This is a genomic window from Streptomyces sp. NPDC008163 (genome assembly GCF_042956885.1).
Taxonomy (GTDB): Bacteria; Actinomycetota; Actinomycetes; order Streptomycetales; family Streptomycetaceae; genus Streptomyces; species Streptomyces drozdowiczii_A.
The window spans coordinates 159,506-215,657 of record NZ_JBIBHG010000009.1 but is presented as its reverse complement, the minus strand read 5'-3'; the positions used below and the strand labels follow the sequence as shown (position 1 = coordinate 215,657).

Genomic DNA, 56,152 nt, shown 5'->3' with positions numbered 1-56,152 from the left:
GGCCGGAATCCTCGGTGTCCCCGAGGGCGAAGTGCTCATCGGCTCCACGGGCGTCATCGGCCGCCCCCTGCCGATGTCCACGATCCTCCCGCACTTCGACAGGGCCGCCGAGCGGGGCCCCGCCGCGTTCACGGCCGCGCCCCAGGACGTGGCCCGCGCGATGATGACCACCGACACCCGCCCCAAAACAGCCTCCCGCACCGTCGGCCGGGCGCGCATCGTGGGCGTGGCGAAGGGCGTCGGCATGCTGGAGCCCAACATGGCCACGATGCTGGCCTACGTGTTCACCGACGCCGGGCTGTCACCGGCCGAGCTGGACGCCGCGCTGCGCGGAGCCGTGGGCCGTACGTTCAACTGTCTGAGCGTCGACACCGACACCTCCACCTCCGACACCGTGGCCGTCATCGCCAACGGGGCGGCCGGGCCGGTCGACCCCGCGCCGTTCGCCGAGGCGCTGGCCGATCTCTGTCTGGATCTCACCCTGCAACTGGCGAGCGACGGCGAAGGGGCCACCAAGCTTCTGCGCGTCACCGTGGACGGCGCCCGCGACCACGCGCAGGCCAAGCGCGTCGCCAAGAGCGTGGTGAACTCGCCCCTGGTCAAGACCGCCGTCCACGGCGCGGACCCCAACTGGGGGCGGGTGCTCATGGCCATCGGCAAGAACACGGACGACACCGACATCGTCCCGGCCCGTGTCACCGTGAGGTTCGGTGACATCGAGGTGTATCCCGAGGAGCCCGAGGCGGACACCCTGGGCAAGCTCGTGGACCTCATGCGACGGGACGAGGTGGACATCGCGGTCACGCTCGGCATCGGAGAGGGCGAATCGACGGTGTACGGCTGTGACTTGTCCGCCGGATACATCCGCGTCAACGCCGACTACACCACCTGACCGACGGGTCCGTCGCCGTGGTGCACCCGCGCACCGCGGCGACGGGCCGGCTCACACCCGTACGAAGCACCCCACGAGCACCGCCAGCGAAACCACCAGCATGCCCAGGCAGTTCACCCAGAACGTCATGTTCAGCGCACGTGCGCGAATGTGCGCGACGGCGGCGGCGAGGAAGTAGACCACGATCGCCGCCGTCGTCGTCATGGCGACGCCGGGCACCCGGAGTCCGACGACGAGACCCGCGACCGAAGCGGTCTTGGCGGTGGTCAGGACCCACCACCACTCGCGCGGAAGCAGTACGCCCTCCAGGCAGTCCACGATGAACTTCGGCGGGCGCAGCATCATCGCCGCGTCGCCGGCCTGGATGACGAGCAACACCACCACCGGCCATACGGGGGAGGGGAGTTCGAGGAGCGACATGGGTCAGTTCCCTTCCTGCGCGGTGACGAAGGCGGCGATGGTTCCGAGCCTCGCCGCGGTCTGCTGGGGTTCGGTCGTTCCGGCGGCGAGCAGCATCAGTTCGCCGAGATAGCCGGCGAACATCACCTGCGCCCCGAGCCGGGCGCGCGCCTCGTCCATCCCGTCGTTCACCATCGCGGCTGCCAGGTTGTCCTCGGAGAGCGCGCGGAGTGCGCCCAGGGCGGCGTTCTCCGGTCGGCCCCGGACCAGGGTCCGGAAGTACGCGCGGGCCAGATCGTCGTTCTCGGCGAACAGGGCCAGGAACGGGTCGAAGTAGTGCGCCAGATAGTCGACGGCGGGCGGTGCGGCGCCTGTTGTCGCCGGTTGGGGCGGGGCCGGGATGCGGTCGGCGATGGCCTGGTCGTACACCTGGCTCAGCAGCGACTCCTTGTCACCGACCGCCATGACCGCGCCCACCGAGACCCCGGCCTCCGCCGCGATCTGACGCACCGTCGTGCTCTGGAAGCCCCGCTCGTGGAAGAGCCGGGCGGCGGCCCCGACGATGCGGGCCGTGGTCCGCCGCTTCTGCTCCGCACGGGTTGAGTGAACGTGTTCACCGAACATGTTCATAATGTACGAGGAAGGCTCCGCGCACGCAAGAGCCCCGGTCCGCGCGGTCGCGGACCGGGGCTCGGACGCCCTTCGTTACAGCTCGTCGCCGAACGCGTCGGCCAGCTCGCGGTACTCGGCCAGCGGCAGCGCCTTCCGGCTCTCGTCCGCGGTGACCACCTGGAGCGCCACGTGGTCCGCGCCCGCCTCCACGTACTCGCGCGTCCGCGCCTTCACCCGCTCGGCGTCGCCCAGCGCGAACAGGGCGTCCAGCAGGCGCGCGCTGCCGCCGCCGTCGAAGTCGCCCTCCGTGAAGCCGAGGCGCAGCAGGTTCCCGGTGTAGTTCGGCAGCTTGAGGTACATCGCCAGCATCCCGCGCGCCGTGTCCCGGGCCCGGTCGAGGTCGGTGTCGAGCACCACGGACAGCTCGGGCGCCAGCAGCGCGTCCGGGCCGAGCGCCTGCCGCGCCTCCGCGGTGTGCGCGGCGCTGACGAGGTAGGGGTGCGCGCCGAGCGACCGGTCGGACGCCAGCTTCAGCATCTTGGGGCCGAGCGCCGCCAGCAGCCGGTGCCCGGAGCCCACGGACGGGTCGGCGGCGTCCAGCGCGTCGAGGTAGTCCACCATCGCGCTGTAGGGCTTCGCGTACTGGGGGACCAGCGCGTCGTGGCTGACCCCCAGGCCGAGGACGAAGCGGCCCCGGGCGCTCGCGTCGATGGCGGCGATCCGGGCCGCCACCTCCTCGGCGGTGTGGTTCCAGATGCTCAGGATGCCGGTCGCGACGGTGATGGTCCGGGTGGCGTCGACGAGCGCGGCGGCGTCATCGGGCGAGGGGCTGCCGCCGAGCCACAGCGTCCCGTAACCCAGCTCCTCGATCTCGGCGGCCGCCTCCGCGACCGCCTTCTTCCCGTCGGTGTCCACCCGCGACACGTGCAGGCCGCCGTTCCAGATGCCGACCCGGCCGAACGTCTCACGCTTCTCAGAAGTCATGCCGAGGACAACAGCGCACGGCACGCACTATTCCCGCACCTGCTGCGAACGGGTGGACCGTTCCCCGACACACCGTCAGTGGGCCATGCGCGGGGCCCATGTGGCGCAGTCGCCGCGTGTGCGGCGGCGGCGCCGGGGCAACTGGCGGATATTGGATGCTCTGCGGCTCCGCAGGACGCACCCGCCCGGACGAGGAGGTAGCTGCCGTGACGACCCCCGCCGCATCGGAGGGACCCGGAGACAGGGAACATCGCCCGCCCGGGGGAGGGCGTGACCGGCGCGACGAGGCGGCGGCGCCCGGCGACTCCGGAGTCGGCACCGTCACCACCGCCGTACCCGCCAGACTCGACCGGCTGCCGTGGTCGCGCTGGCACTGGATGATCGTCATCGGCCTCGGCACCGTATGGATCCTCGACGGCCTCGAAGTCACGACGGTCGGCAACATCGCGGGCCGGCTCTCGGAGGACGGGTCCGGCCTGGACATCACGTCCGCCCAGGTCACCGGGCTGGCCGCGGCCCTCTATGTGGCGGGGGCCTGCACGGGAGCGCTGTTCTTCGGCTGGCTCACCGACCGCTACGGCCGCAAGAAGCTCTTCATGGTGACGCTCGCGGTCTACCTCGCCGCGACCGCCATGACCGCACTGTCGTTCAGCGCCTGGTGGTTCTTCCTCTTCCGCTTCCTCACCGGCTTCGGTATCGGTGGCGAGTACGCGGCGATCAACTCGGCCATCGACGAGCTCATCCCCTCGAAGTACCGGGGCCGCGTCGACCTCATCATCAACGGCAGCTACTGGCTGGGCGCGGTCGGCGGCGCGCTTCTGTCGATCGTCATGCTGGACACGGACATCTTCCCCAAGGACCTGGGCTGGCGCCTCACCTTCGCGCTCGGCGTCGTCCTGGGCCTGGTGATCCTCCTCGTACGCCGGCACGTCCCGGAGAGCCCTCGGTGGCAGTTCATCCACGGGCACGGCGAAGAGGCCGACGAACTGGTCGACTCCGTCGAGCGGGAGGTCGAGGCGGAGAAGCACGAGAAGCTGCCGCCGCCGGCCGGAGAGATCACCATCCACCAGCGCAAGAGCATCGGCTTCGGGCTCATTGCCAAGACCGTCTTCCACAGCTACCCCAAGCGCGCGGTGCTCGGCCTCTCCCTCTTCATCGGGCAGGCGTTCCTCTACAACGCGATCACCTTCGGGTTCGGCGCGATCCTGACGACGTTCTACGACGTGCAGAGCGGGCACACCGGCTACTACTTCGCGGTGATCGCGGCGGGCAACTTCATCGGCCCGCTCGTGCTGGGCAAGCTGTTCGACACCATCGGACGGCGCATCATGATCGCCACCACGTACATCCTGCCGGGCATCCTGCTCTTCATCACGGCCTGGCTGTTCGACCGCGGCTCGCTGACCGCCAACACCCTCACCGCGTGCTGGTGCGTGGTGCTGTTCTTCGCGTCGGCCGGCGCGAGCAGCGCGTACCTCACGGTCTCCGAGGTGTTCCCCATGGAGACCCGTGCGATGGCCATCGCCTTCTTCTACGCGATCGGCACCGCGGCCGGCGGGATCAGTGGCCCCCTGATCTTCGCCGACCTCACAGAGTCGGGTGTCCCCGGTGACACCGCCCTCGCGTTCTCCATCGGCGCGGGCCTGATGTGCGCGGCCGGCCTGGTCGCCGCCTTCCTCGCGGTCGACGCGGAGCAGCGCTCCCTGGAGGACATCGCCAAGCCGCTGTCCCAGACCTCGTAGCGCCCCGGGCGCAGCTGCGGTGCGGCGCGCTGAACACGGTGACGGGCCGTCACGACGACCGTGCCGGCGTCGGCCGGGGTGGCCCGATGGCGCTGGAGGACGCCCTCGTGCTCGCGCGCCCGCCCGGCCGTTGGTGGCGGGGGGCTGATGATGCCGGTCGGCGCCCGCCTCATCCCGGGGAGAGCCAGGACCCGGCTCTCCCCGTACGGCTGCGGTGAACTCCCCGCCGCGCAGGCGGGCGTGCCACTGGACCGAGGTACCGAAGAGGGGCTCCGGGCCGGAAACCGGATGCGGTCCGGCCGCGCGGTGGTGTGGGATCGAAGGCATGACGATCGCACTCGCCACACCCGACACCGAGGGACTGACCGTGGCGGCGGACGCGCTGCGGGACTGGCAGACCGAAGGCGCACCGATGCAACTGCACCCGGGCGACCTCGGCTGGTACGTGCGGAACGGCCCCCGGGCCACCGCCGAAGCGGTCAGGACGTGGAGCCGGGCCGGGCGGATCCTCGCCGTCGGGCTGCTCGACGGCCCCGGCCTGGTCCGGCTGACGACCGCGCCGGACGCCCGCCGGGACGAAGACCTCGCGCGACGGGTGGCCGACGACGTGTGCGTTCCCGGTCACGGGGTGCTGCCGGAAGGCCGGGCGGCCGTGGAAGCACCGCAGGACGCGCTGGTCCGGGAGGTGCTGGGGGAGCGGGGCTGGGGAATCGACGAGCCGTGGACGCCGCTGCGCCGCGACCTGACCGCGCCGGTGCCCCCATCGGACCTGGCCCTCGAGACCACCGGCCCCGACCTGGCCCACCTCGTCGCCGCCGTCCACCGCTCGGCGTTCCCGGGCTCGCGGTTCACGGACGCGGGGTGGCGTGCGATGGCGGCCGGGCCGCTGTTCACCGAAGCCCGCTGCCTGCTCGGGCGCGACGAGCGGGGCGAGGCGGTGGCGACGGTGACGGTATGGTCCGCCGGCCCGGGCCGGCCGGGGCTCCTCGAACCGATGGGAGTGCACGGGGACCACCGCCGCCGGGGCCACGGCAGGGCGATCACCCTGGCCGCGGCGGCCGCGCTCCGGGAGCTCGGCGCGTCGAGCGCGCTCGTCTGCACCCCGAGCTCCAACACCGGGGGCGTCGCCGCCTATGTGTCGGCGGGCTTCGACCGGCGCCCCGAGATCCACGACCGGTTCCGGCCGGCTGAGGCGGACGCCGCTCGCTGATCATGGAACGCGCTGTTCTGGGCACATGGCGGGCGACGACATTCGCGACCCGCCGAAGGAGACGCCCGTGCCGATACGCAGAACGAGAGGCGTCACACCCCGCCCCCGCGCCACGGGCGCGCTGCGGAGCCCCCTGCTGACCCTCGCCCTCGCGGGTGCCGTGATCGGCGCCGCCATCCTGCTGTTCGTCCGCTTCGCGCACTGGGCCGGCGCCCATCCGGTCATCGCCGTCCTGCTGGCGCTGCTCGCCCTGCCCGTGCTCTACATCCTGTTCCGGGCCATGCCCCGGGCCCGTGAGCTGCGCCGGGCGGCCCGCGCGGGCATGGGGCCGCCCCCGGAGGAGATGATCCCCGGTCCTCCGGCTGTCTTCGACGTCCTGCCTGCCCCTACCGATGTCCGGGACGGCCTCACCGCCGTCATGCCGCCGCCGGTCCCGGACTTCGCCGCCCTCGACCCCGACGGCTTCGAGGCCGCCGTGGCCGATCTGTGCGAGCGGGACGGCTGCCGAGAGGTCGAAGTGGTGGGCGGAGCAGGTGACTTGGGCGCAGACGTCCTCGCCACGGCCCCGGACGGCCGCCGCGTCGTCGTGCAGTGCAAGCAGTACGGCCCCGAGCACAAGGTGGGCTCCCAGGACCTCCAGCGCTTCGGCGGCACCTGCTGGACCGTCCACGGTGCGCAGCTCGCCGCCGTGGTGACGACCAGCGAATTCACCGCGCCCGCCCTGGAGTACGCGGAGGCGTGCGGCATCCGCTGCGTGGACGGCACCGCTCTCGCGGCCTGGGCGGAGGGCTCGGGTGCGGCCCCCTGGGGCCCGGTGATGCTGGACACCGCCTGAGAGGCGCGGCCGGAGCCTGGGCGCCGGTCCGGCCCACCGCGTAGGCTCGCGGCAACAGAAGCTCACTGGGGAGGAACTGTCCGTGGACGCTTCGGAGTTGGCCGGTGCGGCGGTGCGGGTGATGACCGGGGGTGAGCAGGCCGCGAGCGGCCGCAAGTCCGCCGTCCAGGAGCTGGTGTGGGGCCGACTGGGCCGCAGCGACCTCGGGGCGTCCGCGCTGAAGCGGCTGCACGAACAACCCGGTGAGGGCTCGGCGGCCATCGTGGCCTCCGTGCTCGCCGACGACCTGCGTGCCGACGCCGACTTCCGGGCGCGGCTCGACGCGGCACTCCGGGTGCCGCCACGCCCGGCCGAGAATCCTGGGGCCAGGGCAACGGCCCCGTCCGTGTCCGCGATCGACCCGGGGGCGCGCGGGCGAGCGGCATCCCGTTCCGTTCCGCTGCCGTCCCGGCCGGCCGCGGCCCGGGTCCGGCCCGAGGACACGGCCCGCGCGGTGCTCATGGTCTGGCTGCTGGGGCTGCCCCAGGCGATCGTGGCCTACGTCATCCTCAGCGTGTGCGCCGAACGCAGGGCGGGTGCGGGCCTCCAGTACATCATCCTGGTCATCTCGGCCTGCGTGGCCGGATACGCGCTCTGGAGCGGGATCCGCTTGCTGCGCCGAGGAGCGCCGAACCCCTCGCTACGAGCCGCGACATTCCTCGCGGCCCTGGTCCTGCTGAGGCTCGCGCTCTGGGTGTTCGGCGTGTGAGCCGGTGCCGGACTTCTGCCGAGGCGCAGGCGGCGGCGCCCAGGGTGACGTGGTCCGCGCCTCCGGTCCGGCCTCCCGGTCCCCGTCGTCCCCGTCCGGCTCGCCCACGCTGATCAGCCCTGTCTCGTACGCGGCGATGACCGCCTGGACCCGGTCCCGCAGGCCGAGTTTGGCGAGGATGCGGGCGACGTGCGTCTTCACGGTCGTCTCGGCCAGGTGGAGGCGCGCCGCGAGTTCCGCGTTGCTCAGGCCCCGGGCGAGCAGGCCCAGGACCTCCAGCTCGCGCGGGGTGAGCGCGGCGAGGTCGCGGTGCGGGGCGGCCGTGTCGCCGCCCCGCCGCGTGAACCGCTGCACGAGGCGGCGGGTGATGGCCGGGGCCAGGAGGGCGTCACCGGTACGGACGGTGCGCACCGCCGCCGTCAGCTGCTCCGGCGTGACGTCCTTGAGCAGGAAGCCGCTGGCTCCGGCCGACAGGGCCGCGTACACGTAGCGGTCGAGGTCGAAGGTGGTCAGGATGATGACGCGGGGCTGCCCGGCGTCCCCCGTGAGGATGCGGCGGGTGGCCTCCAGGCCGTCCATCTCGGGCATCCTGACATCCATCAGCACCACGTCCGGCCGGGTGCGGCGTACCGCGTCGACCGCCTCCGCCCCGTTCGTGGCCTCGGCGACGACCTCGATGCCGTCCGCGCCGAGGATCAGCCGGAAGCCGGTGCGTACCAGGGTCTGGTCGTCGGCGATGAGTACACGCGGTGGCTCGGTCACAGGGTCTCCAGGGGGATCAGGGCCTCCACACGGTAACCGCCGCCCGGCATCGGCCCGGTGCTCAGGGTGCCGTCGTGCACGGCCAGGCGCTCACGCAGTCCGATCAGGCCCCGGCCGCTCCCGGTTCCCGCACCCGGGCGCCCGCCCGTATCGGTGACGTCCACCCGCAGCCTGCGGGGCCCGTACGCGACGGACACGGCCGCCGACGCGCCGGACGCGTGCTTCACCGTGTTCGTCAGGGCCTCCTGGACGACCCGGTACGCGGCGAGTTCGATCCCGGGCGGCAGCGGGCGGGCCCGCCCCGTCACCGTGAGTCCGACCGGCAGCCCGGCGTCCCGGACCCGCCCCACCAGCACCTCCAGCTGGTCGAGCCCGGGCTGCGGCGCCGGCACCACCGCATCGGAGTCCGCCTCCCCGCCCTCCGCGGTCGCGGTCAGCAGGCCCATCACATGCCGGAGTTCGGTCATCGCCGCCCGGCCGCCCGCCTCCACTGCGAGCAGTGCCTCACCGGCCAGCTCGGGCGACGACTTCATGATCGTGCGGGCGGCACCGGCCTGGATGATCATCACGCTGACGTTGTGCGTGACGACGTCGTGCAACTCGCGGGCGATCCGGGCCCGTTCCTGCTCCACGGCGCGGCGCAGCGCCTCCTCCTGCTCGCGCTCCAGGACGGACAGCCGCGCCCGCCCCTCGTCGGAGCGCAGCTTCCACGTCCGCAGACCCACGGCGGCCACGGCCATCGGAATCAGGATCAGCAGCGCGATGTACTCGTTGGGGACGATCGGCGTCACCGAATTCCCGGAAGTCCCCACCAGCACCACCGACACCGGCAGCGCCACGAGCGTCGCCACCCGGTGCGGGCTGTACACGGCCGCGCTGTACACCGCGATCACGAACGCGTAGAACGTCAGGCGCATCACGCTCTGCGGGGTCGCCAGCGTCGCGGCCGTCACCACGCACAGCACGGCCAGCGGGCAGCGGCGGCGCAGCACCAGGGCGCCCGAGGCGACGGCCGCGAGCGCCACCATGAAGGCCATCCCGCCCGTGCCGGACGGGCGTTCCAAGGCGTAGGCCGTGCCACCGACCACCCGCACCACCACGTTGTCCGCGTTGTCCACGCCGTAGTACACGGTGGCGACGCCCAGGACCAGCCCCACCAGCACGTCGAACCGCCGGGCGCGCGCGGTGGGGCGGGGCGGCGGACCGCCCGCCCGGACCGCGTCCTCCCACATCCGGCCCAGCTTCGTACGTACATCCGTCACCGCTTCATTGTCCCGGCGGCGCGGACCCCGGGGAGTCCGCCCCCGTACCCATTCCGGCGACGGTACGTACGCCGCCCGCCTACATCGCAAGGACGACAGGCGCGCCGCTCATCCCGGCGCCGGACCGTGAAAGGGGCCGGGCGGCCGACGCGCGCGGGCCCGGTCCGCTCCTAGCGTTCACACCACCGAACGGCACATCACGAGGAGCACCGCCATGACCACCCCGCTGATCGAACTGCGCGAGGTGAGCCGTCGCTACGACGACGGCCCGCCCGCCCTGCACGAGGCGTCGCTGACCGTGCTGCCGGGGGAGGCCGTCGCGATCCTCGGCCCGTCCGGCAGCGGCAAGTCGACGCTCCTCAACCTCCTCGCCGGCCTCGACCGCCCCGACACCGGCACGGTCACCGTCGACGGCGTGCGCGTAGACCAGCTGGGCGAGGCCGCGTCCGCGCTGTACCGGCGCGCCCGGATCGGCATGGTCTTCCAGTTCTTCCACCTGCTGGACGACCTGACCGTCGCCGACAACGTCGCGCTGCCCGCCCGCCTCGCGGGCCTGCCCCGGGGCGAGGCGGCCCGCCGCGCCGCCGAACTCCTCCAACGGCTCGGCGTCGACCGCCACGCCCGCGCTCACCCCGGCCGGCTCTCCGGCGGCCAGCGCCAGCGCGTAGCCGTGGCCCGGGCCCTGATGAACCGACCGGCGCTGCTCCTGGCCGACGAGCCGACCGGAGCCCTGGACACCGCCGCCGGACAGGATGTCAGCCGACTGCTCACCGAGCTCAACGCCGAGGGCCAGACCGTCGTCCTCGTCACCCACGACCTCGCGCTCGCCCGCTCCTGCACCCACCGCACCATCCGCATCGCCGACGGCCGCATCACTCACGACCTGCCGTCGCGGTCCGTCGCCCCGGAGGCCGTCCGATGAGCGCGCTCGGCCGGGTGGTGGGTTCCGGAGTGGCGCGGCGCCGCGTCCAGACGCTGGTCGTCGGACTCGCCACGATGATGGCCGTGGCCGCGTCCGTACTCGCCGGATCGCTGCTCGTGGTCTCCGGCGCCCCCTTCGACGACGCGTTCGCCCGACAGCACGGCGCCCACCTGTCCGTGCGGTTCGACGCGGACGAAGTGAGCGCCGCGCGGCTGGCGGAGACCGCGCACACCGAAGGCGTACGGGCGGCTGCGGGCCCCTTCCGCACGGCGACGGTCACCCCGCGCGCCGACGCCACCGGCCCCGGCTGGCCCCTCACCGTGACGGGCCGGGCGGACCCGGGCGGCGACGTGGACGAGGTGGTCCTGACCGAGGGCCGCTGGGCCGCGCGCCCCGGCGAGATCGTCCTCTCCGCGGGCTCCTCCCTCTTCCCCGTCCTGGGCAAGGAGATCCGCTTCACCGGCCCGGCCGGCGAGCCCGCGCTGACCGTCGTCGGTGTCGCCCGCTCGGTCACCGGCACCTCCGACGCCTGGGTGGTCCCCGCCCAGATGACGGCCCTGACGCCGCCCGGCGACGGCGGCTACCAGATGCTCTACCGCTTCACCGAGGCGGACACCGCCGAGCGGATCTCCGCAGGCGCCGGCAGCGTCAAGGCATCCCTGCCCACCGAGGCCGCCACCGGCGAGCAGTCCTGGCTGACCGTCAGGAGGAACGCCGAGCAGGACACCGCCCTCTACGTTCCCTTCGTCCTCGCATTCGGCGCCCTGGGCCTGGTCATGTCGGTCCTCACCGTCGGCAACGTCGTCGCCTCGGCCGTCGGTACCGGGACACGCCGCATCGGCATCCTCAAGGCCGTCGGCTTCACCCCCGCCCAGGTCGTACGGGCGTACGTGGGCCAGGCACTGATCCCCGCGTCCGCCGGGACCGTCCTCGGCATCGTCGCGGGACACCTGCTCGCCGTCCCCGTGATGGCCGAGACCGAAGAGGCGTACGGCACCTCATCCCTGGCCGTCGCGCCCTGGGTCGATGCGGCGGTGATCGCCGGGGCGCTCGGCCTCGTCTCGGCGACCGCCTGGGCCGCCGCCCGGCGGGCGGGCCGGCTGCGTACGGTCGACGCGCTCGCCGTGGGACGCAACGCCTCGGCGGCGCGCGGCCGGTGGGCGGCCCGGATCGCCGGACGCCTGCCGCTGCCGCAGTCCGTCGCGCTCGGCCTGGTCCGGCCGTTCGCCCGGCCCGCCCGCGCGCTGGCCATGGGCGCCGCGATCCTCTTCGGCACCGTCGCCGTCACGTTCACCGTGGGGATGGCCGCCTCGCTCGGCGAGGTGATGAAGGCCAAGGCACACGACGCCGCCGATGTCGTCGTGCCCGCGCCCCTCCCGGACTTCGGGCCCCCGGGCGCCCAACGCCCCGCGCGGCAGGACCCGGCCGACCCGGCGGCCGTCGCGGCGGCGATCGAGGCGGCCCCGGGCACCGACAAGCACTACAGCGCCACCACGGTCCGCGCCACCCTGGACGGGCTCACCGGCACCACCGACGTCGTCGCCTTCACCGGTGACGCCTCCTGGGGCGGCTACACCATGGTCGCCGGCCGCTGGATCGCCCGGCCGGGCGAGGCCGCCGTCCCGTCCCCGTTCCTCACCGCCACCGGCACCCGCATCGGTGACACGCTCACCCTCGGCGGCCTGGGCGCACCCGTCACCGTACGGATCGTCGGCGAGGTCCTGGACCCGCGCAACGACGGCATGCAGGTCTTCACGGACGCGGCGACCCTCAAGGCGGCCCACCCGGACCTGACGGAGACCAGCCACCACATCGCGGTCGCCCGGGGCACCGACGCGCACGCCTATGCCGACGCGCTCGACAGGACCCTGCGGCCCCTGGGCGCCACGGCCAGGGCGGGCGGGCTCGGCGCGGGCGGCGACATGGTCGCCACGCTCAACGCCCTGTCCGCGATCCTCACGCTGATGCTCGTCGCCGTCGCCGCGCTCGGCGTGCTCAACGGGGTGCTCCTCGACACCCGCGAGCGCGTCCGGGAGATCGGCGTCCACAAGGCCCTCGGCATGACGCCCCGCCAGACCGTCGCCATGGTCCTCACCTCGGTCACCGTCACGGGCCTCGCAGCAGGCTGCCTCGGCGTACCGCTCGGCATCGCCCTGCACCGCCGGGTCCTGCCCGCGATGGGCGGGAGCGTGGGACTGCGCCTCCCCGACTCCGTGCTCGCGGTCTATCCCCCGGCCGGGCTGCTCCCGCTCGTCCTCGGCGGCCTCGTCATCGCCGCCCTGGGCGCCCTGCTGCCCGCGGGCTGGGCCGCCAGGACCCGTACGGCGGTGGCTCTGCGGACGGAGTAGACGGCACGCCCGCCCGTACGGAACGCTTCGTGCGTGATCGAGCGGGAAGAGGCGGTGCGCCTCGTCGAGGAGCAGTTGGAGCGCGAGCACCGCGCGTGGCTGGCCAAGGGCGTGGAGCAGCCGGCCGTCGCCGTGGCCGGAGCCGAGGAACACGAGCTGGTGTGGATCGTCTCCTGGCAGTCCGTCGACTACCTGCGGACCGGGGACTTCGCCCACCTGCTGATCGGCGTCGGGCCGTACCTGGTCGACCGGGTCGACGGGAGTCTGCACCGGATCGGCGCCGTCTCGGCGGTGTCCGGGGCGTGGCAGGACGACTACCGCGGCCGGATCAGGGGACTGCCCCTACGGACGGCTGTGGACGACCTCCACGACGCCGTTCGGGCAGTCGCCGCCGAGCACGGACGGCCGCACGCGGCGCGGGTCCTGCGGGCGAAGGTGCCGGGCCTGTCCCCGGCGGCGGCCCTCGCGTACGCGAATGCTCTGCTAGGCGCCGAGCCGCCCGCACACCTCGTGGCCGCCGCGACGGCCGAACTGGTGGAACCCGTCAGCCCGGTCGAAAGGGTGGAGACCGTCCGTCCGGGCCGCGCGCCTCAGTAGGCGCGTTCCCGCCGCCGGTCCAGGCGCCGGATCACCGGGGTCGCCGTCGCACCGTGCAGCAGCACGGAGACCAGGACGGTGAACGCCGTGACCGCCCACAGCTCGTCGGCGTACCGCGTGAAGGGCCCTTCGCCTAGCGCGTACGCCAGGTAGAAGAGCGAGCCGATGCCCCGTATGCCGAACAGGGCCGTGACCGCCCGCTCGCGCGGCTCCGTCGGGAAGCCCAGCTGGGCGGCGGCGCCGGCGACCGGGCGGATCACCAGGATGAGGGCGAGGGCGAGGAGCGCCCCCTGCCACGGGAGGTCGGCGAGGCCGGTGGCGACCAGATAGCCGCCCAGCAGGAACAGCAGCGCGGCGGTCAGCAGCCGCTCGATCTGTTCGCTGAAGCCGTGCAGGACCTGGTGGTAGCCGTGGCTGCGCTCGGCGCCCCGGATGGTGCACGCCGCGACGAACACCGCGAGGAATCCGTATCCGTGGAGCAGCTCGGTCAGCCCGTACGCGGTGAACGTGGCCCCGAGCGCGGTGAACCCCTCCATCTGCTGCGAGAGCCGGGCGTGCCGGGAGCGGAAGAACAGCCGGCCGAGCAGCCGGCCCACGGCCACCCCCGCGACCAGTCCGACCGCCGCCCGCACCAGCACATCGGACAGCAGCCAGTGGCCGACCCACCCCGCCGACCAGCCCCCGCCCGCCGCCGCCAACGCGACGGCGGCCAGCACGAACGGCATCGCGAGCCCGTCGTTGAGGCCGGCCTCGGAGGTCAGCGTGAAGCGGACCTCCTCCTCGTCCTCCTCGTCGTCCCCGCTGGTCGGCTCCCCGACCCGCACCTCCGCCGCCAGCACCGGATCGGTCGGCGCCAGCGCACCGGCCAGCAGCAGGGCCACCGCCGGCGGCCAGCCCATGAGCCACACGCCGAGCAGCGCCACGGCGCCGACGGTGAGCGGCAGGGCAAGCCCCAGGAAGCGCCAGGCCCCCGCCCAGGCACGCCAGCCGAAGGGCCGGTCGATCGCGAGCCCGGCCCCCATCAGCGAGACGATCACGCAGACTTCCGTCACATGCTCGACCCACACCTGATCCCGTACGGGATCCACGACGGGCACGCCGAGCGGCAGCAGGGCGAGCGCCGCACCCGCCACCAGGAACACCATGGGCATGGAGAACGGCCGCTGACGGACCAGCGGGGGAAGGGCGGCGGCCAACAGGATGCCGACCCCGGCCGCCGCGTATATGCCGTGCACCAACGTCATCCGGTACCGCGTCCTCCATCGGGTCGGCCGCGGCAGGCCACGCTGGCCTCGTATGCGGCGGGAGGAACCCCGGGTACCCGGCGGCCCGGCTCCCATACCCCGGATGCATGGGCGCGGGCGCCGGGGCAACGTGAGGGACATGACGACGAAGCTCGGTGCCTTTGTACTCGGTACGCCCGACCCCGCCGCCCTGGCCGATTTCTACCGCGCCCTGCTGGGCTGGGAGGAGGCCGAACGGGACCCCGCATGGGTCCGGCTGAGGGCTCCCGGACAGGAGCGCCCCGGCCTCAGCTTCCAACTCGAAGTCGACCACACCCCTCCGGTGTGGCCGCAACTCCCTGGGGTCCAGCAGATGCAGGCGCACCTGGACCTGGAGGTGGACGACCTGGAGGCGGAGACCCAGCGGGCGTGTGCCCTGGGCGCGAAGCTGGAGGAGCTCCAGCCCCAGAAAGACGTAAGGGTCCTGCGTGACCCGCACGGCCACCCGTTCTGCCTGTTCCTCCCGGGGGCCTGACGCCCCCGACGGCCCAGGGCCGTCACACACCGGCCGCCGGCGTCCCGGATCTCCCGGGACGCCGGCGGCCGGCTGCTCGCGCGGGGCGCGCCTCAGACGGGGACGGCCCCAGAGTGGTCGGCCCGGTCGGCCTCGGCGGCGGGGGCGCCGCGGCTCAGCAGGGCATCGGCGGTGCTCAGGGCCTCGCGTACGTCACTGACGCCCGTCATGACGCACAGGGTGTACGCGGTGTCCTCCCGCTGCCGGATGGTCTCCGGGGTGGAACGGCGCTCGTCCTCGATCACCGCGTCGGCATAGCGGGACAGCGCGGCACGCAGATCTGCGGGCGTGGGAAGCAGCACAGCCAAACTCCTCTACTGAACTGACCCTCCCGAGCCGATGGGGCGGCCGGGTCGGGGGCGTCGCTCACGACGATCATCGGATTCCCCGTCATACGCAGACCATTCCCACCGTTTTCGGCCGAAGAAGAATTCCCACGCCACCCGTTGACAACGCCGCTACGGGGCACACGTGCCCCATGGCCGGGGCGGCCGCCCTGCGGATGTGGACACCCAGCCCCGCACGGCAGGCCCCCCGGTCATCTGTCCCTCCGCGCCGGCACCGCCTCGCCCGACGACCCGGTGACCACCGCGCTCCGGTCCTCGTGCGGATGGCCGAAGCGTGCCAGGCAGTGCCACACCTTCTTGACCGCCTGCGGATCGAAACGCCCCGTGCACGCCGCCTCCCCGACGACACGGGGGTCGAGGACACCGTCCACGGCGATGGCCGCGCCCAGGTCCACGAACTCCTGCCCCCGGTAGCCGGGATGCCGGCGCAGCTCCTCCACCGTGAGCCGGAACCCGGAGTGCCACTCCACCGGGCAGCCCAGGCGCCCGGCGGCGTCCGCCACCTCGGTGCCCCGGTAGCAGGGGTCCAGGACCAGCGCCTCCACGTCGCGGTCCGGGCGGACCGGCCCGTGCACCTGCGCCTCGATGTAGTCGTCGAGCACGTCCTGCTCATCGGCCAGCGCGAGGGCGATCAGGCCCAGGCGCGCGGCGACCCCGAAGTCCGTGGGGTCGACGCAGCTGTCCGGATAGCAGAAGGTCGTACGCTCCAACGCCCCGGCGCCCAGCCGGAAGTGCGCGGACCCGAACCTCGGCGCCCCGCCCACCGCGTACCGGCGGAAGTTCAACGCCCCGTAGACGGGCCGCTTCCCGGCCGGCGCGTCGTCGTAGGCGCCGCCGAAGATCCTGCTCTCCCAGCGCCACCGGTCGCCGCCCGGATGGGCCGTGAGGCCGCCGTTGCTCGTTCCGGTCACGAACTGCGAGGAATAGACGCCGGTTCCGGCCATCGCGTCCAGTATCGGCCTGCCGTCCAGCAGCCGGTCCGGGTGGAAGTTCAGGGTCACCCGCAGGGCCGGATCCGCCGCGGGACCCGACGAAAGCGCCGTGACATGGGCGAGGGCACGCCGCTGGGGCGAGGCGAAGGAGAGGGAACTCATCGGCACAGTTTTCCCGCAAGCGGCCGGCGGGCGCACGCGGATATACCCCGCTCAGCGGGCGGCGGGGTGCCGGGCCGCTATGGTTTCCCCGCCGTGCCGCACGACCGACCGGGGGGCCTTCGTGAGTCTGACCGCACAGATACTGCCGCTCGCGGGCGTCGCCCTGGGCGCCGTCACCTCGTACCTGGTGACCAGCGCCAACGAGCGTACGAGGTGGCGCAGACAGCAGGCCGTCCGGTGGGACGAACCCCGCCTCGCCGCCTACGCCGAATACGCCCACGCGGTCAAGGAACTGGCCGCCCGCTACCAGATGCTCGCCGCCGGCCGGGGACTCACGACCGGCCCCCTCCCCGTGGAGGCGACGCCCGAGGTCCTGGCCGAGGTCGGACAGCTGGAGTCGCGGCGCTCCGCTCTGTCGGAGACGCTCGGCCTGGTCGGCGAGACCGAGGCGAACACCGCGTCCAAGTCCGTGGACCGCTGCCTGTGGCGCCTCGACGCCCTGGCCCGGGGCGTCGAACCCGCGGTCGAACAGGACTGGGACCAGGCGTACCAGCGGTTCCGCCAGGCGCGCGACCGTTTCGTCGACCGCGCGCGGGCCGGCCTCGGTGTGCCGGGGCCCGCCGGGCGTGCCGTGCCCTGGCCGGACGAGCGGCGGCCCGCCGCCGGCTGAGCGGCACCGGCGCGTCGTGCGCTACCTTCCTGGGGATATGGACGACGCGGCCGAGGCACCCTTCATCGACCCGGAGTCGGACTACCCGTGCTGCTGGTTCTGCCCGGCACTGCGGCTGCCGCGCACCGGCTTCCTCTTCGCGGACCGGCCCAGCAGGGACTGGCCCTTCGACGCGGCGGACGGGTTCCGATACACCGTGGACACCCGGACCCCGGTCTGCGTGCACCCCGGCCGCGTCGGCGTGGCGGCGGAGCTCACCGCCCGGACCTACGTGGACCCGCCGCTGCCGGACCCCGTGCGGGACGACCCGGGCGGACGGGGACGCCGGTGGTGGCGGCTGCGGTGGCCCGGCTTCCGGGCCGCACCGGCACGTCGGTAGCCTGAGGCGCCATGACGCGTGCCTGGCTGCTGCCGATCCTCTTCCTCGCCTCCGGGGCGGCCATCGCCGCCGGGCTGATCGCCCGGGGGAGTACCGGCGAAGGCGTCGTGCTTCTGGTGGCCTTCGCCCTGCTCGCTGGCGTGAACTCGCCCCTGGTGTTCCCGAGGTCCGTCAGCGCCGCGGAGGCCCGGCGCCGCAGCGCGGCCGACGGCCGGCCGGTCGTCTTCTGGCGCCCTGGCTGCGCGTACTGCCTGCGGCTGCGGTTCCGGCTGCGCCGGCACGCCCGACGGCTGCACTGGGTCGACATCTGGCGCGACCCCGAGGCCGCCGCCGCGGTGCGCGCGGTCAACGACGGCAACGAGACCGTGCCGACTGTGCTCGTGGCGGGACAGCCCCACACCAACCCGGACCCGGCGTGGGTACGGGAACAGCTGAGGCCTTAGGGCCTTTCGTTTGGATCCGGCCCTGATCGGCAAGACGCCCCCTAGTCCTCCACGCGCAGTCCCAGCCGGTCCGCCACCGTCCCCAGGGCCGCCCCCAGGGGGAGCCCGATCCGTGCGACCGCCTGGCCGTCGCCCCGGGTCGGCTCCCGGTTGACGATGAGCACCGGCTTCCCGGCCTTCGCCGCCTGCCGGACGAAGCGGAGCCCGGACATCACCGTCAGCGAGGAGCCCAGGACGAGCAGCGAGGACGCCGTACGGACCAGCTCGCGGCAGTGCTCGACCCGCGCCGGGGGCACCGACTCGCCGAAGAACACCACGTCCGGCTTGAGGATGCCGCCGCAGACCTCGCACGGCACCACCCGGAAGTCCCCGACCTGCTCGTCGGTGAGATCGGCGTCGCCGTCCGGATTGACCCCGGCGGCCACCGGCTGGAAGCCGGGGTTCGCCTCTTCGAGCCGCCGGGCGACCTCGCGGCGCGCGACGAACGTCCCGCAGTTCAGACAGACGACCCGGTCCAGGCCCCCGTGGAGCTCCACCACGTCCTCGCTCCCGGCGGCCTGGTGCAGCCCGTCCACGTTCTGGGTGATCACCCCGGAGAGCGCGCCCCCGCGCCCGAACGCGGCGACCGCCCGGTGACCGGCGTTCGGGAGGGCCCGCCGGAACGTCTTCCAGCCGAGGTGGCTGCGCGCCCAGTACCGCTGCCGGGGCCGGGTGCCGGAGGTGAAGTCCTGGTACGTCATCGGGGTGTGCCGGCTCAGGCTGCCGCCTTCGCCCCGGTAGTCGGGGATGCCGGACTCCGTCGAGATACCGGCTCCGGTCAGCACCAGCACACCGCCCCGTCCGAGCGCTTCGACGACGGGTTCCAGGTCGGTGGTGGCCGGGGGCAGCCCCGCGGTGGGGGTCCAGCTCAGAGTGGGGCGCATGCGCATGCGTCCAGGGTACGGAACCGGCCACCCACCGCTCCCGGCGTCAGGACAGCAGCTCGATGTACCCGTCGCTGCCGTGCACGCGGATGCGCTGCCCGTCCCGGATGCGCCGCGTGGCGTGCTCGACGCCCACGACGGCCGGCAGCCCGTACTCCCGGGCGATCACCGCGCCGTGCGTCATCAGCCCGCCCACCTCGGTGACCAGACCGGCGATCCCCACGAACAGCGGCGACCAGCTGGGGTCCGTGAAGGTGGTGACCAGGATGTCGCCCGCTTCGAGGTCCGCCTCGCCCACGTCCAGGATCACGCGGGCCCTTCCCTCGACGGTCCCGGCGGAGACCGGCAGCCCGTTCAGCGCCCCTTCCGGCACGTCGTCCCGCCGGTACGCCCCGTTCACCGCCTCGCCCTCCGAGGTGAGCACCCGGGGCGGGGTGAGCGCACTGTACGCCCGGAACTCCTCCCTGCGCCGCCGGATCAGCTCGTGGTCCACCGCACCGGAGCGCACGGCGTCACCGAACTCCTCGAGGGTGAGGTAGAAGGCGTCCTCCGGGTCGGCCAGCACCCCGGCACCGGCCAGCCGGCCGGCCTCCCGCACGAGGGCCTGCTTGTACAGGAAGTAGCGGCAGACGATCCCGTACTTCGGGTACTCGCGGTACCCGATGAAGGTCCGCACCCGGTCGATCATCGCTTTGGTCTCCTCGGCCTTGCGGTCCCCGTCCGGCAGGGCCCGCAGCCGTGCGAGCACGTCCCGCTCCTTCGCGAGCGCCTTCTGCCGCCCCTCCTCGAAGCGCCGCGCGGCCGTGCCCGGTCCGAAGAGCCGTACGTTGTCGAGGATCACCGGCACGAGCGTGCTGGGCCGCTCGCTCCAGCGCGGCCGGGTGATGTCGATCTCGCCGACGCACCGCATGCCGTACCGGTCGAGATACGCCTCGATGGCCTCCCGCGCCTCCGCGCCGCCGGCCACCTTCCCCAGGCCGTCCAGGAAACCCTCGTCGTCCCCGACACCCCGCAGGTACGCCACCGCCTCCGGATGCGGGCGGATCGCGTCGGCGACATCGAGGAGCGCCAGGCCCATCTCCGAGGTCACGTTGTCGGGGGCGGACAGGGTGAGCGTGTCGGCGGCGTTCTTCTCGCCGAGCCATTCCCCCAGTTTCTCGTTGAGCCACCAGGTGGACTCCATGCCCGCCATGATCGCCTGCATGCTCACCGGGTCGCCGAGCACCCGCTTGTGCTCCTCGAAGGCCCTCGGCAGGAAGTCGAACAGCGCGGGCCCGGAGTGCGTCCGGATGTCCCGCGCCAGGGCGGCGACGGACGCCTCGCTGCGCGCGATCAGCTCGGCGACGACGGCCGGGTCGGTCGCGATCGGGGCGGGCGCGCCAGCGGCGGGCGGCGCGGCGGGCTCCGGGTCCGGGAGCGCCGGGACGAAGCCGGGGTGCGCGAGGACGGTCTCCAGGGCGTCCCTGACCAGTGGGTCGCCCTTGCCCATCATGTCCAGGAGCCCGGACCGGACCGAGGGCGGGCCGAGACGCCGGGTGACGTCCACGAACAGCCGCCCGCCGGCCTCCAGCATCGGAGCCATGGCGGTCAGCCGCCACATCGACAGGCCCAGCGGTTTCATCGCGTCGGTCATCATCTGCTGATGCCCGACGGAGACGTAGACGTGGTTCCCCTCGTCCGCGACCTCCGGGACGGGGAACAGCGTCGTGATCGGCCGGCTCTGGACGATCCGGAAACCGTCGTCGGACAGACACCACTCGATGTCCTGCGGGCGGCCGAAGTGCGCCTCGATCCGCCGCCCGAGCCGGACGAGCCCGAGGACCTGCTCGTCCGTCAGCGCCGGTTCCTCCCGCCGCCGCGCGTCCACGGCGACCTCCCGCGTGCCACCACCCTCCAGCGCCTCGACGGCACGCTTCTTTGCGGCGACCGACCGGGCGGTGATTTCGCCGTCGCGCACGGTGAAGACGTCCGGGTTGACCAGGCCGGAGACCAGGGCCTCGCCCAGTCCGAAGCCGGCGTCCACCGTGGCGTCCCTGCGGTTGCCCGTCACCGGGTCGGCCGTGAAGAGGATGCCCGACGCCCGCGGGAACACCATCCGCTGCACGACGACGGCCATGTGCACGGTGCGGTGGTCGATGCCGCCCCGCCGCCGGTACGTCACGGCCCGCTCGGTGAACAGCGACGCCCAGCACCGGCCGATGTGCCGGAGCACCGCCTCCGGGCCCACGACGTTCAGATACGAGTCCTGCTGGCCCGCGAAGGAGGCCGTCGGCAGGTCCTCCGCCGTCGCGCTGGACCGTACGGCGTACGCGGCGTGCTCGCCGTGCCGGGCGAGCGCGCCGGTGACCGCCGCCACCAGGTCGTCCGGCAGGGGGATCCCCTCGATGGTCCGCCGGATCCCCGCGCTCAGGGTGCGCACGGCCTCCCGGTCGCCCGGGTCCACGTCCGCCAGCCGGGCGAGCTGTTCGGCGACCGCCGGTTCCGGGACCACGACGCGCCGGAAGGCGTCCGTCGTGACGCAGAACCCGCCGGGCACCCGGACGCCCTCGATCCGCAACAGCGTGCCCAGGTGCGCGCCCTTGCCGCCGACGGCCGCGACCGGCGCCCCGTCGGCCTCGTTCAGATCCCACACGTACCGCTCGCGCACGCAGTGTCCTCATTTCCGCAGGTCGGGGTGGTCAGGCCGATGATTCTGCGACACCCCCCGGCCCTTGCCGCAAGCCCCCCGGTGCGCTATATGTTGGTTACGGCAGGGAGAGAGTTCTCCCTGCTTCCTGTTTTTACAGGCCCTGCTTCCTGCTTTGTACGCCGTACCGGGCGTCCCGCCCGCCACCGGCACGCGCCCGCGGCCGCCTCATCCGGTCACGGAACGGGCTTTCCTCTCCGCAGCAGCACCGGTCGCAGTCGGCTGTACCCGCGCACCGACACCGGGCGCAGCGTCCGCAGCGTGTACCCCGCCACCCCCGCCAGCTCCCCGGCGAGCGCGGTGTCGACCAGGACGGACGCGGGGCGGGCCACCGCCGTGAGCCGGGCCGCGATGTTGACCGCTGCCCCGTAGACGTCGCCGAAGCGGCTGATCACGGGGCCGTGGGCCAGCCCGGTCCGCACCTGCGGCAGCTTCGGGTCGGCCTGCGCCCGGGCCGTGAGTTCCAGGCCGATCCCGGCGGCGTCGGCCGCGGACTCGCAGACGAAGAGCACCTCGTCGCCGATGGTCTTCACCACTTGCCCCCGGCCCTCGGCCACCACGTCGCCGGTCATGGCCTCGAACCGGTCCAGCACGCCCACCAGTTCGGTGCCGTCCAGACCACGCGTCATCCGCGTGTACCCCACCATGTCGGTGAACCCGACCGCGCGCTCCCGGACATGAGCGCCGTCACCGGCCAGGGCGCCGTCCTCGCGCTCCTCGGTCAGCAAGTGCCCGGCGTGCGCGACGAGATGGCGGCGCCAGACGTACCGCTGCAGGCGCTCGATCTCCGGCAGCAGCGCCGCCATGTGCGCCAGGAGGGCGTCCCGCCCGGGTGAGGCGTCTTCGTCGCGTCCCATCCAGTCCCGCAGGGTGTCCACCTGCCAGTCGGCGAGCCGGGAGAGGTGGTGGCCGAGGGCGCGGGCCATCAAGGTCTCGCTGTGCTCGGTGATCAGCCCCGCCGCGATGAGGCGTTCCCCCGCCCGCAGGGCCTCCACATCGGCGGCGGTGAACACCCTGGCGTCGTCGTCCACCGCCGGGAAGCCGAGCGCGCGCCACACCCGTACGGCGCGCTCGAACTCCACCCCGGCGTGCGCCGCGACGTCCCGCCGCGTCCAGACCCGGCCCCCGCCGAGCAGCACCTCCTCGACGGACCCCGGCCCGGTGCCGCCAAGCTCCCCGCTCACGTGGTGTGCACGATCAGGACGTCGAGTCCGGCCTTCCTGGCGACATCGGCCGGCACGGAGCCGAGGAGCCGACCCGCCAGAGACCGCAGCCCGCGGTTGCCGACCACCAGGAGGTCGGCCGAACACTTCCGGGCCGTCCGCACGAGCGAGGGCACCGGCTCACCCTCCACGGCGACCGTACGCACCTGCGACGCGCCTTGGAGGCGCGCGCGGTCTCTCGCGGTTCTCAGTGTCTCCTCGGCGGGCGCCGAGCCCACCACCAGGAACGCCTCCGCACCCAACTGGTCCTGGGCTGATGCGAGTTCGGGGCCGCGCATGGGGGCGTACGCGCAGGTGACGACCAGCTCCGCACCGCAGACGGCGGCCAGGCGTGCGGCGGCCTCGACAGCCGCGTACGACGATTCCGATCCGTCCGTGCCGACCAGCAGGGTCCGATAGGCGGTCAAGGCAAACTCCTTACTCTGAAGTAAACTTACTTCGGGGTAAGGTAACGGGCGGCCGCGAACGCGGGCAAGAGCGCGGCGGGCCCGCCCCGGAGGCTCCTCCGGAGCGGGCCCGCCCGTATGCGTGGTCCCCGCTGATCAGCCCGTCAGGTCCGGGCGCTGGGTCACCCGGATCGAGTTGACCAACGGCGTGCCGGTGACCGACCTGAAGGAGACGTTCAGCTGACCGTCCGTCACCTTCACCGTGAACGTCTTGAACAGAGCGGTGCGGGTGCCGCCCGACTCCAGCCGTACGTCCACGTCCGGCACCTTCTCCACGCCCTCACCGAGCACGTCGAAGACGCGCGCGCCCGGCTTCGTCCCGGCCGCCTCGGCGAAGCCCAGCTCCACCTGGTAGACGCCGGACGGGACCCCGTCGAAGCGGTACTCGGACACACCCTCACGTCCCGAGCGCAGCAGCTGCTGCGCCGGGGAGCTGCCGGCACCGGCGATGTCCTTGCGCGTGTACGTCGGCACGGTGTTCCCGCCGGTGAACCCGAACGTGCCCTGCGCGTAGCCGCGGTCCGCGCTCCACGAGTCGCCGAGCGCGTCCACCGACGCGAAGTCCGCACCGGCATCGACTCCCTGCTGATACGCCGGAACCACCAGCTTCAAGGGCAGCGACAGCGACGGCGCACGCGCGCTCTGCGAGGTCAGCACGAGTGTGCCGCTGTACACGGTGCCCGGCTTCGCCCCCGTCGTGTCGAAGGTCAGCGTCACCTCCCGACGGCCGCCCGCCGCCAGCGTGCCGGAGGCGGGGTCGATCTTCAGCCAGGGGACGCCGGACTTCTCCGCGACGGTGTACGGGGCGGCGGAGCCGTCGTTGGTGAGCGTCAGCGTGCGCTCGCGCCGCTCGCCGACGGGGACGGTCAGCTGCCAGCCGTCCGTGTTGTCGGCTCGCACCGCGCCGGTGGCGAGGGCGGTCTCGGTGCGCACCGCGGACAGGCTGCCCAGTTCGGTACTGCGGCTCGTGGCGGTGTAGTCCGGCGCCGAAACCGCGATCTGGTGGGTTGCGTTCGCGGTGACCGGAACCTGCGCCAGGTAGGCGCCGTCCGTCCGCGTGGTAGCCGTCCCGACTGCGGTGCCGCCCCGGGCCACCTTGACAGTGGCCCCGGCGACCGGCTTCCCGTCGTTCGCGTCGGTCACCGTGCCGGACACCACCGCGTGGCCCTCCGGCCGGAACCGGATCGCCATCCCGTCGCGCAGGGACAGCTCGTCGTACGAGTACTGGAGCGCGTCCGTGCCGTCGTGGTTCTCGGCCCCGATGGTCGCGCCCGCGCCCTGCTCGAAACCCTTCTCGCTCGGGTCGAGGCCCTTGTAGTGGAAGCTGTACGTGCCGTCCTCACCGATCACCGCGGCGAACCCGACGCGCTGCGAGGTGTCCCGGGCGATCAGCATGTCCCGCCACTCGACCACGTACTCCCGGTGCGGCGCGGTCCCGCGCACCGCCGTGTAGACGCCGGAGGAGGCGTCCATGGTGAGGTTGTCCCAGAACGGGGAGAGCGCACCGTCGGCACCGCCCTTGGCGGGCAGTGGCCCGTTGTCGCGCAGGTCGAGGTAGCCGAAGATCAGCTGACCGTCCCGGGCGACCCACCCCTTGTCGTACGTGTGGCCGTACAGGGCCACGGGGAACGGCAGGGTGACGGCCTGGTACGCCGAGGACGGAACGGAGACGCCCAGCTTGTCCTCGCCGACCGGGTACTGCGCCGACACCTGCCGGCAGGTGGTGCCGAAGGCGTCGCTGCGCGAGACGAGGGCCACGTCCCTCGTCGTGGAGCCCGACACCACATCGGCGACGATGCCGACGGCCGCCGCGCAGTGATTGAGCGGGGTGAGGCCGATCCGGTAACTGCCCACGGGCAGCGTCAGCTCGTACGTGCCGTCGGACGCCGTGGACGCGTGCACCGGTGTGCCCTGCACCTTGATGGCGACGTCCGCCTCGGTGCCGGAGTCGCTGCGCACCGTCCCGGTCAGGGTGCCCGTGGGGGCGGTGGCCAGGGCGACGTCGTGCACGGCGGAGCCGCCGTCGGTGACGGAGAGCGCGGCCGACTCGGTGACGTAACCGAACTTGGTCACGGTCACCGTGTAGTCGCCGGACACCAGACGCGGAAAGGCGTACGTGCCGTCCTTCTTGGTGGTGAGCGTCGCCCGCATCGGACCGGCCACCGCGACCTCGGCATCCGGGGTGCGGTCGCCGCCCGCCGTGACCGTGCCCGTCAGCGCGCCGACGTGGTCGCGCGGAGCGGCCTGCACGGCCTTGTAGGCGTCGAGCCGGCCCTCGCCGTAGACGTTGTTGAAGTCCGCGGTGCCCCCGCACGAGGTGTCGTCCACGTCAATCGCGGAGTCGTTCAGCACCCCTTCGGTCGCGGTGACGTCACCGCGCAGTGCGGGGGCGGCCGACCAGAGCAGCGCCACCGTGGCGGCGGTGTGCGGCGAGGCCATCGACGTACCGGACTTCGCGGCGTAACCACCACCGGGAACGGCCGAGCGCACATTCACGCCCGGCGCGGAGATGTCCGGCTTGACCGTGCCGTCGACACCGGGACCGCGCGAGGAGAAGGACGCGATCCTGTTGTTGTTGTCGAAGGCGCCCGAGGCGTACGTGTTGGTGTACGCACCGGGTGAGCCGGCCGTGTCGCAGTACGGGCCGGCGTTGCCGTTCGAGAACGCCGGGAAGATACCGGCGTCCCGCCACGACTGCACCATCGCCTGGTACCAGGTGTCCAGGGTGTCGGCGCCCCAGGAGTTGTTGATGACGTCGGGCGCGAGGTCGGGCCGGGGGTTCTCGCCGTCGGCGTCCGTCGGCGCGAGCATCCACTGCCCCGCGGCGAGCAGTGCCCCGCGCGGGCAGCCCTCCGGTGTGCACGCCTTGGCGGCGATCCAGCGGGCACCGGGAGCCACCCCGATCGCGTTGCCCGCCCCGTCGTCGCCGACCATGGTGCCCACGGTGTGGGTGCCGTGCCCGATGTCGTCGCAGGGCGCGGCCGTGCCACAGGTGCGGGTCGCGTCGAACCAGTCGTAGGCGTGGTCGTACGTGCCGTCGGCCTTCATGCCCCGGTAGGCCGCCGCGAGCGCGGGATGCCGGAAGTCGACGCCGGTGTCGATGCTGCCGATGACGATGCCGTCACCCCGCACCCCGAACTCGTTCCAGACCTTGGGCGCGTTGATGCGGTCCACGTTCCACTCGACGCCGTCGACCTCGGCCTCGTCGGTGCCGTTGAGCGCGGGCGGCAGCGGAATGGTGGCGTCGGCCGTGATCGACGCGACATCGGAGCGGGCGGCGATCTTCGCGGCCAGTCTCTTGTCGCCGGTGACCTCGACCGTGTTGCTGATCCAGTACGACTCGTAGGACGCGCCGGCCTGGTCCAGCAGGGCCCGGAGCCCCTGCTGCGAGCTCTTGGCGTACGCGGTCTTCGCCTTCAGCACCGCGCGGCCCCGGCCCGTCCTGGTGGCCGCCTTCTTCGCCGCCGAGGTATCGGCCTGCGAGTCGAGCTGCACCCAGAACGACACCTTGCCGTGCTGCGCGAGGTCGTTGAGCAGGGCGCCGTCCGCCTTGCTCCGCAGAGCCGTCGGGACGGCCGGTTCCGGGTCGGCGGCGACGGCCGGGAGCGCGCCCAGGAAGGGCGCTCCCAGCGCGGTGGCCAGGGCGGTGACGAGCAGCACCCGCCACCGGGATCTGTGTCGGTTCACGTCTGTCGCTCTCCTCATGTGGTCAGCTGCTCAGGTCGGGGCGCTGGGTGACGCGGACGGCGTTGACGAGGGTCTTCTCCGCACCGGTCGCGACCAGGCGGAGGTTCAGCTGACCGTCGGTGACCCGGACCATGAAGGACTTGGCCAGCGCGCGGTAACTGCCGCCGGTGGTATGGGCGATGTCCAGATCGACCAGTTGCACCGAGCCCTCGGCCAGCACATCGGTGAGCCGCTTCCCGGCGGCCGCCTTGCCCAGCTCGGCGAAGTCCAGCTCGATCTGGTAGGTGCCGTCGGGCACGTTGTCGAAGCGGTACTCCACGGCGCCTTCGCGGGCCGTGCGGAAGAGCCTGTCGTCGTCGGTGTCCTCGATGGCGTTCGTGGTCGTCACCTTCGTGGACCGGCCGATGAACCCGTACGACCCCGCCGTGTACTTCACGTCCGGCGACCAGACCTCACCGGCGGAGTCGGTGAACGCCTTGCCCGCGCCGCTGTCGATCGCGGTCCGGTAGCCGGGCACCGACACGGCCACCGGGATCTTGATCTCCGGTGCACGTCCGCTGTCGGACCCGATGACGACGGTGCCCTTGAGAACCGTGCCGGGCGCCACGCCATGTGTGTCGAAGGTCAGGACCACCTCCTGCTCACCGCTCCTGGCGATCCGGCCCTCGGCGGGTGCTGCCGCGAACCAGGAGGCCCCGTCCGCCTCGGTGACGGTGTACGCGGTGTCCGCGCCGGAGTTGGCGAGGGTCACGGTGCGCGTCCGGCTCTCCTCGGCGGGAACGACGACCGTCGTCGCGGAGGCCGGGGCGGCCGAGACCCTGCCCGTCGCGAGGGCCGTCGACAACTGCTCGGCGGAGCCGGCCGCCAGGGACACGGTGCGGCTGTACGCGGTGTAGTGCGGGGCGGAGACGGTCACCTCGTAGTCGGCCTTGTCGCGGGTCACCGGAGTCTGCACCAGGTAGGTGCCGTTCGACAGGGTCGTTCCGGTGGCGACCGGTTCGCCGTCACGGCTGACGGTCACCGCGGCGCCGGAGAGCGCCTTGCCGTCGTTCCCGTCGGTGACCGTCCCGGTCAGAGCGGCGCTGCGGGTGGGCAGGAACTCCACGGCCAGGCCGTTCTGCACCGACGCGTCGTTGTACGAGTACTGCAGGGCATCGGTGCCGTCCGCGTTCTCGGCGCCGATCGTGGCCCCGGCACCGCGGCCGTAGGTGGCGCCCGTGATGTTGCCGTAGTGGAAGGAGTACGTGCCGTCCTCGCCGATCACGACGGAGAAGTCGAGCCGCTGGGTGCGGTCGGTGCTCGACACCATGTTCCGCCACTCCACGATCACCTCGCGGTGCGGCGCGGTGCCCCGGGAGGACCAGTAGATGTCGCTGCCCTGCGTAGCCCGCTGGAGGTTGTCCCAGAAGGGGTAGAGCGAACCGTTCGGGTAGGCGGTCTTCGGGAGGGACACGTTGGCGCTGTTGTTGACGGACGTCTCGAAGCTGAGGTAGCCCTCGATGTTCGCGTACGCCTTCGTGTACGTCTTGCCGTACAGCGCCACCGGGAAGGGCAGGCCGACCGTGGCACTGCCGTCGTAGTTGCTGCTGGTGCTCAGCCGGGTCTCACCGGCCGGGAACGAGGTGTCGCGTGTCGTCCGGCACACGGTCCCGAAGTGGTCGCCGCGGCTCGGCAGCGCGAAGTCCTTGCCGGCCGCTCCGGCGGTGACCTCGACGCCGAACGCCCCGATCGTGGCACACCTGGACAGCGGAGTGATCGTCAACTGATAGGAGCCACTGGGAAGGTCCAGGCTGTAGCGCCCGTCGGACCCGGTCGTGGTCGTCGTGCTCGCGGGGGCCCCGGCGACGACGATCTTCGCACCGGCCTCCGGCCCGGACAGGGTGCTCACCGTGCCGGACAGCGTGCCCGTGGGAGCGACGGCGAGGCTCAGGTCGCGGGTGGCGGAGACACCCTCCGTGACCGTCGCGGTGGCCTCAGCGGACGTGTAGCCGTACTTCGTGACCTTCACCCGGTATTCGCCGACCATCAGCTTCGGCAGGCTGTACGTGCCGTCGGCGTGCGTCTCGGCGAGCGCGTTCATCGGCCCGTCCAGCTCCACGGTCGCGCCCGCCACCGGGGCACCGGCCGAGGTGACGGTGCCGGTGAGGCCGCCGAGCGGACCACGGGGCACGGACGCCACGGCCTCGTAGGCGTCGAGCCGGCCCTCACCGTAGACATTGTTGTTCGCGGCGCTCCCGCCACACGTGGTGTCGTCCACGTCGTGCGCGGTGCGGTCCAGGAGCCGTTCGGTCGCCGCGACATCACCGCGGATCGCCGGGGAGGCCGCCCACATCAGCGCCACGGTCGCGGCGGTGTGCGGTGAGGCCATCGACGTACCCGACATGACGGCGAAGCCGCCGCCGGGCGCCGCCGAGCGGACGTCGACGCCGGGCGCGGAGATGTCCGGCTTGACCGCGCCCTCCTCGCCGGAGCCCCGGGCGGAGAAGTACGCGATGTCGCCCGCACTGTCATAGGCGCCGGTGGCATAGGTGTTGGTGTACGCCCCCGGGGAACCGGCCGTGGCGCAGTTCGGGCCCGCGTTGCCGTTGGAGAAGGCGGGGAAGATCCCCGCGTCGCGCCACGCCTGGACCATGTCCTCGTACCAGGTGTCGATGACGTCGGCGCCCCACGAGTTGTTGACGACGTCGGGGGCGAGGTCCGGACGCGGGTTGTTCCCGGCGCGGTCCGTGGGGGCCAGAATCCACTGCCCGGCCGCCATCAGCGCGTCCTGCGGGCAGCCGAGCGGGGTACACGCCCTGGCGGCGATCCACCGGGCGCCCGGCGCCACACCGATGGCGTTGCCGTCGCGGTCGTCACCGACCATCGTGCCCATGGTGTGCGTGCCGTGGCCGTGGTCGTCGCACGGGGCCTCGCCCGAGCAGGTCGCGGTGGCGTCGAACCAGTTGTACTCGTGGTCGTAGCTCCCGTCGGTCCTCAGACCGCGGTACGAGCTCATGAGCGTCGAGTGCTGGTAGTCGACACCGGTGTCGATGCCGGCGACGACGATGCCGTCACCGCGTACGCCCAGCTCGTCCCAGACCTTGGGCGCGCCGATGCTTTCCACGTTCCACTCGACGCCGTTGACCGCTGGTTCCTGCTCGGCCGGAAACTCCTTCGGCAGCTGGTACAGCCGGTCGGGTTCGATCGCGGCGACCTCGGGCCGGGCGGCTATCTTCCGCGCCAGGGCCTTGTCGCCGGTGACCTTCAGCATGTTGCTGATCCAGTACGAGGTGGCGTGCCCGCCCGCCTTCTTCACGAGGGCCGCGACGCCGGCCTGACTGCTCGCCGCGTGCTTCTTCTTGGCGGCGATCAGGGCCTTGTCCCGGCCCGTCCGCGTCTTCTGCTTCTTCGCGGCGGAGGTGTCGGCCCGCGAGCCGAGGCGCACCCAGAAGGTCGCGGTGTCCTTCTTGTCCAGCTGCCGGACGACTTCGGCGTCGGCCTTGCTCCGCAGGTCGCTCACGGGCGGGGGCGGGGGAGCGGCCGCCACGGGCACCGCTGCCAGGAGCGGCACCCCCATGGCCATGGTGAGCGCGGCGGCCAGCAGGCCGTGGCGTCTCCGGAGTTGCTGTCTCACGTACGGACTCTCTTTCCTGAGGTTTCCGAAGAGGTGCGGGTCAGCGCGGGTCGGGCCGGTGCGTGACGCGGGCAGGGCGACGATCACGCGGTGGTGACCTCAGCAGTATGGGAGCGGCACAGCGAGTCACCGGGGGCCGTGAGCTGACGAGTTGGCGACATGGCGCCCACTCGCCAACCGACCGTCCGGACGGTGGCCGGGGTGTCGAGGGGCACGGCGTGCTCGCCCCCGGACACCGGGAACCCGTCAGATCCAGTTGTTGCGCATCGCGTACCAGCCGAGCTGGAGCCGGGATGTCACCGACGCCAGGTCCATCAGCGCCCGCAGTCTGCGCTGCACCGTGCGGGGCGAGGTGCCCAGCTGCTTCGCCGTCGCCGCGTCGGTCAGGCCGGAGAGCATCAGCTGCAGGATCTGCCGGTCCTCCGGCGAGAGCTCGGCGACCTCGCGGAGATACGGGCGCGAGTGCCGCCACGCGGTGGCGAACAGCTCCGTGACGAGCGTGGTGAGCGGCTGCCGCATCAGTACCGCCCGCTCCGGGCCGAACTGGACCATCGCGGTCTCGCCGTCCGCCACGGCCAGCTTCATCAGCGGGCTGTCGACCACCCGGATCTGCTCGCCGCGCCGCACCCGCTCCTCCAGTGCCGCCACCGCGGCCGGCTCGGCGAGAAAGTCGCGGTCGACCAGCAGCTGGTAGGTGACCCCGGGCGGAGCGCTGAGCGGAGGCGCCCCGGCCTCCCCGTCGCCGGCGGCCGCATCCGGTGACGGGGCGAGCGTCCGGGGGACCGGCGTGATCCTGTTCAAGCCCGTCAGGAACGCCTGGAACGTGTGCCGCGCGCCGGTCTCCAGCTCAAGGATCCGCCGCGCCTGGGCGGCCGCACCGTCCACGGTCTCCACCCGCACCGGCCCCTCGGCCGGCGCTTGTGCGCGGACCAGGCCGGCCACCGCCGCCTCGGCGCGCCGCACATCCTCCGCCAGCCGACGGAAGACGGCGCGCACCTGCTCCGGTGAGGCGTCGGCCCCGTGGGTCCTCTTCGGTCGTCCAAGATCGGGCATGGGCCTCAGTGTTGCCGACAGCATCCGCCCGGTCGTGAGTCCCGAAACGCCGCCCCGAGACCCGTTTGCCGCGCCATCACTGGCCTGAAAGGGCCTGCCGCGGCCCGCCGGCCCAAGGTGGCGAAACTGCGCCATGTCGCGACCTCGCCAGCCCCGGAACGACCCCCGGACGGGCCGGCCCCGGGAGGGGGCCGGCCCGTTACGCCCTCAGTTTGCCTACCACCAGGGCTTGTTGACGCCGAACGCCCGGGTCACCGTCTGCTTGACGGTACTGCCGTCGCTCGCCGTGACCGTGGCGCGGAGAGTCGCGTACGAGGCACGGAGCGGCGCGGTGAGCAGGGCTCGCGCGGGCGTTCCGTTCCGGGCGGCCGTGACCTTCACCGTGCGCCAGGTGGCGCCGTCGTCCCAGCTGACCTCCAGCTTGACGGGGCCCACCGCGGCCTCCGCCGCCCCCGGCGCCCGCTGCACCCGCACATCCACCGGTGTCGGGACGAGGCTCAGGGCCCTCCCCGAGTCGTCGAGGCCGTACGGGGTGAAGCGGACGGCCATCAGCGGCAGGATCGTCCCGCCGCCGTCGTCGGTGTCCGAGTCGAACGCCCACTGCGCCTGCACCCGGGTGGACAGCGCGGCGTATGCCTGGTCGCGGGTGATGTCCGCGTTCAGGGTGTACCGCCCGGGCCCGGCCGGGGCCGCCACGGTCTTCCCGCTGCCGACGGCGTTCCACGAGCCCACCCACTGCCCGTCCCGGGCCAGTGTGAGGGTGCCGGTCGCACCGTAGTCGGAGCCGCCGCGCGTGCCGTCGCCGTCGGCGAGCCACGGCATCCCGGCCCAGACCACGGAGTTGTTCACCCGGTAGGCGGGTGCCGCGGGTAGACCGGGTCCGACGACCGCCGCCGCGAAATCCAGCCGCCGCACGGAATGCCCGCCGAACTTCTCGGTCGACGTCGCGATGGACTGACGCCCGGCGACCGAGGCGCGGTCGAGCCACTCACCGGGCGTCCGGTAGTCACGTACCACCGACGGGAAACGCACCGACTGGTCGATGAACAACGGCAGCAGCACCTCGTCGTCCGGAGTCGCCGCCGACGTGCCCGCGGCCGGAACCCCCTGTGCGTTGAAGTGCTCGCGCACCTCGGTCAGGTCGCGGCGCTCGACCGAGAACGAGGGTTTGGCCGGCACGCCCGAGTCCCAGGTCCGCGCGACGTGGTAGAAGAACGGGCTGGGCGCCTGCGAGGACGCGCCCTCGGCCGCGAACACCGCGAACGTACGGTACGTGGCGTCCTCGTCCGCGAACGGCGTCGCGTACAGCGACTCCCCGGCGCGCTCACCGTTGGTGACCACACTCAGCGTGTACGACCCCGTGCCGGCCGGCACGGCCAGCGCCGCCTGCACGGCCGTCGCACGCGCCGCACCGTCGTGCACGTCGGCCCCCACCGGTACGGCGGTGCGCGCGTCCAGGTCGACGTCGGTGTCCGCGAGCGGAGTGACCGGGGTGACGGCCATGGTGGTGCTGGCGTGGTCCGTACCGGCACCGCTCATGATCGTCATTCCGACCCAGTACTGCGCCTCGGGCACCGTCACCGCACCGGTCCCGGCGGTGATGCGGACCGGGTAGCGGTCACCGGTCCAGCGGTTCACCATCAGCGCCGAACCGGTCGCCGGGGTGCCGTCCCGCTGCTCCGCGTGGAGCGTGACCCGGTGGCTGGGCACGGCGCTGTCGACCGCGAGGACCGTGCGGGTGACGGGCTGCCCGCCCTTCGACGCGGTGAGCACCGCGGACCACGGGCCGTGCGGGAGCAGGGCGGCACGGGTGGTGACGGTGGCCGTGGCGCTGCCGTGCGCAGGGACGGTGACCTGGTCGCGGTCCACCGAGAACTGCTCGGCGTTGCCCGGCTGGGCGGTCGGCGACAGGGGCTTTCCGACGGCCAGGTCGAGCGTGGTGTCGTCGGCGCCGGAATTGGTGAAGGTGACGGTGTGCGTGGTGTTCTTGCCCGCTCCGTCCGCCCAGCCGGTGGTGGTCGTCAGGTTCGCGGGGGAGGCCAAGACCGTCTGCCGCTCGGCGCGGGCCACGTCCACCCGGCCGGTGCCCTGCTGGTACGCGGAACGCTTCGCGTTCGGCACCGCGCTGTTCATCAGCGCGGTCTTGATCTGCTCACCGGTCCAGTCCGGGTGCGCCTGGGCGACCAGCGCGGCGGAGCCCGCCACGTGCGGGGTCGCCATCGACGTCCCGCTCTTGGAGGTGTGGCCGCCACCCATCTTCGCCGCCACGATGGCGACCCCGGGAGCGGTGAGGTCGGGCTTCACCGCGTTGTCGCCCGGGCGCGGGCCCCGGCTGGAGAACGGGGCGAGCTCGTCCTCGGAGTCTACGGCGCCCACGGCCAGCGCGGCGTTCGCGATGGCGGGCGCGCCGACGGTGCCGGTGCCGAACTCGCCGTCGTTGCCGGCGGCGACCACGAAGAGCGTGCCGGTGCTCGCCGACAGGTCGTTGATGACCGCGATCGCCGGGTCCGTCTCGTCGGCGGGTCCGCCCAGGCTCAGGTTGATTACCTTGGCGTGCACGGTGTTGACGGCCCAGTCGATGCCGGCCAGCAGCGCGGAGGTCGGGCAGGTCCCGGTGCTGTCGCACACCTTGCCCACGGCGAGCGAGGCGTCCGGGGCGACACCCCGGTACGTGCCGTCGATCCCGGCAATGGTCGAGGCCACGTGCGTGCCGTGTCCGTTGTCGTCCTCCGCGCCGGACCCGCCGAGGAAGTTCGCCGAGACGGTCACCCGGCCGGCCAGGTCCGGATGGTCGGAGTCGTAACCGCTGTCGAGGACGGCGACCGTGACGCCCTTGCCGGTGTAGCCGTCGGCCCACGCCTGCGGGGCATTGATCTGCGGCACGCTCTTGTCGAGCGCTACGTGCATCCGACCGTCGAGCCAGAGCTTGGTCGCCCCGCCCGCCAGCGAGCGCCCGGCGCCCTTGGTGAGGCGCTTCCAGGTGGCAGCCGCGTCCGCGCCGGCGTCCGGGTCGAGCGCGGTCAGGCCGAGCCGGTCGACGGCCCGCCCGGGCCGCGCCGCACCGCCGACGGCGTCCCGCGCCCTGCTCGCGGCGCTCCTGCCCTTGCCGTGCTGGACGATCACCCCCAAAGCGCCCTTGGCCGTGGTGCCCCGCACGCCGTAGCCCGCGTCCAGCAGGGCGCCGATGTCGAAGAGGCGGGGGTCGACGCGTCCGGCGGCGAGCAGCGGCTCGGCGTCCTCCGGTACGACGCTGAGGTCGCCGTCGCGCACCGAACGGGTGGTGAAGGAGATCCCCTCACGGCCGGCGGCCGGAGTGACCGTCGCCGAACGGAGACCGTTCCCGGCGCGCTCGACGGTCACCGAGTCACCGGTGGGCAGCGGCACGGTGAGCGTGGTGGCGGCGGTGGCCGCACGCGGGGCGGTGGCCGGGGCGGGCGGTGGCGCCGCGTGTGCGGCACCGACGGGTATGAGCGCCGCCACCAGACCGGCGGCAGCCGCGATGCATCTGACCTGCACGGAGAGAACCTCCAAGGATCACAGAAGCGAGGACGCCCTGATCCTGGCAGCGGCAATCCGGGCAACGATGCCCTCCATGTGGCGACTTGACGACGCGTCGTAGACCCGCCACAGGTCCGGTCAGCCGTAGAGCGATGCGGCTCCCGGGCTGCCGGCCGCGAAGCGCTGCCCCGCGGCGATCTCGTCGGCGACCACCGACCACACCGACTCCTCGTCCCCGAAGGGCAGTGGGTCCACCTCGCTCGTCGTCCACCGGATCCGCTCCACCTGGCGGTCCAGACGCTCGAAGCCGGCCTCCTCGTCGGCGTCTTCACCGCTGAATACGAACTCCTCCAGCAGCCGCTGGAACCGCAGGGCGACGTGGACGAGCGACGAGACGTCCGTGTGCAGCGGCTGTGCCGTCCCCTCGTCCGGGTCGAAGGCGTACACCGTCCCGGAGCCCGGATCGAACGCCAGGTGCGCGTTGAGCAGCCAGCCGAACACCGGCCACCCGCCCGCCTCCTCGTCGGCGTCGGCCACCTCCCGTACGAGGGGGAGGAGGCCCGACTCCGGATCGGGGCCCCGGAGCGAGAGCGTCCCGGTGGGCACGCCCACGGTGCACAGAAGGCGGGCGCCCTCGGTACGGGCGGCGTGCGGCGGAAAGGCGGCGGCGGGCAAGGTGGCGATCCGGTCCTCGCCGAAGAGGGCGACGAGTTCGGAACGGGTGATGTCGAACAGCACGGGTGAGGGCTCCTGAGTCGGCGGCGGGGGAGGGGAACAGCATCGCCCACGCCGGGTGACGTCAGAGCCCCGGGCCCGCGACGGCCGTTGGGGTAGGTTGCCGACCATGCCTGAACCGAGCTTTCTGCCCTGGCCGCCCGCGCCGATACACACCGCACGGCTCGTCCTGCGCGAATCCGAGAGCCGGGACCGCCGTGCCTTCGTCGAGCTGTTCGCCTCACCGGAGGTGAACGCCTACCTGGGCGGCCCCCGCCCGCGCGACGAGTGCGAGCGTGCCCTCCCCGAGACGCCGGGCAGGCGGCCCGGGCACTTCGTGATCGAGCGCGACGGGGCGATGATCGGCACCGTCGAACTCAAACGACGCGACCTGGAACGCCCCGACGCGGTCCGCCCGGACGCGGGGAAGGCCGAGCTGGGCTACCTGCTGCTGCCGGAGGCATGGGGCCAGGGGTACGCCGCCGAGGCGTGCGCGGCGGTCCTCGACCGGTTCGCCGAGTCGTGCCCCGGCGAACCCGTGGTGCTCTTCACCCAGACCGCCAACACCCGCTCCATGCGCCTCGCCGAGAAGCTCGGCTTCACCGGCATCCACCGCTTCGAGGCGTGGGACGCCGAGCAGTGGATGGGCGTACGGGCCCCGTCCGCGTAACCCGCCACACCACGGGTGTCAGGCGTCGAGCACAGCGGCGACCGCCTCGATCTCGACCAGCTGATCCGCGTAACCGAGCACGGTCACGCCCATCAGCGTGCTGGGCACGTCGTGGTCGCCGAAGGTGTCCCGGACCACCTGCCAGGCCGTCACCAGGTCCTCCTGGCGGCTCGACGCCACGAGGACCCGGGTGCTGATGACGTCCTGGAGCGACGCGCCGGCGGCACGGAGGGCGACCTCCATGTTCTCGACGGCCTTGCGCGCCTGGCCCGCGTAGTCCCCGACCGCCGCTGTCGAACCGTCGTCGTTCAGCGGGCACGCCCCGGCGAGGAAGATCAGCCGGGACTCGGCGGGCGCGGTCGCCGCGTACGCGTACTCGGCGACATCGGAGAGGGCGGCCGAGCGGATCAGGGTGACGGCGCGAGGCATGGTGCGGGATCCCATCGGGTAGAGAGCGGAACCCGCACATCCTGCCAACGGAAACAGGACCCCGTCCTCCCCTTTTCCCGAGGCCACCCCGCGATGTCAGAGGCACGCCGTACGGCATCTCTTTTGTTCCGATGCCGTCAGGCCCCGCTCGAACCGGAACGCGTCGGCGCCGTCCGCCTGGAGGACACGCTGGCCGAGGACTTCGCCGCTTACCGGCGGGAGCGGCTGTGCTGGTGGACGGACACCACACCTGTCCCGGTGCCCGAGGGCATCGAGCCGTGGCCCCACGACCCGGGCCCGCCCTTCGAGGTGTGGCCGGGCCTGGCGCCCGGGACACCGCCCTCCGCCGCGCAGCCGGAGCCGGAGCACGTCGCGGCGAGCCTGCTCGGCCACCTCGTCGCGACGCGGCACTCCGGACTGGGGGAGTGCCGGCTCGTGCTCGTCCCCGCCCGCCACGGCAGCGACGTCCTCGCGGCGATCGGCTGGACGGCCGACGCGCCGCTCCCGCTGCTGTGCGCGCTCCTGCGCAGCTGGGAGGAGCGCTTCGGGGCCCGGCTCGTGGCCGTGTACGGCAGCGAACCGCACGTTGTCGTACAGCGGCCGCCGACCGATGCGGACCACACCGGCCTCCTCGCCCTGGAGCACGTGCTGACGCGGGCCGGCAACATCGTGGACGACCCGCCCACCCCGTTCCCCGACTACGCTGCGGATCTCGCGGGGCGGGCGGCCTGGTCGTTCTGGTGGGACTAGGATTTCTCACCCGCCGCCCACCGCACCCCGCCCAGCAGGTGCGCGCGGAACGCCGGGTCGGTGTAGGCGGCCTCCGCGTGGCCGAGCGCCGTGTAGAACGAGCGGCCCGCGTCCGACTCCCGGCACCAGACCAGGGGGTGGTCGGCCCCCATGCCCCCGCCCTCATAACCGGCCTCCTCGATGGCCGCCAGGACCCGCACCCCGGGGAGGCGGCGCGGGTTGGTCCGGAAGTCGTACCACTCGTCGTGCCAGTCCCAGCGCGGCGGCAGATGGCGCGTCGCCGGGTGCTCGGGGTCCTCGATCAGCACGGTGCCGGGCTGGAAGGCGGGATGCCCGGCGAAGCGGGCCCCGACCAGCTCTCCGTAATACGGCCAGTCGTACTCGGTGCACGCGGCGGAGTGGACGCCCATGAAACCGCAGCCCCCGGCGAGCCCACGCCGGAGCGCGGCCCGTCCGTCCGGTGTGAGCACGTCCCCGCTGGTGGACAGGAAGACCACCGCATCGCGCCCCGCCAGGGACGCGTCCGTGAAGACCGACGGGTCCTCGGAGCACTCCACACCGAACCCGTACTCCTCACCCAGCTCGCGCAGGGCAGCCCGTCCGGCGGGGATCGAGTCATGGCGGTAGGCCGAGGTGCGGGTGAAGACGAGTACGTCCGACAGGCGGCCGGTACGGGGCATGCTGCGACTCCGGGGTCCGGGTGGTGCACGAGGGCGACGGTCGACGTCAGTCTGCCCCCGGGCCCGGGCACCCCACGCGCACGTACCGGTTGGGCAACCGTTCGAGGCCGCGGGCCCGCTCCGCCGTGGCGCGTCCCTAGACTCGCGGCATGAACAGCCTCACGTGCACCCACTGCGGAACCGTTGGCCTGGAGGACGGCTTCATCGAGGACGCCGGCGAGCACTCGCGCGGCTACGCCCGCTGGATCGAGGGCGCGCTGGAGCGCGGGGTCTTCGGCGGCGCCAAGCGCATGGGCCGGCCGCGCCGTCAGATCGAGGCATTCCGCTGCCCCAAGTGCGGACACCTCGACCTGTTCGCCACCAACAACGTCTAGGGGGTGTCTTGCCGATCATGGCCGGGTCCGCGACGCCTGGCACGGCACCTCGCGGCGTTGCCGAAACGCCCCCATAGCTCCTTCCCCAAGCTCTCAACTCCGTTCGAGCAGGGGAGACCCCAGCCGAGACGCTCCGGCGCCTTGCGATGCACCGCATCAGACGCCGCGGCCTGATCCGGCCCTGATCGACATGACACCCCCAAGGGCCTCTCGTTCGGATCATGCTGGGCTCGCGGGGCGTGGCACGCGTTTAACCAAGCCTCTCGGCTTCGCCCGCCTTGCAGCCACACGGACCACGCCCCGCTCCCCGATCCGGCCTGATCCAAACGAAAGGCCCTGGGGCCCGTCCGCCGGACGGCCCCGTTTCGGATACGCCGACGATATGCGGCGCCTCGTAGCATGGCCGCATGCGTGTGCTGATCGTCGAGGATGAACCATTCATGGCGGAAGCCATCCGCGACGGTCTGCGCCTGGAGGCCATCGCGGCGGACATCGCGGGCGACGGCGACACCGCGCTCGAACTCCTGGGCATCAACAGCTACGACATCGCCGTCCTCGACCGGGACATCCCCGGCCCGTCCGGAGACGAGATCGCCCAGCGCATCGTCGCCTCCGGGAGCGGCATGCCGATTCTGATGCTCACCGCCGCCGACCGCCTGGACGACAAGGCGAGCGGTTTCGGGCTCGGCGCCGACGACTACCTCACCAAACCCTTCGCCATGCGGGAACTGGTGCTCAGGCTCCGGGCGCTCGACCGCAGACGCGCGCACAGCCGCCCGCCCGTGCGGGAGGTGGCGGGGCTGCGACTGGACCCCTTCCGCCGGGAGACCTACCGCGACGGCCGGTACGTCGCGCTGACCCGTAAACAGTTCGCGGTGCTCGAAGTCCTCGTCGCCGCGGAAGGCGGTGTCGTCAGTGCTGAGGAACTCCTGCAACGGGCGTGGGACGAGAACGCCGACCCGTTCACCAATGCCGTACGCATCACCGTCTCCGCCCTGCGCAAGCGGCTCGGCGAGCCGTGGATCATCGCCACCGTGCCGGGCGTCGGCTACCGCATCGGCAGCGCGCCGGGACCGGACGGCGAGGCGGCCGGCCGTGGCTAGACAGCCCGGCATGAGCATCCGACTCAAGCTCACCCTCAGCTACACCGGGTTCGTCCTGCTGGCCGGCATCCTGATGCTCGCCACGGGATGGCTGTTCCTGACGCGTGTCCCGCACATCGGGCTGGTCTTCGCCCCCGACTACCAACTCGCCGTGGCCCGCGACTTCGCCCCGCTGGCGGCCATGACCCTTTCCTTCCTGCTGGTGTTCGGCCTCGGCGGCGGATGGTTCCTCGCCGGCCGCATGCTCGCCCCGCTCAACAGCATCACGCACGCCACCCGCACGGCCGCCGCGGGCTCCCTGTCCCACCGCATCCAACTCCCCGGCCGCCAGGACGAGTTCCGCGAACTTGCCGACGCCTTCGACACGATGCTCGCCCAACTCGAATCCCACGTCGGCGAACAGCAGAGGTTCGCCGCCAACGCCTCCCACGAACTGCGCACCCCGCTCGCCGTGACGAAAGCACTGCTCGACGTGGCCCGCGCCGACCCCCACCGCGCCGCCGACCCGCTCCTCGACCGCCTCCACACCGTCAACACCCGGGCCATCGACCTCACCGAGGCGCTGCTCCTGCTCAGCCGGGCCGACCGGCAGACCTTCGCCCGCGAGGACGTCGACCTCTCCCTCGTGGCGGAGGAAGCGACCGAAACGCTGCTGCCGCTCGCCGAGAAACACGGTGTCACTCTGGAGACCGACGGGGACATCGCCGCCACGACCGGCTCACCGGCCCTCCTGCTCCAGCTGGCCACCAACCTCGTGCACAACGGGATCGTCCACAACCTGCCCGAACACGGCAGCGTACGGGTCACCACCGAGGTCCGCCCGTACACCGTGGCGCTCACCGTCGAGAACACCGGTGAGACCGTCCCCCCGGGCCTGGTCCCCCGCCTCACCGAACCGTTCCAGCGCGGCACCGAACGCGTCCACACGGACCACCCCGGCGCAGGGCTCGGACTGGCCATCGTCCGGTCCATCACCCACGCCCACCACGGCACGCTCACCGTCACCGCACGCCCCGCCGGCGGACTCCGCGTCACGGTCGAACTGCCCGCCGCCACGACGCCGCTGCCCTGACCGCACCTCGCCCGCGTATATCGCCCGCGTATCGAAATGCGCATACGCTCCGGCAACCGCCACCCGTATTGAGTGGGGGTATGGATCAGAACACCGCACTGCCTACCTCGCCCCGTCGCGTCCGAAGAGCCGTCCGCCTGGTCGTGCTCACCGCCGTCGGCGTCGTCGCGGCGGCCTTCGCCCCGTTCGTGCTGCGCATGTTCGTGGTGTCCGTGCCCATGGTCGTGCACGGCGGCTGGTACGCCTGGTTCTGGACGTTCAACGGCGTCATGCTGACCATGGTGGCCGCGCTGCCGCTGTCCGCGCTGGTCGTGTGGTTCCTGGCACGCAGGCGCAGGGCGGCGGGCGCCGACCCGGCGTGGGCGCGTCGCGCGTCGCTGGCCGAGGTCGGCATGGTGCACGGCACGGTGCCGTGGGTGTGGCTCATCATGATGCCGGGTGCGCACGCCGGTGAGGTTCCCGGCCGCGTCAGCCTGGTCCCGCTGGTGGACCTGGTCACGATGGGGCCGCTCGGGCTGGCCGGCAATCTGCTGGTGTTCGCGGCGCTGGGCTTCTTCGCCCCGATGCGGTACGCCGCAATGGCGTCGCTGCCGCGCGTCCTGGCACTCGGGGCGGGCCTGTCGGCCCTGCTGGAGACCCTGCAGTACGTGCTCCGGCTGGACAGGGTCTCCTCGGTGGACGACGTTCTGGTCAACGCGACCGGCGCCGCCCTGGCCGCCCTCGCGTCCACCCGGTGGTGGCTGCCGCGCGAGGCGGCCGCGAAGTGACCGCCGGCTCGAACACGCCCCGCACCCACCGGGCCTCGGCCCGGCGGCGGCCCCGGGCGGCCGTCACCGTGATGGTGCTGGCCCTCGCCGCAGCCGTGGTCTGCCTGCTCACCGCCCACGGACTGCCCGGCGGGGCCGACCCGGCTGTGACGCCCGTCGCCGTCGACGGGGAAACCCATGGCGGGACCTCCGGGGCGACCGCCGATGTCTCCGTACCGGAGTCCGGTCCCGGCACCTTCACCGTCGCGAGGGCCGACGCGCGCCGCACCGGTACGGGCCGGCCCTACCGGGTGGAGGTGGAAGACGACATGGGTGTCGACCCGGACGAGGCCGCCGAGCAGATCGCCGCGATCCTCGACGACGTACGGGGCTGGGCGCGCGGGGCCGGTGTCACCTTCCGGCAGGTGGCCGACGACAGCGCCGCACTGGTCATCCGCATCGCCACCCCGGACACGGCCGACGCCATCTGCGCCACCGGCGGCCTGGACACCGAGGGCGAACTCAACTGCCGGGTGGGCCGGACGGTGGCCGTCAACCTCAAGCGCTGGCAGCTGGGTTCACCCGAGTTCGCCGGGCCGCCCGAGGAGTACCGGGCGCTGATCATCAACCACGAGGTCGGACATTGGCTGGGCTACGACCACCGTGCGTGCCCCGGCCCCGGCCGGTCCGCCCCGGTGATGATGCAGCAGATCAAGGGCCTGCACGGCTGCGTCTCGAACGCCTGGCCGTACGCGGCGGACGGCAGCTTCCTCGACGGGCCCAAGGTGCCCTGAGCCGAGGAGAGTTCACGCATAGGCGGACAGGAAGGCGCGGATGCCGCCCTCCGCGTAACGGTCCAGATCGGCGTCGGTGTGCTGGGGACTGCCGTGGAACATCGCCTGGTTTACCGGGATCCACAGCAACAGCCCGGAGAAGTGCTGGGCGGCCAGCAGCGGATCGGGGGTCTTGAGGATCCCCTCGTCGGTGAGACGGCGGAAGGTGTCCGCCAGCGTGGCGAGGACCCGCTCGAAGCCCTGCTCGTACCAGGCCGCGCCGAGCTCCGGAAACGTGTCGGCGTTGGCGATGATCAGACGCCGCAACTGGATCACCTGGGGTCGCGTGAGGCCCGTGAGGAACTGCCGGGCGAGCCGGGTCAGGTTCTCGCCGAGGGTTTCCGCGTCGGGGGGGATGTCGGCCACGAGGTTGACCAGGGCGTCGATGCGGTCCGTGGTGGCCAGCACGATCTCGGCGAACAGCTTCTCCTTGTCCGCGAAGTGCTTGTAGACGGTCTGCTTGGAGACCGCGGCCAGCTTCGCGATGTCGTCCATGCTCGTCCCCGCGTATCCCTTGTTCAGGAACACCTCGGTCGCGGCGTCCAGGATCGCCTGGTGCTTCCGCGCCGACCGGCTGTCCATCATCGGCTCCCTCTCCACGTCCGCGTCTGCGTCACCGAAGAGTACTGGACTGATCAGTACTCGTGTGAGTACTGTACCGTCCAGTTCCAGGTCGCGGTTCGCTGTGGTCCGGAAACCATGTCAACCATGCATCTATGGGGGTATTTCGCATGAGCAGGACCGTGGACAAGGTCGTCTCCGCCGACGGCACGGCCATCGTGTTCGAGAAGCAGGGGACGGGCCCGGCCGTGGTGCTGGTGGGCGGCGCCCTGATGACCCGGGGCGCCTCCGCCGAACTCGCCGCGCTGCTGGCCGGTGAGTTCACGGTGATCACGTACGACCGCCGGGGCCGGGGCGACAGCGGGGACGGCCCCGCGTACGAGGTGCGCCGCGAGATCGAGGACATCGACGCGCTCATCGAGGGCCCGGGAGGTGGCTCCGCGATGCTCTTCGGGATGTCCTCGGGCGCCGTGCTCGCCCTGGAGGCGACGGCCCGGGGGAGCGCCGTTTCGCGTCTCGCGTTGTACGAGCCGCCGTTCATCACGGACGACAGCCGGCCGCCGCTGCCCGCCGATTACGTGGCGCACCTGACGGAGCTGACCGGCCGCGAGGCGTACGGGGAGGCCGTCGCGTACTTCATGACGGCGGCGGTCGGCGTGCCCGGTGAGATGGTCGAGGGCATGCGGCAGGCCCCGTTCTGGGCGGACATGGAAGCTGTCGCCCACACCCTTTCCTACGACGGGCGGATCATGGGCGACACCATGTCCGGCGGGCCGCTGCCGGTCGAGCGCTGGGCTTCGGTGACCGTTCCTGTGCTCGTCGGCAGCGGAGACATGGGCGATCCGCACATGCTGACCGGCGCCCGCGAACTCGCGGGTACAGGCGACAACTTCACCCTGCAGGTCTTCCCGGGGGAGGAGCACAACATCGCGGCGCAGACCCTGGCGCCGGCCCTCGCCGCCTTCTTCGGCGGCGCACAGTCGCGTTGATCAGCACACCACCCTTCACCCACCCCAGAAGGAGGCACCACATGACCGCACCGGTCAAGGGGCCCGCCAGCTACTTCCCCTCCATCGAGAAGAAGTACGGCCGTCCCGTCGAAGAGTGGAAGGACCTGATCCGCGCGTCCGACCTGGCCAAGCACATGGAGCTCGTCGCCTGGCTCAAGGCCGAACACGGCCTGGGCCACGGCCACGCCAATGCCCTGGTCGCCCACACGCTGGCCGAACAGGGCACGTGAACGGGGCCCGCCCGAGCCCTGGTTCAGGGCTCGGGCGGTCGGCGGTGGGGGAGGGCCTCACAGCGGGGCGGGCGCTCCGTCCCGGGTGGTCTCCTCGGCCGGGGCGGCGGCACGCAGCGCCGCTTCGACGCGGCGGTTGTTCGTCATGGACGCGGTGACCGCCGTCATGGTCAGGAGCAGCGCGGCGGCGGTGTAGAGCGGGGTGCGGATGTCGTACGCGGTCGCGAGCCAGCCGCCGACGAACGCCCCGACGGGAGCCGCGCACATCGCGAGCATCCGGGAGGTCGACGCGACCCGGCCCATGAGGTGACCCGGGACGATCGCCTGCCGGAGGGAGGGCCCGAGCACCATCGTGGCGCCCATGGCCGCCCCGCAGACGGCGAGCGCCAGCCCGGCCACGTACGCGTCGGAGGCGGAGGCCAGGCCCAGGATCGCCAGGCCCTCGACGGCTGCCGTGCAGGTCAGGGCGGTGCCGGTGCCGAGCCGCCGGCCCAGCTGTGAGGCGATGGCCGCGCCGAGCAGGCCGCCGGTCGCCTCCGCCGTGAGCAGCAGACCGAAGCCGTACGTGCCGATGCCGAGGCGGTCGTGGGCGAAGATGACCAGGACCGTCTCCACGGCGAGGAAGGCGATGTTCCCGACTGCCGGGCGCAGCGCCAGCCCGAGCAGCAACCGGTTCCGGAAGACGTAGGACGCGCCGGCCCGGGCCTGCCCGAGCAGTGACTCGCGGGCCTCCGGCACGGGCCGGGGCATGGCGGGCAGCGTACGTACGAGCAGTGCGGAGAGCGCGAAGGACACGGCGTCGGCGACCAGCGGAACCGCCCGCCCGAGCGCCAGCAGCGCGCTGCCCGCAGGCGGTCCGGCGAATCCGGACATCGCTGTCTGGGCGCCGCGCAGGCGGGAGTTGGCGCGCTCCAGCTGCGCGGGGTCGCGGCTGAGCAGGTCCGGCAGGTAGGCCGTGGCGGCGGTGTCGAAGAAGAGCCCGCCGAGGCCGAGCAGGAACGCGACGGCCGCCAGCAGCGGAATGCTCAGCAGATCGAGACCGGCCGCCACCGCGGGTGTCGCGAGCAGCGCCGCCCGTGCCGTGTCCGCCACCCACATCGTGCGCCGGCGGTCCCAGCGGTCCACCAGCGCACCGCCGAGCACCCCGAAGAGCAGCCACGGGAGGGTTCCCGCAGCCGTGACGACGGCGAGGGCGAGCGGGTCCCGCGTCAGCGTGAACGCGATCAGCGGCAGCGCGGCGTGCGTGATCCCGTCACCGAGGGAGGAGACCGTCTGAGCGGTCCACAGCCGTCCGAATCCGGTCGGCAACTTCGCCGTAGCGGTCCTCACTTGGCGTCCCCCTCGGTCTGCCGGATCTGGGCGGGATGGAACAGCGCGAACACGAGCGAGGTGTCCGGCAGTGACGGATCGGACAGCTCCCGGTACTCGTCGGCCAGGGCCTGCAACCGCGCCCCCAGCTCCGCGAACTGCTCGTCGGTGAGGCGCAGATGCGTCATCCGTACGTGCCGCTCGCCGTCCGCGGGTGACGCCTCCAGGTCCGCCACCGCGTGCCGCATCAGCACATCCGGCCCCCCGTCGCCGGGATCCGGCAGCTCGATCGACCGGGCGGCCATCGCGTAGTACCGCTCCATGACGCCCCGCACCTTGCGCGTCCGCACCACCTTCACCAGGCCGGCCCGCTCCAGGAGTCGCACGTGGTAGCTGGAACTCCCCTTCGCGAGGCCGATTCGCTCCGCGATCTGTGTGATCGTCGCGGGCTCGAAGCGGAGCACGGCCATGATCCGGTGGCGCGTCAGATTGGAGACCGCGCGCAGCTGCTCGTCGGTGGTGACGTGAAACGTCTCGGGGACGTCGTCGATTGGCATGCTCACAATGGTCAACGTTTCTTGACCATTGCGCAAGGGGTTTGCGCGACGAGACGTCGAAAAGGCCCCGGACGGCGGAAGTCCGCGCGACCCGGGGCCGGTTGAAGGGGTTCTACTCGCTCGCGCCCTCCTCGGGCTGCCAGCGCAGCAAGTCGCCCGGCTGGCACTGAAGCACCTCGCACAGCGCGGCGAGCGTCGTGAAGCGCACGGCCTTGGCACGGCCGTTCTTGAGCACCGCCAGATTGGCGGGTGTGATCCCCACGCGCTCCGCGAGCTCGCCCACGGACATCTTCCGCCTGGCCAGCATCACGTCGATGTCCACGGTGATCGGCATCAGATCACCTCGTTCAATTCGGCCTGCATCCGGGCGGCCTGGGCGAGCAGGGTCCGCAGGACGAGCACGATGAGCGCGACCCCCAGAATGCCCACCCCCACCCCGGCCATGATGACGGTGACCCCCGGGTCGTCCCGCTGGCCCGGGGCGTTCACGGCCGTGACCGCGAACCACACGAGGGCGGCCGAGGTGATCGCACCGATCACGCCGTTCACGTAGCGGAAGGCGGCGTGGGAGAAGACCGTGCCGCGCCGCGCCATCGCCACGAGCCGCCAGACGCAGACGGCGACGATCTGAACCGACACCATGCCCAGGATCGTGAGCACGCGCAGCGGCGTCAGCGGCATCGACCCGTCCTCCGGGTCGTTCCCGCTGATCAGCGCCCACGCCATGCCCGCCTGTACGAACAGGGTGCCGGCGCACACCACCACGAGCATGGCGCGCAGAGCGCCCACGGTCAGTCGTCCCATGATTCACCTTCCATCGATCAACGATGGAAAGCTATCGAAAAACGATAGGCACGGCAAGAGGAGGGTGGGCCCGGCCTCAGCGGAAAGCGTCGGCATGCTCCGTGGCCCACTGCCGGAACGGCCTTGCCGGTGAGCCGGTGACGTGCTGGACGGTGTCGCGTACGGCCAGCAGTTCTTCGTTGGGATCGCCGCCCATGACATCGAGCACCGCGTCCGCGTCCCGCTCCCCGACGACTCCGGCCATCCACGGGCGGGCCTCCTGCCGGCCGATCTCCGCGAACGGCACCGCACGCCCGATCGCCGCCGCGACGGCCGCCACCTGCTGCCGGGCCGACATCGGTTCCGGGCCGGTCAAGGCGTACACCCGTCCCCGGTGGCCGGGCTCGGTCAGTGCGGCCCGGGCCACCGACGCGATGTCCGCGGGATGGATCGCGGGCAGCCCGATGTCCGCGAACGGCGTGCGGACCGCTTCCCCCGCGCGGATCGACGGGGCCCACAGCAGTGCGTTCGAGGCGAACTGGGTCGGCCGCAGGATGGTCCACGCCATGCCGCTGCCCTTGAGCAACCGCTCCACCGCCTGGTTCTCACCGGCGGGACCGAGGTGCGGATGGGTCAGTGTGGTGATGGAGGACACCAGCACCACGTGCTCCACGCCTGCCCGCCGCGCCGCCGCGAGGATGCCGGCGTCCGGCCCCACACGGGACGGCAGGAACAGTGCGCGCGTCCCCTTCAGCGCCGGCTCCAGCGACTCCGGCATCGCCAAGTCGCCCTCGACGGCCTCGACCCCGGCGGGGAACGCCGCCCGCGAGACGTCACGCGTCAGTGCTCTCACGGGGCCCGCCGCATGGGCGAGCAACTCCTTCAGTAAGGCGCTTCCGATGTTTCCGGTGGCTCCGGTCACGAGGATCATGCTGGGTGCTCCCGTCGTCAGGCGGTGGACTCGGGAGCACGGTAATAACTCAAGCGGACTTCAGGTCAAGGAGATGCCTCGCGGCGGTCCGGCGGTCAGCAGATGGCAGCTTCCTCGACCGTGGCCCGTACGTACAGGACCGCGTCCAGCCCCGTGATCCGCAGCAGGCGCTGGAGATGGATGCCCGGCCCCGCCACGCGCAGGGCGCCCGCCCGATGCGTGAGGATCAGCAGGTTCAGAAGCGAAGAGTCCGCGAAAGTGACCCCCGACGCGTCCAGAACCACCTTCGGCCGCGTCCAGGCTGCCGTGGTCAGCACCTCTTCGAGCCGCGCGATCGACTGCGCGTCGCAGGAGCCGTGCGCGGCGACGACCCACACCCCGTGCTGTGTGTACTGCGTCACCACGGCCTGCGGTGGGCCCGCCGAGGGAGCGGCGCTTACGCCGACGCCGCTCACGCGTGCTGCCGGGACGGCCTCCCCGTACGACACCCCGAGCCTCCTGTGACTCTCGCCATGTCAATGAATACAGGAAAAGTATGTCATGTAGTTGAGGTCGGGCAAGGGGCCGCGCTTAGATGGAGGGCATGCCTGGAGTACCCGAATCCCATACCGGATGGACGTTCATCACCAATCACGCGCGCGTACTGGCGACCATCGCCGAGGACCCGACCGTCCGGATCCGTGACATCGCCGCGCGCTGCCGGCTCACGGAGCGCGCGGTCCAGCGGATCATCGCCGACCTCGAACAGGACGGATACCTCTCCCATACGCGAGAGGGCCGCGCGAACACGTACCGCATCGCACCGGACAAGGTGCTGCGTCACCCCGCCGAGGCAGGTCTGTCCGTGGCCTCGCTGCTCACCCTCCTCGTGCAGGACGAGACGGACCGCGGCAGAGAGCAAGGTGAAGGCGTCGTGAAGACCGTGTATCAGGGGAGTGCGCGGACGGTAGAGGTGTAACGCTGCGTTACCTTTGTGGGGGCGGGGCCGATTGCCTTCGAGGGCCCCCCTGCGTGATAGTTGCCGCAAGGCAATGCTTGTCCGTCCAGTTGGAAGGTGGTGCGGCTCGCCGCAGGCGGGTCCCCCCTCATGGCTCCTCCCCAGGGAACTCCCGTTACGAAAACCGACGAACGCCCGGCACCCGGCGCCTGGTCCACGGCCCCGTGCCCGGTGATCGAGAGCGGTGCGAACGGGGCGCTGACCGGGCTGAACCCCGCGGCCTCCCGGCTCCTCCCGGACGCACGTCCGGGGACCACGATGGCCGACGCGGCCCCCGCCTGGCTGGCACGGGCCGACCTGGAGCTGCGCGATCCGACGGCCCGCACGTCCACGGACCCGGTCCCGCCGGCGTCGGGGTGGATCGGCGGGCGAAGCTACGAGGCACACCCCAGTCACGGCGACAACGGTGACGTGGTGTGGTGGCTGCTGGACGACACCGACCGCAGGATCGCCGAAAAGGCGCTGGCCACCGAACGCGAACGGACCGCGTTCCTCGCGGAGGCGTCCAATGTCCTGCTGGCTTCGCTGAACACCGACCGGTGCGTGTCGGCGACGGCCCGGCTCGCCTCCCAGTACCTCGCCGAAGCGGCGGTCGTCGTCTCTCCCGCCAAGGGGGAGCACCTGCCCCTGGCCCACGCGATCGCCGGCCGGGAACCCGCGCGGGGCCTCGTCGCGGCCGACCCGTCAGAGGTGCCGGGCCTGGACGAGGCGCTCCAGGGCTTCCCGCCGGTGCCCTCGCGCTGGATCGACCCCGCGTCGCTCCCCGCATGGGTGATCCCCGAGGGATACACCGGCACGATCACCTCGGTCGTCGTCGTGCCCCTGCCCGGCCAGGGAGTCCCGGCGGGCGCCCTGGTTCTGCTGCGGGGCGGCAGCCAGTTCACCGAGGACGAGCAGACCGTCGCCCGGCTGTTCGCCGCGCGCGCCGGAGCCGCCCTGTCGGCCGCCCACCTGTACGCCGAGCAGAGCGCCATCACCCGCACCCTGATGCAGGACCTGCTGCCGCCCCGGCTGCACCGCGTCCACGGCGTCGAATTCGCCGGCGGCTACCGGCCCGCCGCAGCCCGGGAACGCGTCGGGGGAGACTTCTACGACGTCCACCCGGCCGGCGCCGGCGAGGGCGGCTCCTCGCTGGTGGTCCTGGGCGACGTGTGCGGCAAGGGACTGGACGCGGCCGTGCTCACCGGCAAGATCCGCAACACCCTTCAGGCGCTCATCCCCATGGCGGACGACCACCAGCAGGTGCTGCGCCTCCTCAACGACTCGCTCCTCACCTCCCACCACACCCGCTTCGCGACCATGGTCCTGGCCTCGGTCCGGCGGACCGACCACCTGGTGCGTCTGCGGCTCACGGCCGCCGGCCATCCCGTACCGCTGGTGGTGCGGGCGGACGGCCGGGTCGAGGAGATCCGGACCCAGGGCACCCTGGTGGGGGCGCTGCCCGACATCGAGTCCCGGACCGCCGAAACCGTCCTGCGGCCCGGCGAGACGTGCCTGCTCTACACCGACGGATTCACCGAGGCCCGGGGCGGCCCGCTCGGCGACGAGATGTTCGGCGAGGCGAGACTCAAGCGGGCGCTCTCGGAATGCGCGGACATGCCCGGCGAGGCGGTGGTCGAGCGCATCCAGATGCTCGCCGCCGAGTGGGTGCGGGGCGGCGGCCACGACGACATGGCCGTCGTGGCGATCACCGCGCCCAGGACTACCCATCTCAGTGCGGTGGACGGGCACACCCGGGGCAGGTACACCGCATGACAGCCTGCCTGCCCGACCTGACCGAACTGGCCGAACTGCGTGACCGTCTCATCGCCGCGGCCGCCCTGGACCGTGACGAGTTCGCCGCCGCCGGACTCGTCACCCGCGCCCTCGACAGCGGGGTGCCCGCCGAGACGGTCCTGCTGGACCTCATCGCTCCCGTGCAGGCGACGGTCGGCACCGAGTGGGCGGCCAACCGCCTCACGGTGGCCCAGGAGCACGCCGCCAGCGCCATCGTGGAACGGGTGATCACCACGCTCGCCCATCACCCGGCCGCCCGCACCACACCGCGGCACGGGAAGGTCACCGTGGCCTGCGTGGAGCAGGAATGGCACTCCCTGCCCGCCCGCCTGCTGGCCGAGGTCCTCACCCTGCGGGGCTGGCAGGTCGACTTCCTGGGAGCCCAGGTCCCCACCCCTCATCTCGTCGCCCACCTCCACCACACCGGCGCCGACGTCGTCGCCCTCTCGTCCTCCATCCCCACCCGGCTGCCCGCCGCCCACGCGGCGATCACCGCCTGCCAGTCCGTCGGAGTGCCCGTCCTCGCAGGCGGAGCGGCCTTCGGGCAGGACGGCCGATTCGCGCGCATGCTCGGCGCGAACGCGTGGGCCCCCGACGCCCGCAGCGCAGCCGACCTGCTGGCCGCCGGACTCGCCCCGCCCGCCCCGGCCGACGTGCGGCAGCAGATCGACGACCTGCCGCACCTGGTCGACCAGGAGTACACGCTGGTCGCGCGCTCGCAGGGCGCCCTGGTCAAACAGGTGCTGAAGGGGCTGGACGACCTGTTCCCGGCCATGGCCACGTACACGGACGTGCAGCGCGAACGCACCGCCGAGGACGTCGCGCACATCGTGGAATTCCTGACCGTGGCCATCTACACCGACGACGACGAACTGTTCACCACCTTCATGACGTGGACCGCGGGCATCCTCACCGCCCGCCACGTCCCCGCCCACTCCCTGCGGCCCGTCCTGGACATCCTGATGGCCGCGCTCAAGGACTTCCCCCGGGCCGTCCGGCCGTTGAAGCGGGCGAGAACCGCCCTGGCCGACGCCACCGCAGCACACCCCGGAGCACCCGCATGAGCCTCCCGCCCCTCAGCCTCACCGTCGAAACGGGCGAAGGAACCACCCGGCTGCGTCTCGCGGGCGTCCTCGACTACGACACCAGTGACGCCTTCGGCATACGCGCCACGGCATGCGTCGACGCCGACCCCACGCCGGCCGAACTGCGCCTGGACTGCGCCGGGCTCCGGCTCTGCGACTCGATGGGGCTCGCCGCCCTCCTGATGGTCCACCGCCGCAGCGCCGCGCGCGGCATCACCCTCGTCCTGGACGACCCGCCGCCCTCCATGGAGCGGATGCTCCGCATCACCGGGACACGGCACCTCTTCGGACCGGGGGCGCAGGAGTCGAGGAGCCCTGAGGAACTGACCGAGACGACCGACTGAAAGCCTCCGGACGCGCCCGGTCACGGGAGCGCGGGCAGCTCCATCACCACGGTGATCCGCTTGCCGTCCGGGTCCACACCGACGGACACCCGGCGGGCGAGCAGCCGCACCAGCGGCCAGCCGTAGCCGCCGATCCTGGGCGCCTCCGCCCGCACCCGCGGCTCCTTCGCGGGCAGCTCCGCCGGGCTCTCACTGCTGGCGTCGCCCACGGTGATGCGCAGCCCGTCGCCCGTGATCTCCGTCTCGAACGCGGTCAGCCGGCCGCCGTGCCGGATGGCGTTCGTCACCAGCTCCGACGTCACCAGCAGCGTGTCGTCCACCACATGGGCCGGCCACTCGTCGAGCGCCGCCCCGAAGTGTGCCACCAGCAGCTCGGCCACGATGCCCCGAGCCGCGGCCGCGTTCCGCGGAACGGGCGAGAGCACACCCTCCGCTTCCCCGCCCAGTTCTACTGCCACGCGCATACGCCCCCGATCCGGCGGACCGACGCCCTCAGCACTGGAGCGCGGCTTCGACGTCGTCCGCGAACCGGAACGCGCCGGCGGTGCCCGTGACCTCGAAGAGCCTGCGCACGCCGGAATGCAACGGGCCGGCCAGCACGAGCGGGACTCCCGCCTTCACGTGCTCCCGCAGACCGCCCAGCAGGGCGTGGAGCGCCGCGGAGTCGGCGAACGTCACCCCGGACAGGTCGACCACCGTACGCACGCCACCGTCCGTCACCGCGCCGGTCAGCGCGGCCGACAGGTCACCGCTGCCCGCCCAGTCGTCCAGGCTGCCCCGGACCCGGATCAGCACCACGTCGTCGGCCGTCCTCTCGGACCCGACTCCCCGTTCATCTTCCGCCATGAGCCGTATCCTCCTATGCCGCACCCCCGGACCGGTGCCCGGGGGTCGGAAGGCGGTCCTGGGCGGCTCTCTGAGCGTGCGCCTCCCCGTGCGCCGGGCGCCGCCGGACCCGGTCAGCAGCGACCCCCCACGCTCGCTGGAGCAGGTGATTCCGGCTCGGGCGCGTTCCGCGCTCACGTGACATGGGCAATTTCCGACCAGCGGTCCTCACCGTTGGGAGGGACACCCCACATGACGAGCAACGCGACCGAAGCCCCACTCGAAAGCCTTCTGAACCGAGCCTTTCAGGCCACCCGCACCGGCGACTGCTGGACGACCCGGACCGACGAGGCATGGTGCCGGGTCGCGCCCCGTACGGCGACCCGGCGCGATCAGGGCTGGAAGCTCCACCTGTCGGCAACGGCCGCCTCCGCACCGACGGTTCTCGTCAGGGCCCTGGACGTCCTGCTGCCGGACACCTCGGCGTTCAAGTTCGCCCGCTCCCTCGACCGGGTGAGCACCCTCAACTCCCGTGCCACGCCCCGGGGCAGCTCAGGAAAGTTCCTCACCGTCTACCCGCGCTCGGACGCCGACGCGGTCCGCCTCGCCCGCGACCTGCACGCGGCGACGACCGGACTCGCCGGACCCCGCATCCTCTCCGACCAGCCCTACGCCCCGTACAGCCTGGTGCACTACCGCTACGGCGCCTTCACCGGACGGCAACGGCTCTCGGACCAGGGCCTGTTGATCTGGTACATCGAGGACCCCGACGGCAACCCCGTGGAGGACGAGCGCAGTGGCCGCTACGCCCCGCCCCCGTGGGCCGTCTGCCCGTTCCCCGCCACGGTGCCCCTCCCGCCCCCGACGGCGGACGCGGCGAGCGGCCCGGTCCTGCTCGGCGGCCGCTTCGCCGTACGGGAGGCGATCCGGCACACCAACAAGGGCGGCGTCTACCGGGGCACCGATGTCTCCACCGGCGCGCCGGTGATCATCAAGGAGACCCGGCCCCATGTGGAGGGCGACGCCTCCGGGCGCGACGTCCGCGACTGGCTGCGCGCCGAGGCCCGGATGCTGGACAGGCTCAAGGGCACGGGGCTCGCCCCGGACGCCCTCGCCCTCTTCGAGCACGGCAGGCACCTGTTCCTGGCCCAGAGCGAGATCCCGGGCGTCAGTCTGCGCACCTGGGTCGCCGAGCGCTTCCGCGACCTCGGAGGCGAGGAGTACCGCCGCGAGGCACTGATCCTGGTCGCCGGGCTCGTGGATCTCGTCGCGGCGGCCCACGCCCACGGCTGCGTCCTGCGCGACTTCACACCCGGCAACGTCATGGTCCGCCCCGACGGCGCACTGCGCCTCATCGACCTGGAACTCGCCGCCGAGGACTCGGGCTCCAGCCTGCCCACCCGGGTGGGCACCCCCGGCTTCAGCGCCCCCGAACGCCTGAGGGACGCGCCGGTGTCCGTGACGGCCGACCACTACAGCCTGGGCGCCACCGTGTGCTTCGTCCTGACCGGCAAGGTGCCCAACCTGCTGTCCGAGGAGCCCGCCACCAGGACCGGTGAGGAACGGCTCGCCGCCTGGCTCGCCGCCTGCGGACCCGCCGAACCCTCGGGCGCCCTGGTGGAGATGATCACCGGGCTGATGAAGGACGAGCCCGCCGCCCGCTGGGACACCCGCCGGGCCCGCGAAGCCCTCCGCGGACCGGACCCCGCCCGCCCCACGCGTACCGGACCGGCACGTTCGGCGCGGGACGAGGACCTGGACCAGGCGATCGCCGGACTCGTGAACCACCTGATCGACACCGTGACGCCCGAGGACGACCGGCGCCTGTGGCCCGTGTCCACCGCGTCCGGCGAGACCAACCCGTGCACCGTCCAACAGGGGGCGGCCGGGCCCCTGGCCGTCCTGACGCGGTACTTCGAACTGACCGGGGACACCCGCCTGCCCGAAGTCCTCGCGACGGCCGGTCACTGGATCGCGGAACGCACCCGCCTCCGGACCACCCGCCCCGGCCTGCACTTCGGGGACGCCGGCACCGCCTGGGCGCTCTACGACGCCGGCCGGGCCCTCGCCGACCAGGCGCTCGTCGACCACGCGCTCGCCCTCGCGCTGACCCCGCAGGAGACCACGCTCCACCACGACATCACCCACGGCACCGCCGGCAGCGGCATGGCCGCCCTCCACCTGTGGCAGCGCACCGGTGACCCACGCTTCGCCGCACTGGCCGAGGACGCGGCCGACCGGCTGGCGACCGCCGCGCGGCGCGGCCCGTCGGCGGTGAGCTGGCCGGTGCCCGCCGACGCTGTCTCCGGTGAGGCCGGCAAGCAGTACCTGGGCTTCGCCCACGGCTCCGCCGGCATCGGCTGCTTCCTCCTGCTCAGCGCGGCCGCCTCCGGGCGCCAGGACCACCTGCGGCTCGCGGTGGAGACCGGCGAACACCTCCTGCGCAGCGCCGTACGGATCGGCGGGGCGGCCCAGTGGCCCGCCCAGGCCGGCGACGAACCCACCGCCCCGTACTGGTGCCACGGCTCGGCCGGCATCGGCACCTTCCTCGTACGGCTCCGGCAGGTCACCGGCGACGACCGGTTCGGCGACCTCGCCCGCCGCGGCGCCCCGGCCGTCGTCGAACGCGCCTCCAGGGCCCCGCTGTCCCAGTGCCACGGTCTCGCGGGCAACGGTGACTTCCTCCTCGACCTGAGCGCCGCCACGGGGGAGTCCGTGCACCACGCCATGGCCGAAGCGATGGGCCGCCTCGCCCTCACCGAAGGCGCCCGCCGCCACCGGCACCTCGTCTTCCCCAACGAATACGGAGACGTCTCGACCAGCTGGAGCGACGGATCGGCCGGAATCCTGGCCTTCCTCCTCCGTCTCCGCCACCCGAGCTCCCGGCACTGGCTCGCCCAGCTGCCGGGCTGAGCGGCAGAGAACCTGCCGCCGAACCACAAGAAGAAGGAGAGAACCATGGAAAACCAGACCCAGGACCTCGAACTCCTCGCCCACCTCCACGCCCTCCCCGAGACCGACCCCGTCGGCGCCGAAGCGGGCTTCTCCGCCACGTGTGAGTGCGTCGGCCTGCTGACGGTCCTCAACACGGTCTGCATCGGCATCAGCTGCGCCTAGGACCGGCCCACCGTCCGGCCGGCGGGGGGCCCCCGGCCCCCCCCCCCCCCCCCCCCCCCCCCCCCCCCCCCCCCCCCCCCCCCCC

At 72.7% G+C, this 56,152-nt stretch carries 54 protein-coding genes and 1 pseudogene (1 of these 55 only partly in view); 27 read left to right on the top strand and 28 right to left on the bottom strand.

Translation table 11 applies throughout. From position 1 onward, the window contains the following. Positions 1–892 carry the 3' portion of a bifunctional glutamate N-acetyltransferase/amino-acid acetyltransferase ArgJ gene (gene argJ / locus ACFZAT_RS21425; RefSeq protein ID WP_391265809.1) on the top strand. It extends 281 nt beyond the left edge of the window, so only the last 892 of its 1,173 coding nucleotides appear in the window; the start codon falls outside the window, past its left edge; the stop codon is at positions 890–892. 51 nt (positions 893–943) lie between these two features. On the opposite strand, the gene ACFZAT_RS21420 is transcribed toward argJ, so the two are convergent. The 3 genes from ACFZAT_RS21420 to ACFZAT_RS21410 all read right to left on the bottom strand — a co-directional run bounded on the left by ACFZAT_RS21420 (position 944) and on the right by ACFZAT_RS21410 (position 2,887). Then, positions 944–1,312, bottom strand: coding sequence for a DoxX family protein (locus ACFZAT_RS21420; RefSeq protein ID WP_391265808.1), 369 nt, complete (start codon positions 1,310–1,312; stop codon positions 944–946). Positions 1,313–1,315: 3 nt separating this feature from the next. Beyond that, positions 1,316–1,915, bottom strand: a complete 600-nt coding sequence (locus tag ACFZAT_RS21415; protein WP_391265807.1) for a TetR family transcriptional regulator — start codon at positions 1,913–1,915, stop codon at positions 1,316–1,318. An 81-nt stretch (positions 1,916–1,996) separates the two neighbouring features. After that, positions 1,997–2,887 carry a TIGR03620 family F420-dependent LLM class oxidoreductase gene (locus tag ACFZAT_RS21410; RefSeq protein ID WP_391265806.1) on the bottom strand — a complete coding sequence of 297 codons (891 nt, stop codon included), beginning with the start codon at positions 2,885–2,887 and terminating at the stop codon, positions 1,997–1,999. A gap of 206 nt (positions 2,888–3,093) precedes the next feature. On the opposite strand from ACFZAT_RS21410, the gene ACFZAT_RS21405 reads away from it, so the two are divergent. The 4 genes from ACFZAT_RS21405 to ACFZAT_RS21390 all read left to right on the top strand — a co-directional run bounded on the left by ACFZAT_RS21405 (position 3,094) and on the right by ACFZAT_RS21390 (position 7,422). Next, positions 3,094–4,629, top strand: a complete 1,536-nt coding sequence (locus ACFZAT_RS21405; protein ID WP_391265805.1) for an MFS transporter — start codon at positions 3,094–3,096, stop codon at positions 4,627–4,629. 325 nt (positions 4,630–4,954) lie between these two features. After that, the gene (locus ACFZAT_RS21400) at positions 4,955–5,839 is read left to right on the top strand and encodes a GNAT family N-acetyltransferase (protein WP_391265804.1); all 885 of its coding nucleotides are present in this window, start codon (positions 4,955–4,957) and stop codon (positions 5,837–5,839) included. A 67-nt stretch (positions 5,840–5,906) separates the two neighbouring features. Then, the gene (locus ACFZAT_RS21395) at positions 5,907–6,674 is read left to right on the top strand and encodes a restriction endonuclease (RefSeq protein ID WP_391265803.1); all 768 of its coding nucleotides are present in this window, start codon (positions 5,907–5,909) and stop codon (positions 6,672–6,674) included. A gap of 82 nt (positions 6,675–6,756) precedes the next feature. Then, positions 6,757–7,422, top strand: coding sequence for a hypothetical protein (locus ACFZAT_RS21390; protein ID WP_391265802.1), 666 nt, complete (start codon positions 6,757–6,759; stop codon positions 7,420–7,422). 78 nt (positions 7,423–7,500) lie between these two features. On the opposite strand, the pseudogene ACFZAT_RS21385 reads toward ACFZAT_RS21390, so the two are convergent. Beyond that, positions 7,501–8,184, bottom strand: a pseudogene (locus tag ACFZAT_RS21385) (response regulator); the annotation flags it as partial. Further along, positions 8,181–9,416, bottom strand: a complete 1,236-nt coding sequence (locus ACFZAT_RS21380) for a histidine kinase (RefSeq protein ID WP_391266056.1) — start codon at positions 9,414–9,416, stop codon at positions 8,181–8,183. The gene ACFZAT_RS21380 and the pseudogene ACFZAT_RS21385, both read right to left, overlap by 4 nt. Positions 9,417–9,660: 244 nt before the next feature. Here ACFZAT_RS21380 and ACFZAT_RS21375 point away from each other — a divergent pair, with 244 nt between their 5' ends. Genes ACFZAT_RS21375 through ACFZAT_RS21365 form a run of 3 tightly spaced genes read left to right on the top strand, consistent with a single transcriptional unit; the run spans position 9,661 to position 13,313 of the window. Further along, complete coding sequence (locus ACFZAT_RS21375; RefSeq protein ID WP_391265801.1) at positions 9,661–10,368, top strand: ATP-binding cassette domain-containing protein; 708 nt, start codon at positions 9,661–9,663, stop codon at positions 10,366–10,368. After that, positions 10,365–12,716 (top strand): FtsX-like permease family protein, encoded by a 2,352-nt coding sequence (locus ACFZAT_RS21370; protein ID WP_391265800.1) that lies wholly within the window; start codon positions 10,365–10,367, stop codon positions 12,714–12,716. Before ACFZAT_RS21375 ends, ACFZAT_RS21370 begins: the two co-directional genes overlap by 4 nt. Before the next feature lie 33 nt (positions 12,717–12,749). Continuing rightward, entirely contained in the window at positions 12,750–13,313 is a 564-nt protein-coding gene (locus ACFZAT_RS21365) for a YrhB domain-containing protein (RefSeq protein ID WP_391265799.1), read from the top strand. Here ACFZAT_RS21365 and ACFZAT_RS21360 read toward each other — a convergent pair. After that, a complete protein-coding gene (locus ACFZAT_RS21360; RefSeq protein ID WP_391265798.1) occupies positions 13,307–14,557 on the bottom strand; it encodes a cation:proton antiporter in 1,251 nt (416 codons plus the stop codon). The two genes, ACFZAT_RS21365 and ACFZAT_RS21360, sit on opposite strands and share 7 nt — an antisense overlap. A gap of 139 nt (positions 14,558–14,696) precedes the next feature. Between ACFZAT_RS21360 and ACFZAT_RS21355 the strand changes: the two genes are divergently transcribed. After that, positions 14,697–15,071 (top strand): VOC family protein, encoded by a 375-nt coding sequence (locus ACFZAT_RS21355; protein ID WP_391265797.1) that lies wholly within the window; start codon positions 14,697–14,699, stop codon positions 15,069–15,071. Between the two features lie 92 nt (positions 15,072–15,163). Here the strand turns inward: ACFZAT_RS21355 and ACFZAT_RS21350 are convergent, their stop codons facing one another. Together ACFZAT_RS21350 and ACFZAT_RS21345 are read right to left on the bottom strand one after the other, a co-directional pair. After that, complete coding sequence (locus ACFZAT_RS21350; protein WP_391265796.1) at positions 15,164–15,412, bottom strand: DUF5133 domain-containing protein; 249 nt, start codon at positions 15,410–15,412, stop codon at positions 15,164–15,166. A gap of 236 nt (positions 15,413–15,648) precedes the next feature. Continuing rightward, a complete protein-coding gene (locus ACFZAT_RS21345) occupies positions 15,649–16,551 on the bottom strand; it encodes a DUF3626 domain-containing protein (protein ID WP_391265795.1) in 903 nt (300 codons plus the stop codon). Between the two features lie 121 nt (positions 16,552–16,672). Here ACFZAT_RS21345 and ACFZAT_RS21340 point away from each other — a divergent pair, with 121 nt between their 5' ends. From ACFZAT_RS21340 to ACFZAT_RS21330, 3 genes are read left to right on the top strand one after another with little or no spacing between them, the layout of a single operon-like run. After that, positions 16,673–17,221 carry a hypothetical protein gene (locus tag ACFZAT_RS21340; protein ID WP_391265794.1) on the top strand — a complete coding sequence of 183 codons (549 nt, stop codon included), beginning with the start codon at positions 16,673–16,675 and terminating at the stop codon, positions 17,219–17,221. 37 nt (positions 17,222–17,258) lie between these two features. Further along, positions 17,259–17,600, top strand: coding sequence for a hypothetical protein (locus ACFZAT_RS21335; RefSeq protein ID WP_391265793.1), 342 nt, complete (start codon positions 17,259–17,261; stop codon positions 17,598–17,600). An 11-nt stretch (positions 17,601–17,611) separates the two neighbouring features. Beyond that, positions 17,612–18,043, top strand: a complete 432-nt coding sequence (locus ACFZAT_RS21330; protein WP_391265792.1) for a glutaredoxin domain-containing protein — start codon at positions 17,612–17,614, stop codon at positions 18,041–18,043. A gap of 41 nt (positions 18,044–18,084) precedes the next feature. On the opposite strand, the gene ACFZAT_RS21325 is transcribed toward ACFZAT_RS21330, so the two are convergent. From ACFZAT_RS21325 to ACFZAT_RS21285, 9 genes are all read right to left on the bottom strand, one after another. Beyond that, a complete protein-coding gene (locus ACFZAT_RS21325; protein ID WP_391265791.1) occupies positions 18,085–18,972 on the bottom strand; it encodes an NAD-dependent protein deacetylase in 888 nt (295 codons plus the stop codon). Positions 18,973–19,012: 40 nt separating this feature from the next. After that, complete coding sequence (rph, locus tag ACFZAT_RS21320) at positions 19,013–21,613, bottom strand: rifamycin-inactivating phosphotransferase (protein ID WP_391265790.1); 2,601 nt, start codon at positions 21,611–21,613, stop codon at positions 19,013–19,015. Between the two features lie 215 nt (positions 21,614–21,828). Further along, positions 21,829–22,836, bottom strand: coding sequence for an adenylate cyclase regulatory domain-containing protein (locus ACFZAT_RS21315; RefSeq protein WP_391265789.1), 1,008 nt, complete (start codon positions 22,834–22,836; stop codon positions 21,829–21,831). After that, a complete protein-coding gene (locus ACFZAT_RS21310) occupies positions 22,833–23,282 on the bottom strand; it encodes a universal stress protein (protein WP_391265788.1) in 450 nt (149 codons plus the stop codon). The genes ACFZAT_RS21315 and ACFZAT_RS21310 overlap by 4 nt, the downstream gene beginning before the upstream one ends. A gap of 135 nt (positions 23,283–23,417) precedes the next feature. Continuing rightward, positions 23,418–27,008 (bottom strand): S8 family serine peptidase, encoded by a 3,591-nt coding sequence (locus ACFZAT_RS21305; protein WP_391265787.1) that lies wholly within the window; start codon positions 27,006–27,008, stop codon positions 23,418–23,420. Between the two features lie 22 nt (positions 27,009–27,030). Then, positions 27,031–30,621, bottom strand: a complete 3,591-nt coding sequence (locus ACFZAT_RS21300; RefSeq protein WP_391265786.1) for a S8 family serine peptidase — start codon at positions 30,619–30,621, stop codon at positions 27,031–27,033. Between the two features lie 246 nt (positions 30,622–30,867). Beyond that, entirely contained in the window at positions 30,868–31,674 is an 807-nt protein-coding gene (locus ACFZAT_RS21295; RefSeq protein ID WP_391265785.1) for a sigma factor-like helix-turn-helix DNA-binding protein, read from the bottom strand. 216 nt (positions 31,675–31,890) lie between these two features. Continuing rightward, on the bottom strand, positions 31,891–35,190 hold the full coding sequence (locus tag ACFZAT_RS21290) for a S8 family serine peptidase (protein ID WP_391265784.1): 3,300 nt from the start codon (positions 35,188–35,190) through the stop codon (positions 31,891–31,893). A gap of 120 nt (positions 35,191–35,310) precedes the next feature. Further along, the gene (locus tag ACFZAT_RS21285; protein ID WP_391265783.1) at positions 35,311–35,910 is read right to left on the bottom strand and encodes an SUKH-4 family immunity protein; all 600 of its coding nucleotides are present in this window, start codon (positions 35,908–35,910) and stop codon (positions 35,311–35,313) included. Positions 35,911–36,016: 106 nt separating this feature from the next. Between ACFZAT_RS21285 and ACFZAT_RS21280 the strand changes: the two genes are divergently transcribed. Beyond that, the gene (locus ACFZAT_RS21280; RefSeq protein ID WP_391265782.1) at positions 36,017–36,556 is read left to right on the top strand and encodes a GNAT family N-acetyltransferase; all 540 of its coding nucleotides are present in this window, start codon (positions 36,017–36,019) and stop codon (positions 36,554–36,556) included. Positions 36,557–36,574: 18 nt separating this feature from the next. On the opposite strand, the gene ACFZAT_RS21275 is transcribed toward ACFZAT_RS21280, so the two are convergent. Further along, positions 36,575–36,985 carry a Rid family hydrolase gene (locus ACFZAT_RS21275; RefSeq protein ID WP_391265781.1) on the bottom strand — a complete coding sequence of 137 codons (411 nt, stop codon included), beginning with the start codon at positions 36,983–36,985 and terminating at the stop codon, positions 36,575–36,577. Between the two features lie 123 nt (positions 36,986–37,108). Here ACFZAT_RS21275 and ACFZAT_RS21270 point away from each other — a divergent pair, with 123 nt between their 5' ends. After that, positions 37,109–37,735, top strand: a complete 627-nt coding sequence (locus ACFZAT_RS21270) for a DUF4253 domain-containing protein (RefSeq protein WP_391265780.1) — start codon at positions 37,109–37,111, stop codon at positions 37,733–37,735. On the opposite strand, the gene ACFZAT_RS21265 is transcribed toward ACFZAT_RS21270, so the two are convergent. After that, entirely contained in the window at positions 37,732–38,415 is a 684-nt protein-coding gene (locus ACFZAT_RS21265) for a ThuA domain-containing protein (RefSeq protein ID WP_391265779.1), read from the bottom strand. The two genes, ACFZAT_RS21270 and ACFZAT_RS21265, sit on opposite strands and share 4 nt — an antisense overlap. A 149-nt stretch (positions 38,416–38,564) precedes the next feature. Between ACFZAT_RS21265 and ACFZAT_RS21260 the strand changes: the two genes are divergently transcribed. The 5 genes from ACFZAT_RS21260 (at position 38,565) to ACFZAT_RS21240 (ending at position 42,504) form a co-directional block, all read left to right on the top strand. Then, positions 38,565–38,789, top strand: coding sequence for a hypothetical protein (locus tag ACFZAT_RS21260; protein ID WP_391265778.1), 225 nt, complete (start codon positions 38,565–38,567; stop codon positions 38,787–38,789). A 407-nt stretch (positions 38,790–39,196) separates the two neighbouring features. Further along, positions 39,197–39,892 (top strand): response regulator, encoded by a 696-nt coding sequence (locus ACFZAT_RS21255; protein ID WP_391265777.1) that lies wholly within the window; start codon positions 39,197–39,199, stop codon positions 39,890–39,892. Positions 39,893–39,902: 10 nt separating this feature from the next. Continuing rightward, positions 39,903–40,964 (top strand): ATP-binding protein, encoded by a 1,062-nt coding sequence (locus tag ACFZAT_RS21250; RefSeq protein ID WP_391265776.1) that lies wholly within the window; start codon positions 39,903–39,905, stop codon positions 40,962–40,964. An 80-nt stretch (positions 40,965–41,044) separates the two neighbouring features. Further along, positions 41,045–41,731: a VanZ family protein gene (locus ACFZAT_RS21245; RefSeq protein ID WP_391265775.1), complete on the top strand. Its 687-nt coding sequence runs from the start codon at positions 41,045–41,047 to the stop codon at positions 41,729–41,731. Beyond that, positions 41,728–42,504 (top strand): DUF3152 domain-containing protein, encoded by a 777-nt coding sequence (locus ACFZAT_RS21240; protein ID WP_391265774.1) that lies wholly within the window; start codon positions 41,728–41,730, stop codon positions 42,502–42,504. The genes ACFZAT_RS21245 and ACFZAT_RS21240 overlap by 4 nt, the downstream gene beginning before the upstream one ends. 12 nt (positions 42,505–42,516) lie before the next feature. On the opposite strand, the gene ACFZAT_RS21235 is transcribed toward ACFZAT_RS21240, so the two are convergent. Next, complete coding sequence (locus ACFZAT_RS21235; RefSeq protein ID WP_391265773.1) at positions 42,517–43,125, bottom strand: TetR/AcrR family transcriptional regulator C-terminal domain-containing protein; 609 nt, start codon at positions 43,123–43,125, stop codon at positions 42,517–42,519. A gap of 149 nt (positions 43,126–43,274) precedes the next feature. On the opposite strand from ACFZAT_RS21235, the gene ACFZAT_RS21230 reads away from it, so the two are divergent. After that, positions 43,275–44,093 carry an alpha/beta fold hydrolase gene (locus tag ACFZAT_RS21230; protein ID WP_391265772.1) on the top strand — a complete coding sequence of 273 codons (819 nt, stop codon included), beginning with the start codon at positions 43,275–43,277 and terminating at the stop codon, positions 44,091–44,093. Positions 44,094–44,134: 41 nt separating this feature from the next. Beyond that, positions 44,135–44,344 (top strand): DUF4287 domain-containing protein, encoded by a 210-nt coding sequence (locus ACFZAT_RS21225; RefSeq protein WP_391265771.1) that lies wholly within the window; start codon positions 44,135–44,137, stop codon positions 44,342–44,344. A 57-nt stretch (positions 44,345–44,401) separates the two neighbouring features. On the opposite strand, the gene ACFZAT_RS21220 is transcribed toward ACFZAT_RS21225, so the two are convergent. The 6 genes from ACFZAT_RS21220 to ACFZAT_RS21195 all read right to left on the bottom strand — a co-directional run bounded on the left by ACFZAT_RS21220 (position 44,402) and on the right by ACFZAT_RS21195 (position 48,411). After that, positions 44,402–45,652, bottom strand: coding sequence for an MFS transporter (locus ACFZAT_RS21220; RefSeq protein WP_391266053.1), 1,251 nt, complete (start codon positions 45,650–45,652; stop codon positions 44,402–44,404). A 17-nt stretch (positions 45,653–45,669) separates the two neighbouring features. Beyond that, positions 45,670–46,209, bottom strand: a complete 540-nt coding sequence (locus ACFZAT_RS21215) for a helix-turn-helix domain-containing protein (protein WP_391265770.1) — start codon at positions 46,207–46,209, stop codon at positions 45,670–45,672. A 112-nt stretch (positions 46,210–46,321) separates the two neighbouring features. Continuing rightward, positions 46,322–46,543 carry a helix-turn-helix domain-containing protein gene (locus ACFZAT_RS21210; RefSeq protein WP_391265769.1) on the bottom strand — a complete coding sequence of 74 codons (222 nt, stop codon included), beginning with the start codon at positions 46,541–46,543 and terminating at the stop codon, positions 46,322–46,324. Beyond that, positions 46,543–47,013 (bottom strand): DUF2975 domain-containing protein, encoded by a 471-nt coding sequence (locus tag ACFZAT_RS21205; protein WP_391265768.1) that lies wholly within the window; start codon positions 47,011–47,013, stop codon positions 46,543–46,545. The genes ACFZAT_RS21210 and ACFZAT_RS21205 overlap by 1 nt, the downstream gene beginning before the upstream one ends. Before the next feature lie 76 nt (positions 47,014–47,089). Next, complete coding sequence (locus tag ACFZAT_RS21200) at positions 47,090–47,923, bottom strand: NAD(P)H-binding protein (protein ID WP_391265767.1); 834 nt, start codon at positions 47,921–47,923, stop codon at positions 47,090–47,092. Positions 47,924–48,018: 95 nt separating this feature from the next. Next, positions 48,019–48,411: an STAS domain-containing protein gene (locus tag ACFZAT_RS21195; protein WP_391265766.1), complete on the bottom strand. Its 393-nt coding sequence runs from the start codon at positions 48,409–48,411 to the stop codon at positions 48,019–48,021. Between the two features lie 95 nt (positions 48,412–48,506). On the opposite strand from ACFZAT_RS21195, the gene ACFZAT_RS21190 reads away from it, so the two are divergent. From ACFZAT_RS21190 to ACFZAT_RS21175, 4 genes are all read left to right on the top strand, one after another. After that, positions 48,507–48,881, top strand: a complete 375-nt coding sequence (locus ACFZAT_RS21190) for a MarR family transcriptional regulator (protein WP_391266048.1) — start codon at positions 48,507–48,509, stop codon at positions 48,879–48,881. A gap of 129 nt (positions 48,882–49,010) precedes the next feature. Continuing rightward, positions 49,011–50,675 carry a SpoIIE family protein phosphatase gene (locus ACFZAT_RS21185; RefSeq protein WP_391265765.1) on the top strand — a complete coding sequence of 555 codons (1,665 nt, stop codon included), beginning with the start codon at positions 49,011–49,013 and terminating at the stop codon, positions 50,673–50,675. Next, complete coding sequence (locus ACFZAT_RS21180) at positions 50,672–51,760, top strand: cobalamin-dependent protein (protein WP_391265764.1); 1,089 nt, start codon at positions 50,672–50,674, stop codon at positions 51,758–51,760. Before ACFZAT_RS21185 ends, ACFZAT_RS21180 begins: the two co-directional genes overlap by 4 nt. After that, complete coding sequence (locus tag ACFZAT_RS21175; protein WP_391265763.1) at positions 51,757–52,125, top strand: STAS domain-containing protein; 369 nt, start codon at positions 51,757–51,759, stop codon at positions 52,123–52,125. Before ACFZAT_RS21180 ends, ACFZAT_RS21175 begins: the two co-directional genes overlap by 4 nt. 20 nt (positions 52,126–52,145) lie before the next feature. On the opposite strand, the gene ACFZAT_RS21170 is transcribed toward ACFZAT_RS21175, so the two are convergent. Both ACFZAT_RS21170 and ACFZAT_RS21165 read right to left on the bottom strand, forming a co-directional pair. Beyond that, a complete protein-coding gene (locus ACFZAT_RS21170) occupies positions 52,146–52,589 on the bottom strand; it encodes an ATP-binding protein (RefSeq protein ID WP_391265762.1) in 444 nt (147 codons plus the stop codon). A gap of 28 nt (positions 52,590–52,617) precedes the next feature. Next, positions 52,618–52,971 (bottom strand): STAS domain-containing protein, encoded by a 354-nt coding sequence (locus ACFZAT_RS21165; RefSeq protein WP_391265761.1) that lies wholly within the window; start codon positions 52,969–52,971, stop codon positions 52,618–52,620. A 231-nt stretch (positions 52,972–53,202) separates the two neighbouring features. Between ACFZAT_RS21165 and lanL the strand changes: the two genes are divergently transcribed. Together lanL and ACFZAT_RS21155 are read left to right on the top strand one after the other, a co-directional pair. Beyond that, on the top strand, positions 53,203–55,863 hold the full coding sequence (lanL, locus tag ACFZAT_RS21160) for a class IV lanthionine synthetase LanL (protein WP_391265760.1): 2,661 nt from the start codon (positions 53,203–53,205) through the stop codon (positions 55,861–55,863). A 45-nt stretch (positions 55,864–55,908) separates the two neighbouring features. Beyond that, complete coding sequence (locus ACFZAT_RS21155; RefSeq protein WP_018104907.1) at positions 55,909–56,067, top strand: VenA family class IV lanthipeptide; 159 nt, start codon at positions 55,909–55,911, stop codon at positions 56,065–56,067. The last annotated feature ends 85 nt before the right edge of the window (positions 56,068–56,152 follow it).

Coding starts and splice junctions, on each gene's coding strand:
- ACFZAT_RS21360 (WP_391265798.1), bottom strand. CDS start 14,557: ATGACGTTGGTGCACGGCATATACGCGGCGGCCGGGGTCGGCATCCTG.
- ACFZAT_RS21280 (WP_391265782.1), top strand. CDS start 36,017: ATGCCTGAACCGAGCTTTCTGCCCTGGCCGCCCGCGCCGATACACACC.
- ACFZAT_RS21325 (WP_391265791.1), bottom strand. CDS start 18,972: ATGCGCATGCGCCCCACTCTGAGCTGGACCCCCACCGCGGGGCTGCCC.
- ACFZAT_RS21260 (WP_391265778.1), top strand. CDS start 38,565: ATGAACAGCCTCACGTGCACCCACTGCGGAACCGTTGGCCTGGAGGAC.
- ACFZAT_RS21170 (WP_391265762.1), bottom strand. CDS start 52,589: ATGCGCGTGGCAGTAGAACTGGGCGGGGAAGCGGAGGGTGTGCTCTCG.
- ACFZAT_RS21345 (WP_391265795.1), bottom strand. CDS start 16,551: ATGAGTTCCCTCTCCTTCGCCTCGCCCCAGCGGCGTGCCCTCGCCCAT.
- ACFZAT_RS21205 (WP_391265768.1), bottom strand. CDS start 47,013: ATGGGACGACTGACCGTGGGCGCTCTGCGCGCCATGCTCGTGGTGGTG.
- ACFZAT_RS21380 (WP_391266056.1), bottom strand. CDS start 9,416: ATGTGGGAGGACGCGGTCCGGGCGGGCGGTCCGCCGCCCCGCCCCACC.
- ACFZAT_RS21410 (WP_391265806.1), bottom strand. CDS start 2,887: ATGACTTCTGAGAAGCGTGAGACGTTCGGCCGGGTCGGCATCTGGAAC.
- ACFZAT_RS21155 (WP_018104907.1), top strand. CDS start 55,909: ATGGAAAACCAGACCCAGGACCTCGAACTCCTCGCCCACCTCCACGCC.
- ACFZAT_RS21175 (WP_391265763.1), top strand. CDS start 51,757: ATGAGCCTCCCGCCCCTCAGCCTCACCGTCGAAACGGGCGAAGGAACC.
- ACFZAT_RS21230 (WP_391265772.1), top strand. CDS start 43,275: ATGAGCAGGACCGTGGACAAGGTCGTCTCCGCCGACGGCACGGCCATC.
- ACFZAT_RS21215 (WP_391265770.1), bottom strand. CDS start 46,209: ATGCCAATCGACGACGTCCCCGAGACGTTTCACGTCACCACCGACGAG.
- ACFZAT_RS21200 (WP_391265767.1), bottom strand. CDS start 47,923: ATGATCCTCGTGACCGGAGCCACCGGAAACATCGGAAGCGCCTTACTG.
- ACFZAT_RS21355 (WP_391265797.1), top strand. CDS start 14,697: ATGACGACGAAGCTCGGTGCCTTTGTACTCGGTACGCCCGACCCCGCC.
- ACFZAT_RS21210 (WP_391265769.1), bottom strand. CDS start 46,543: ATGCCGATCACCGTGGACATCGACGTGATGCTGGCCAGGCGGAAGATG.
- ACFZAT_RS21255 (WP_391265777.1), top strand. CDS start 39,197: ATGCGTGTGCTGATCGTCGAGGATGAACCATTCATGGCGGAAGCCATC.
- ACFZAT_RS21235 (WP_391265773.1), bottom strand. CDS start 43,125: ATGGACAGCCGGTCGGCGCGGAAGCACCAGGCGATCCTGGACGCCGCG.
- ACFZAT_RS21295 (WP_391265785.1), bottom strand. CDS start 31,674: ATGCCCGATCTTGGACGACCGAAGAGGACCCACGGGGCCGACGCCTCA.
- ACFZAT_RS21245 (WP_391265775.1), top strand. CDS start 41,045: ATGGATCAGAACACCGCACTGCCTACCTCGCCCCGTCGCGTCCGAAGA.
- ACFZAT_RS21370 (WP_391265800.1), top strand. CDS start 10,365: ATGAGCGCGCTCGGCCGGGTGGTGGGTTCCGGAGTGGCGCGGCGCCGC.
- ACFZAT_RS21415 (WP_391265807.1), bottom strand. CDS start 1,915: ATGTTCGGTGAACACGTTCACTCAACCCGTGCGGAGCAGAAGCGGCGG.
- ACFZAT_RS21185 (WP_391265765.1), top strand. CDS start 49,011: ATGGCTCCTCCCCAGGGAACTCCCGTTACGAAAACCGACGAACGCCCG.
- ACFZAT_RS21375 (WP_391265801.1), top strand. CDS start 9,661: ATGACCACCCCGCTGATCGAACTGCGCGAGGTGAGCCGTCGCTACGAC.
- ACFZAT_RS21190 (WP_391266048.1), top strand. CDS start 48,507: ATGCCTGGAGTACCCGAATCCCATACCGGATGGACGTTCATCACCAAT.
- ACFZAT_RS21180 (WP_391265764.1), top strand. CDS start 50,672: ATGACAGCCTGCCTGCCCGACCTGACCGAACTGGCCGAACTGCGTGAC.
- ACFZAT_RS21165 (WP_391265761.1), bottom strand. CDS start 52,971: ATGGCGGAAGATGAACGGGGAGTCGGGTCCGAGAGGACGGCCGACGAC.
- ACFZAT_RS21275 (WP_391265781.1), bottom strand. CDS start 36,985: ATGCCTCGCGCCGTCACCCTGATCCGCTCGGCCGCCCTCTCCGATGTC.
- ACFZAT_RS21330 (WP_391265792.1), top strand. CDS start 17,612: ATGACGCGTGCCTGGCTGCTGCCGATCCTCTTCCTCGCCTCCGGGGCG.
- ACFZAT_RS21400 (WP_391265804.1), top strand. CDS start 4,955: ATGACGATCGCACTCGCCACACCCGACACCGAGGGACTGACCGTGGCG.
- lanL (WP_391265760.1), top strand. CDS start 53,203: ATGACGAGCAACGCGACCGAAGCCCCACTCGAAAGCCTTCTGAACCGA.
- ACFZAT_RS21420 (WP_391265808.1), bottom strand. CDS start 1,312: ATGTCGCTCCTCGAACTCCCCTCCCCCGTATGGCCGGTGGTGGTGTTG.
- ACFZAT_RS21335 (WP_391265793.1), top strand. CDS start 17,259: ATGGACGACGCGGCCGAGGCACCCTTCATCGACCCGGAGTCGGACTAC.
- ACFZAT_RS21265 (WP_391265779.1), bottom strand. CDS start 38,415: ATGCCCCGTACCGGCCGCCTGTCGGACGTACTCGTCTTCACCCGCACC.
- ACFZAT_RS21250 (WP_391265776.1), top strand. CDS start 39,903: ATGAGCATCCGACTCAAGCTCACCCTCAGCTACACCGGGTTCGTCCTG.
- ACFZAT_RS21225 (WP_391265771.1), top strand. CDS start 44,135: ATGACCGCACCGGTCAAGGGGCCCGCCAGCTACTTCCCCTCCATCGAG.